Source organism: Acidimicrobiales bacterium, from assembly GCA_016794585.1.
In the GTDB taxonomy this organism is placed as follows: Bacteria; Actinomycetota; Acidimicrobiia; order Acidimicrobiales; family DATDAH01; genus JAEUJM01.
In genome coordinates this window covers 1-55,758 of record JAEUJM010000046.1, presented here as the reverse complement: position 1 = coordinate 55,758, position 55,758 = coordinate 1, and the positions used below count along the sequence as shown (strand labels likewise).

Here is a 55,758-nt window from a genome sequence, read left to right as displayed (position 1 = left end):
GGAAGACGGTGAAGCTGCTCACCGACAGGTTCTGGCGCTGGTAGGCGAGCAGCGAGCCGGCGAGGCCCACGAGGAACGACGACACCGCGAACGCGGCCAGCTTGGCCCGGGCGACGTCGACGCCGGCGGCGGACGCGGCCCGTTCGTTGGCCCGCACGGCCAGCCAGCGCAGGCCGGTGGGGCTGCGGCGCAGCGCGGCCACGAAGATCCCGCAGGCGGCGACCACGGCGAGGCACAGGAGGCCGAAGGCCGGACGGGGATAGGCGTCGCCGCGGGCGGAGATCCCGAGGTCGATGCCGAACAGGGTGGGCTCGGGGACGGTGCTGCCCCCCAGGCCGCCGGTGAACCAGTCCCACTTGAAGATCAGCTCCTCGATGGCGACCGCGGCGGCGAGGGTGACGATGGCCAGGTTGAGGCCGCGCACGCGCACGGCAGGCAGCCCGGCGAGCGCGCCGACCCCGGCGGCGATGAGCGCCCCCAGGAGGGGGGCGATGGGGAACGGCACCCCGAAGTCGTTGGTGAGCTTGACCATGGAGAAGGCGGCCACGCCGGCGAAGGCGAGGGGCGCGAGCGAGATCTGGCCGACGTAGCCCGTGAGCACCACGATCGAGAGGCACACGAGGGTGGCGATGGTGGTGGTGATGATGGCGGCGCGGGCGTCGCTGCCGAGGGTGAGCAGGCCGAGGGCGGTGACGGCCACGAGCACCGCCGCGGTGCGGCCCACGGCGACCGGGCGTGGCGAGCGGGGGAACCGGCCCACCGAGAGGGTGCCGCGCGTGGGCAGGGTCTGGCCCCGCACGGCCATGGTGACGAGGATGACCACCAGCGGCAGGCCCTGCTGGAGGCCCACGTCGGGGAGCCACGTCCAGTCACCCTGGAGCTTGACCAGGCCGGACTGTGCCACCCCGATGGCGACGCCGGCGGCGGCGGTGATGACGAAGGACTCGAACCCGCCGACGAGGGCGGCGGCGAGCGCCGGCACGATGAGGAAGGCGACCTCGGCGGGCGAGAGGCGCACGACGCCGGCCCCCGACACGAGGATCACCGCCCCGCCGGCGAGGGCGCCGGCGATCATCCAGTTGAGGGTGCCGACCCAGTCGGGGGAGACCCCGAGGAGCAGGGCGCCCTTCTCGTTCTCGGCGGCGGCCCGGGTGCTGAGGCCGAAGCGCGTCCAGCGGTACAGGGCCGAGAGGCCCAGCGTGGCGGCGACGGTCAGCCCGAGCAGCCAGAGGCGGTCCTGGGGGATGGTGGTCCCGAGGACCCGGACCACCCGGGCGGGCAGGACGTGCTCGGTGGTCCCGCCCGTGGCCGCGCTCGAGCCGCCGAAGCGGATGCCGGCGAGCGCCAGCAGGTAGAGCAGGAGGCCGAGCGACGCGACCACCCGGGCCAGCGCCGGCGCGTGGCGCAGCGCCCGGAAGATCAGCAGGTAGACGATGAGGCCGGCGCCGGCGCCGAGCACGAGGCAGATGGCGAGCGCCGTCACCTCGGTGGGGACGTTGGTGGTGAGGCCCGTCGCCTCGTCGGTGTGCACCGGGAAGAGGCCGACCCGCTCGGGCAGGCCCAGGATGGGCAGGACGAGGTCGCCGGTGCGCCGCAGCTCGAAGTAGGCGAAGGCCACGTACATGCCGAGGGCGGCGTGGGCGAAGTTGACCACGCCGGAGGCGCGGTAGGCGACCACCAGGCCGAGGGCCAGGCTGGCGATGACCGACCCGGCGCCGAGGCCGAGCAGGAGCTGGTCACCCATCGGCGGCCAGGATCTCGGGCACGGGCACCCAGCCGTCCGACACCTCGTGGAGGGCGCCGTCGCGCTGCTCGACCAGCACCTGCTGGGGTGCGCACAGCGACGGAAGGCCGGGCACCTGGGGGGTGGCGCAGGTGTAGGGGTGGCCGTTGAAGCTCGGGGTGTCGACCGAGGCCCGGAAGTCATCGATGATGGTCGCGGGCGACAGGTCGTCGGCCCCGATCCGGGTCATCACCGCGTAGAGGTTCATGAGGCCCCGGAACGACACGGTGCCCGCACCGGCCGGGGCCAGCCCGTCGGCGTACTTGAGGATGGCCAGGGCGTAGAGGGCGCCGTCGACCGCCGCGGTGCTGTCCTCCTCGGTGTCGATCTGGCCCTCGATGTTGAAGATGCGGCCCTCGGTGGCCTCGCGACCCGCCTCGGCGATGATCGAGGGGGCGGCGCAGGAGCCCACCAGGAACAGGGGGGCCGTGATGCCGAGGTCCCGGGCGCCCTGCATCGCAGGCACGCAGGAGGTGTCGGCGGCGCCGAGGAGGATCGCGTCCGGGTCGCCCTGGTTGGCCTCCTGGAGGACGGGCAGGAAGTCGGTGGTCGACAGCCCGAAGGCCACCTCGCTCACCTCGTCGACGCCGAGGTTCTCGGCGACGGTGACCCCGTAGTCCTGTGCGGCGGTCTGGATGGGCGGGTACTCGGCGTAGACGACGGCGATGTGCTCGGCCTCGAGGACCTCGGCGGCGTACCAGGCGAACGCGGTGAACGCCCCGGGCGTGCCGCCGCTGAACTGGAACGAGATCGGGCTGCGCTCTTCGTCGAGGTTGATGGGGATGCCCCCGACGTAGGGCAGCTCGTTCTGCTCGAGGATGGGGATGGAGCCGTTCGAGGTGATGTCGATGCCGCCGAGCACCGCCACCACCTCGTCTCGCACCATCTGCTGAGCGCACGCCTGCGAGCGCTCGACCGAGAAGTTGGTGATGCAGGGGCGCAGCTCGAGGGGTCGGCCGTCCACGCCGCCGAGCTCGGTGTTGATCCACTCGACGCCGGCCTCGACCGCGAGTCGCAGCTCGGGGAACGAGCCGAGGGGCGTGTCCTCCTGGTTGATCATGCCGATGCGGATCGGGGTGCCCGTGGCCTCGGCGGTCTCGTCGGGCACGGTGCCGAAGCTGGCCTCCCGCCCCCCGTAGCCCTCGATGACGGCCCCGTCGGGGGCGGTGGTGGGGATGGTGTCACCGGTGGCGTTGGATGCCGGCGGGCCGGTGGCCGAGCGCTGCACGGTCTCGGTGCAGGCGGCGGCCGCGGTGGCGGTCAGGGCGACGAGCGCGACGACGACCAGCGCCGCCCGCGTGCGTGCCGCTCGGATCACCCCGGTCCCCCCGATGTGGTTGCTTGGTTAACAGCGTTCAGTACGGGACGTTACCCGGTCCGACGCACCCCCAAGGGTGTCACGCCCTGCGCAAGCTGGCGGACAGGTGGTGCTGGAGCGGTTGGCCCACCGCGGCCATGCGCAGCGTGTATGTCAGATGGTCACCGTCGACCTCGATGGTGCGCTCGACTGCCGTGACCTCCTTGGCCGTGGGCGTCAGCGCCACGACGGTGCTGGCGAGGTCGATGCGCCCGCCGATGACGGTGCCCACCGCGATCTCGGTGACCCCGGTGGGATGGGCGAGGGAGAGCTCGACGCCGTCGGCGCCGAAGGGGCGGAGGTAGCCCATCTCGGCGTGCAGCGGGCGGCCGTCGTCGGCGTGGCGGGTGCGCTGGGTGTAGGCGAGGAAGGGCTTGCCCACTTGCCAGAAGCGCACCTCCTCGTGGTACCCGAACGACTCGATGGTGGGGTACACGCCCTCGCCCTCCCCGACCCAGTCCCCGAGGAGGAAGGCGAGGGTCTCGAGCTCGGCCGGCAGACCGGGGGCGTCCATCGCCGCCACGGTAGTGGCGGCGGCAGGGGAGTGGGTCAGGCCCAGAACCAGTCCTCGAAGTGCTCGACGCCGTCGGGGTGGGCGCGGCTGCGGGAGGTGGCGGGGAACCAGGCGAGCTCGCGGCCGGCGCCGTAGGGGGCACGGGCCGAGCGGCAGTGGACGCCGCGGAGGCCGGCGGCCTTTGCCTGCACGCCGATGGGCTGGCAGCGGTCGTGGCCGACGAGGCGACCGTCGGCGTCGGTCGGGTAACCCCGCGGGAGGCCGACGGCGGCGACGCCGGCGGGGGTGTGGACGTCGGCCACCTGCTGGCGGCGGGGGAGGCGGGCGCCGACGAGCACGGGCGCCGCCTCGGGAAGGAGGTCCTCCGGGCCGTACGGCTTGCCGGCGAGGAACAGCTGGAGGTTGATGCGGGCGGTGACGACGTCCTCATTCAGGTAGAGCGTCGGGTGGCTGCCCAGGGGGTTCCAGCGCCCGCCTGCTTCAGCGGCGTACGACGGGTCGAGCGGGTCGGCCCAGGAGGGATCCGCGAGGCGCAGCCACCGGTGCCCGTCGGCGAGCGGCTCGGTGTGCACCTATACGTGGGCCCGGGAGACGTCGAACATGGCCCGGACGTGGGCCAGGGCGAGGGCGGGGTCGTCGGCCACGAGCTCGAGGAGGGTGCGGCCGCCGGCGTCGTCGAAGGGCCGGCGCACCACCGCGGGGATGCGGTCGGGGCGGAGGAAGCGCAGGAGGAGGTCCGTGGCGGCGGCGAGGTCGCCGACGGCGGTGAGCCGATCCGCGGGGACACCGTCCCGGGTCCACTTGAGGATCGCCTGCCGCGTCACCCCGAAGAGGCGGGCGGCGTCGGCCTTGGAGAGCGACCAGACCGCGAGGACGCGCTGGAGCTCACCGCCCGAGCGCCGGCGCCCGATCGCGGTCTGGAACCGGTCCATCCAGTCGTCGTCGGACGCATGGGCGTCGGTGATCCGGGCCGCGAGGATCTCGGGTTCGAGGTCGAGGCGAGCGGCCGTGCTCATGACCGCAACCTATCGTCAACCGCAACCGTTTGTAAACCGAGTGGATCAGAGCGAGCGGGCGAGGCCGGCGAGGAAGGCGGTGACCCGGGCGGGGTCGGCGAGGAAGGGAGAGTGGTCGGTGTCCCACTCGACGGCGTCGGTGCACCGGTCGGCGAGGATGCGCTGGAGGCCCGGGTGCACGGCGTTGTCCCGGGCGCAGATCACGTAGGTGGACGGGCGCTCCCGCCAGGCCACCCGGGTGGGCGACTGGCCCATGTTGAGCAGCGGCTGCGGCGTGAGTCGGGCGGTGGCCGCCGCCGCGACCTCGGGCGGGCACTCGTTGTAGAACATGGCGGCCGCGCCGTCGTCGCTGATCACGGCCGAGCCGTCGTCGAGCATGGAGAGCACCTCCATGGGCTCGGGGCGCCCGGTGTGGTCGATGTCTGCGGTGCGCGGGTCGTCGAGCGCCGCCTCGAGCATGGTCTCGCCCTCGTCCAGGTTCAGGGCGGCCAGGTAGACGAGGTGGGCGACGCTCGGGTGCACGCCCGCCTCGGTGATGACGGCGCCGCCGTAGGAGTGCCCGACGAGCAGGACGGGGTCGTCCTCCACGGTGGCGAGGGCGTCGAGGGCGGCGGTGACCCGGGCGGCGTCCCCGTACAGGTCGGTGAGAGGCATGGTGTCGTCCCCGTGCCCGGGAAGGTCGACCGCGTCGGCGGTGACCCCCTCGGCTCGCAGGCCCTCGACCACCGCGTCCCAGCACCAGGCGCCGTGCCACGCCCCGTGCACCAGCACCACCCGTGCGCTCATGGCCCGACGGTAGTGCGTGCCCCTGTGGCAGGCTCCCCGACGTGAGGGTGCACCTGGTGGACGGGACCTACGAGCTGTTCCGGTACTTCTACGCCCTGCCGTCGCGGGTCAATGACGACGGCATGGAGGTCGCCGCCGCCCGGGGGGTGGTCGGCTCGATGCTCCAGATGCTCGAAGAGGGCGCCACCCACGTGGCCATCGCCACCGACCACGTCATCGAGTCGTTCCGCAACGACCTCTACGCCGGCTACAAGGACGGCTCGGGCGTCGATCCGGTGCTGTTCGCCCAGTTCCCCCTGCTCGAAGAGGCGCTGGACGCGGCGGGTTTCACGGTGTGGGCCATGGTCGAGTTCGAGGCGGACGACGCTCTCGGCGCCGGGGCCGTGATGGCCGCGGCCGATCCTCGGGTCGAGCAGGTGCTGATCTGCACGCCGGACAAGGACCTCGGCCAGTGCGTCACCGACGACGCCCGCATCGTCCAATACGACCGGCGCAAGCAACTCTTGGTGGACCGCGCCGGCGTCATCGAGAAGTTCGGCGTGCCCCCCGAGTCCATCCCGGACTACCTGGCGCTCGTCGGCGACAGCGCCGACGGCTTCCCAGGCCTCGCCGGGTGGGGGGCGAAGTCCGCGGCGGCGGTGCTGGCCCGGTATGAACACCTCGAGGACATCCCGCCGGCCGCCGGCCAGTGGGACATCACGGTGCGCGGCGGCGCCAAGCTGGCCGCCACCCTCCAGCGTGAGTACGAGGAGGCGCTGCTGTTCCGGCGCATCGCCACCATCGAGACCGACGCGCCGGTCTCGGCCTCGGTCGACGAGCTCGAGTGGATGGGGCCCTCACCGGCCTTCGTCCAGGTCTGCGAGCGTCTCGACGCCCCCAACTTCGTTCGCCGCGCCGAGCGCATTGTCGCTGGACGCACCTGAGGCCGGACCGGCGGCCGAAGGGGCGCCGGCATCGGGCGGGGGCGGGGCGAAGGGTCGCCTCGCCGCGCTGCGCGCCGTCCCGGTCGCCCCGTGGTCGGCGGTCTCGCCCAGGAGCGTGGCCCTTGTCGTGGCGCTGGTCCTGCTGCGCGCCGCCTTCTACGCGCTCCGGGGCGCGGGCTTCTTCCAGGACGACTTCCACTTCGTCTACGACACGCAGGTCCACGGCTGGTTCGGGTCGGTCCAGGGCGCGCACAAGCTGGAGAGCCGCCCCGGTATGTGGCTGCACTTCAACGTGCTCTACGGCCTTGCCGGGGACCACCCGCTGGTGCTGTTCGCCCTCGTCACCTTCCTCAACGTGGTGGCGGCGGTGCTGCTCTACCTGGTGCTCGTGCGCCTCCTGCCCGGGCGCCTGCCGCTCGCCGTCACCGTGGTGTGGGTCGCGGTGGCCAACCACACCTCCCTGACCGTCTGGGGCGCCTCCTCCCAGGCCCTGATGTCGGTGCTGTTGCTCCTGGCGGGCGTGCTGTGCCTGACCGACGGGCGGTGGTTGCCCGCCGCCCTCTGCTTCGCCGCCTCGGTGCTCTGCTACCAGGTGACCATCCCCCTCGCCGTGGTGGCGGCGCTGCTCGTCCCCTCGGCCCGCCCCCTCACCGAGGCGGCCCGTCTTCGGGTGGTCGCCGCCGTGGGCCTGGCCGCCGTGTGGCTCATCACCCACCCGACCTACCCCACCGAGCTGCGCGTCCCCGACGTCGGGCTGCTGTGGTCGGCGCACTTCGGCACCGGTCTGTTCGGGACCGTGGGGCCGCCGACGTGGCTCCGCGACGGCGTGGCCGTCCTCGTGCTCGTGGGCGTGATCCTGTGCGTGGTGGCCTGGCTACGCGGTGCCCGATCGTGGCAGGAGGGGCCCTCCCTCGTCCTGGCGGGGCTGGCGGTCTGGGGCCTTGGGCTCGCGTACCTCGTGTCGACCCCCGACTTCGTCGATGTCGGGGACCACGGTTGGGTCGACCGGCTGTACGCGGCGTCGTCGCTGGGCTCGGCGATGGTGCTGGTCGGCATCGGGGTGTTCGTCTGGCGCCGCCAGCGCATGGTGGCGCTGGTGGGAGCGGGCGCGTTCGCCGCGCTGTGCCTGTATGGGCAGGCCGTCGCGCTCGGATCGTGGAGCGACGCCGGTCAGGACGTGGTGGCGCTGATGGACGAGCTGGGGCGGGCGGTCGAGGATCCCGGCGCCACCTCGTTCGCCGTGGGCCCGTCGCTGCCGCCCCGCAACGGCGTCTACTCCCTCGAGACGGTCTCGGCCACGTACGCGCTCTTTCTCGCCCACGGCGATCGCGGGGGCAGCGTGTTCATCGCCAACCACCCCGACGAGTTCGACTTCCGGGTCCGGGAGGAGGCACGCGTGCCGATCGAGTGGCCGGCCTTCCTCGACGTCCCGGTCGACACGCTGCCGTCGCTCGGGAGCATCGGCCTGGCGGACCAGGGCCCGGGCGGCCTCTACCTCGACGGCTGGGCGGTGCAGCCCGGTGGGCGGGGCCCGGCCGACGTCGACGTGTACGTGGACGGCGGCGACGAGCCCTGGGCGACCATGACCGACGTCGACCTGCCTCGGGAGGATCTCGAACTGGTCCGGGGCTTCGGCGCCGACCACGGGTTCGCCCAGGTCGTCACGGGACCGCCGCTCGCCGAGGGGGAGCGCTCGGTGTGCCTCCGGGTCGCGGGGGTGCCGGGCGACGATGCCGAGATCGGGTGCGCCGCGGTGACCGTCCGCTCGGAGCCCTGGGTCGAGATCGTCTCGGCGGAGCCGGTCGCCGACGGCGTGCAGCTCATCGGCTGGGCCATCGACCCGGACACCGCCGACCCCACCCAGGTGGTGGCCAGCGTCGACGGGGGCCCGGAGGTGGACCTGGGCCTGGTGGCGAACGAGCGCGGCGACGTCAACGGCACCCACCCGGGCTACGGCCCCTTCCACGGGTTCGACCTCATCCTGCCGGCGGGTCCCGGGCCCCACCAGGTCTGCGCGGTGGGCGTGCGCCCCGACGGCTCCCGGGGCCGCGCCACCTGCGTCGACGTCCCGGGCTGACCGCCGGGCACCCGACCGCGACCAGGCGTACGCTCGCACCCATGAGGCGCGGCGTGCGGTGGTTGGTCCTGGGGGTGGCGTTGACGGCACTGGCCTTGGCCGGGGAGGGGGCCCCGTTCGCCGGGGCGGCACCGGCCCAGGCCGGCCCGGAGAGCACGGCCGACTGGGTGCAGGTGAGCAGCGGCTACTACCACTCGTGCGGCGTCCGCGACACCGGTCGCCTCTACTGCTGGGGTGAGGGGAACCGGGGGCAGCTCGGCAACGGCGGGACGAGCCCAGTCGCCGTCCCCACGCAGGTGGCGGGGAACGCCACCGACTGGCGGTCGGTGAGCGCCGGCAGCAAGTGGACGTGCGCCATCAAGACCAACGGCACCCTGTGGTGCTTCGGGCGCGACGACTTCGGCCAGCTCGGCAACGGGCCCGGCGGCGGCGACGTGCTGACGCCGGTTCAGATCGGGTCGGCGACGGACTGGAAGTCGGTCAGCGCCGGCCTGGGCGAGACGACCTGCGGACGGCGGGCCAACAAGCGCATCTACTGCTGGGGCCGGGACAACAACGGCCAGGTCGGCAACGGCCCCGGTGGCTTCGGCAACGTGGAGTCGCCGACGGCCGTGGGCACCAACGCCGACTGGACGATGGTCAGCACCGGTGGGTACCACACCTGCGGGCGGCGCTCGAACGGCCGCCTGTACTGCTGGGGTGACGACCAGGACGGGGCGGTCGGTGACGGCGGGGGCTTGCCGGGGACGGACCGCTCGGTCCCCACGCAGGTCGCAGGCGCCCGCACGGACTGGACGAGCGTGGCCTCGGGGATCACCCACTCGTGCGCCCGGCGATCGTCGGGGCGCCTCTTCTGCTGGGGCAGCGACATCTTCGGGGGCATCGGCAACGGGCCGCCCAACGACAACTCGGCCGTGTCGGCTCCCGTGCAGGTGGCGGGGGGCGCCACGGACTGGAAGGCCGTCTACGCCGGCTCGTACGTCACCTGCGCCACGAAGACCACTGGTCGCCTCTACTGCTGGGGCGATGACGTCGATGGTCAGAACGGCGTCGGGACCCTCGCCGGCGGCGGTCGTCGCTCCTCGCCGGCGCAAGTGGCGGGGGGCGCCACGGACTGGAAGGGCGCCACCATCGGCAACCTGCACGTCTGCGGGCGGCGCGCCACCAACCGCATCTACTGCTGGGGCGACGGCTTCTTCGGCCAGCGCGGCGACGGCCTCTCCGGTCAGCCCGGCAACGCGCCCCAGCCCACCCCGACCGAGGTGTCGTAGCGCCGGCTCACTCGGCGGCCGGGTCCTTCTTGGCGCGGCTGGGCGCCACCCGGGGCGGCTCGTTGGGCATCTTCGGGTAGACGGGCGGCCACGGCGCGTCCATGAGGCCGGCGGCCATGTCCTGCTCGGACATCGCCAGCAGCGCCTCGATCGACTGCGGGGCGCCGTACATCGCCGCCCACGGGTCCCCCTCGGCCTCGACCTTCGGGGGGACGGTGGCCATGGTGAGCTGATCGGGGTCGACGCCGTCGACCTCGTCCCACGTGATGGGCGTGGACACCTGGCCGCCCACCCTCGGCCGCACCGACCAGGCCCCGAACACGGTCTTGTGGGGGGCGTTCTGGTTGAAATCGATGAAGACGCGGGCGCCGCGCTCCTCCTTCCACCACTGGGCGGTGATGCGCTCGGGGTGGCGGCGCTCGAGCTCGCGGGCGAGGGCCACGGCGGCGGCGCGCACCTCGTAGGCCGTCCAACGGGGCTCGAGCAGGGCGTAGAGGTGCAGGCCCCGGTTGCCCGTGGTCTTCACGTGGACGTCGATGCCGAGCTCGTCGAGGAAGGCCTTCACCTGGTGGGCCGTCCAGCAGATGTCGGCGAAGTCGACGCCGGGGGACGGGTCGAGGTCGATGCGGAGCTGGTCGGAGATGTCGACGTCGGTGGCCAGCGCCGGCCAGAGGTGGAGGCCGATGCACCCGAGGTTCACCGCCCACAGCACGTGGGCCAGGTCGGTGAGGACGAGGGCGTCGCTCTCGGTGCCGTTGGGAGTGGAGACCGTGGTGGTGTCGAGCCAGTCGGGGCGCGAGTCGGGCACCCGCTTCTGGAAGAACGACTTGCCCTTCACCCCGTTGGGGAAGCGCTGCATCAGCGCCGGCCGCCCGCCGACCGCCGCCATGAGGGGCCCCTCGATGGCCACGTAGAAGTCGACGAGATCGCCCTTCGTGGCCCCGCTGCCGGGGAAGTACACCTTGTCGCCGTTGGTCACGGTGACCTCGTGGCCGTCCCGTTCGATGGTGCGCGCTCCGGCGTCGGGTGTCCCCACCGAGCCGACGGTAGTCGGGGCCGATTCCTTCAGGACGGCCCTCATCAGTACGATGAGTCCCAACATGACCGCTCCTGTAGACGCGGCAGTCGGACGCGTTGGCAGGATGTGGATCCTCATCCTCTGCGGGTACTCGCTGCTGCGCGCCGTGCTCGCCTGGCCGATCCTCGCCCGCTACGGGATCAACCCGGCCGCCTTCCTCTTCCTCGACGTCGTCACCGCGTACCCCCTGGCCCTCGGCCAGGTGCGCATCGTGGCGGCGTTCCGCGCCCAGGACTTCGCCGCCGCCCAGCGCTGGTGCGGGGTGGCCGGCGCCGCCTTCCTGACGCCCTACGCCTACCTCTTCCTCGCCGGCCACGCGGAGATGCCGGTCTACGCCTCGGTGGCCCTGGGCGCCCTGGTGGCGGTCATGGCCACGGCGTCGATCCTGCGGGTGCGCCAGCAGTGCCTCGGCTGCGACCCCGTGCCGGCGGTCGACCTGGCCTTCGCCGACGACTGAGGCGACTGATCAGCCGCCCAGCACCTCGCCCACCTGGACGGGTGGGGGCAGCTCGAGCTGGTCGAAGGTGCAGCTGGCCGGCTCGCGGTCGGGGCGCCAGCGGAGGAACTGGGTGACGCCGGGGCGGAAGCGGCCGTCGAGCACGCCGCCGTACTTCACCTCGCACACCAGCTCGGCCCGCAGCGGGTGCCAGGAGAGGTCCTTTCCGGCGTTCCAGCGGCTGAGGCCGCCGGCGACCTTGCCGGCCTCGCTGGCGTTGGTCATGTGCTCGACCCACTCCTGCCAGGGGTGGCCGGTGGTGGCGTCGACCTCGTAGGGCGCCAGCTCGTCGGTGAGCTCGACCCGGCGCTTGGCCGTGAAGCTGGCGGCGACGCCGACGTGGCTGAGCTCGGGCGTGCCGTCGTCGCCGTCGACCCAGAGGCCGAGGAGCAGCGAGCCGATGCCGTCGCCGCTCTTGTGGACCCGATAGCCCGCAACCACGCAGTCGGCGGTGCGCTGGTGCTTCACCTTGAACTGCACCCGCTTGTCGCTGACGTACAGGCCGTCGGTGGGCTTGGCCATGACCCCGTCGAGGCCGGCGCCCTCGAAGCGCTGGAACCAGTCCTCGGCCTCGTCGCGCTCGGTCGTGGTGCGGGTGAGGTGGATGGGGGCGGTGGCGTCGGCGAGGGCGTTCTCCAGCTGGGCCCGCCGGCGGAAGAAGGGCTGGCCGGTGAGGTCCTTGTCGCCCAGGGCGAGCAGGTCGAAGGCCACGAAGCTGGCCGGCGTCTCCTCGGCCAGGCGGTTGATGCGGGACTCGGCGGGGTGGATGCGCTGCTGGAGCTGGTCGAACTCGAGGCGCTCGGGGCCGACCAGCACGATCTCGCCGTCGACCACACAGCGGTCGGGCAGCTGGGCCAGCAGCGGCGGTAGCAGCTCGGGGAAGTAGCGGGTCAGCGGGCGCTCGTTACGGCTGCCCAGCTCGATCTGGTCGCCGTCCTTGAACACGATGCAGCGGAAGCCGTCCCACTTGGGCTCGAAGGCGTAGTCCCCCTCGGGGAGCTGGTCGATGCCGGCCACCGCCTTGGCGAGCATGGGCTTGACGGGAGGGTTGAGCGGGAGGGCCATCGGGGCCGCAGCGTAGGGAACGGTTGGGGCGGCCGCGGCGAACACCGCTAGCTTTCGCTGCGATGGCCAACACACCCACCGCCGCGTACTCCGTCCGCATCAGGGTCCGTCTCGACAACGTGCCCGGCTCGCTGGGGCGCCTCGCGGTAGCCATCGGCGAGGTCGGCGGGAACATCGCCGGCATCGGGGGGTTCGAGGCCAAGGGCCCGATCCTCGACGAGAACATCAACGTCAACTGCCGCGACGAGGCCCACCAGGAAGAGGTCCGCCGCCACATGGAGGGCCTCGAGGGCGTCGAGGTCATCGAGTTCGTGGACCGCACCTTCGAGCTGCACGAGGGCGGCAAGATCGAGGTGCTGCCCCTGCTGCCCGTGGGCGACAAGGACGACCTGTCCATGGCCTACACGCCGGGCGTGGCCCGGGTGTGCAACGAGATCGCCAAGGACCGCTCGCAGGCCCACCACCTGACCATCAAGAAGAACACCGTGGCCATCGTCACCGACGGCACCGCCGTGCTGGGCCTGGGCGACATCGGCCCGGAGGCGGCGCTCCCGGTGATGGAGGGCAAGGCCCTGCTGTTCAAGGAGTTCGCCGGCGTCGACGCCTTCCCGGTCTGCCTCAAGGTGAGCGGCCCCGACGAGATCGTCGAGACCGTCGAGCGCATCGCCCCCGTCTACGGCGGCATCAACCTCGAGGACATCGCCGCCCCGGCCTGCTTCGAGGTCGAGGAGCGCCTCAAGAAGAGCCTCGACATCCCGGTGTTCCACGACGACCAGCACGGCACCGCCGTGGTCGTGCTCGCCGCCCTCGAGAACGCCCTCAAGCTCACCGGCAAGAAGATGGCCGACCTGTCGGTGGTCATCGCCGGCGTGGGCGCGGCGGGCGTGGCCGTCACCCAGATGCTGATGGAGTCGGGCGTGCAGGACGTCATCGGCGCCGACCGCCAGGGGATCATCTACGCCGGCCGGGACAACTTGAACGTGGCCAAGGAGAAGTTCGCCAAGGTCACGAACCCGGAGAAGCGCCAGGGCTCGATCCGTGACGCCATGGAGGGCGCCGACGTGTTCGTCGGCGTGAGCGGCCCCGGCATCATCGAGCCCGACGACCTGCGCCGCATGGCCGACGGGCCCATCGTGTTCGCCCTGGCCAACCCCGAGCCCGAGATCCGCCCCGAGCAGTGCCAGGGGATCGCCTCGGTCATCGCCACGGGGCGCAGCGACTTCCCGAACCAGATCAACAACGTGCTCGCCTTCCCGGGCATCTTCCGGGGCGCGCTCGACGCCGGCGCCACGACCATCACGGAGAACATGAAGCTGGCCGCCGCCGACGCCATCGCCGCCGGCGTGCCCGCCGACGAGCTCTCGCCCACCAACATCGTGCCGTCGGTGTTCGACAAGCACGTGGTGGAGCTGGTGGCCAAGGCGGTCGCCGAGGCCGCCCGCCGCGACGGCGTCATCCGCAAGTACTGACCGGCGCCCACACGCCGAAGTCGAGGCAAGAGCGCGCGCTCGGCGCGCGCTATTGCCTCGGGAATGACGGGTGCCGGCTGCTAGGGATGACGTGATGCCCGACTCGCAGCGCTTCGACGCGGTCACGTTCGACTACTGGAACACGCTCATGCGCATCCCGCCGGAGGCGCAGTGGGACCGCCGTGTCGACGTCTACACCGACCTGCTCATCGCGGAAGGGCATGACGTCACCCGCGACCGCCTCGAGGCGGCCTTCGACGCCATGCGCGTCCTGCACGAGCAGGCGTGGATCGACAACCGCCAGCACGGCGCCGCCGAGGCGGTCGCGGACGTGCTCGCCGAGCTCGGCGTCACGCCGGCGCCGACCGTGGTGGATCAGCTCGTCGAGCTGACCGTCACCCACGGCCGCAGCGAGGACGTGGTCCCCACCGACGGCATCGGCGAGGCGCTCGCCGCGCTGCATGACGCCGGCCTGCGCATCGGCATCATCTGCGACGTCGGCATCACCGGGTCGCCCCGCCTGCGGGAACACCTCGTGCACTATGGCCTGCTCGGGTACTTCGACCACTGGTCCTTCTCCGACGAGGTGGGCGTCTACAAGCCCCACGGCGCCATCTTCGCCCACGCCCTCGCCGGCGTCGGTGTGGACGACCCGGCCCGGGCAGCCCACGTGGGCGACCTGCGCCGCACCGACGCCGGCGGGGCGAAGGCGGCGGGCATGACCGCCGTCCGCTACCAGGGCGTGTGGGACGACCCCGACCACGCGTCGCCCGACGCCGACCACGTCATCGACCACCACGCCGAGCTGGCGGCGCTGCTGCTCGATTGACCGCGAGAGGTGGAGGCGAGAGCGGTCGGATTCCGGACGCTGTCGCCTCCACCTCGGTTCGGGGCGGCGGTGCGCTCAGTCGAACGTGAGCAGGCTGTCGCGCTGGAGGAAGATCCCGTTCCAGAGGCGGGCGTCCTCGGTGGGGAACGTGGCGGTGACGAGGGTGCCGTCGACCTCGATCTCGCCGGCGCCCAGGGCGTCGGACCACGGTCGGCCGTTGGCGCTCGACTCGCCGTCGGCCACGAGGGCGGCGAGCGCGTCGGCGTTGGCCTGCGCGGTGGCCTCGTCGGGGTTGGCGTAGACGAGCAGCAGCCGGGGCCCGCCGTCGACCACGGCGGCGCCGCTCGCCACCGCGTCGTAGGGCTCGAGCTCTCCGCCGCCGGCGAACAGCTCTGCGTCCGCGGTGAGCACCGCGCTGTACGCGCCCAGGTCGTCGAGGGCCGCCGCCATCGGGCCGAGCTCGGGGTCGTCAGCCAGCGAGGGGGCGTCGCCCGCGAAGGTGGCCAGCGCCTGCTCCATGCCCTCGGTGGTGCGGGTCCAGTAGGCGAGCCCGGCCTCCTCGTCCACGAACAGGCGGGCCGACTCGCCGAGGCGGCGGACGGTGGACAGGCCCTCGGGGTCGATGGACCCGTCCTCGCCCCACGAGTAGTAGGTGAGTCCGTCGTACTCCACCTCCACGAGCTGGTCGCTCCAGGTGGGGTCGCTGTGCACGGCCTCGTCGATCTCAGCGGCGTCGAAGTCGGCGAAGAAGGCCTGGAGGTGGTTCGGGGGCTGGCCGGCGCTGACGTCGCCCGTCAGGTCGACCGGCGCCCAGCCCAGCTCGGTGCGCCAGGCGTCGTCCTCGATGGCCGTCTGCTGCACGAGCTCGGCGGGGGCGACCGCCACGGGCGAGTCCTCGAGGCCGGAGATGGTGCTGAAGTAGTCGCCCAGGGCGAGGTCGTCGGCGTCGGCCCCTGGCGCGGTCACGCCGGCAGCGTCCGCGGCGGCGGCGATGTCGTTGACCACGACGAAGTCGGTGGCGCCGTCGGTGAGGGGCACGACCGAGAGCGCTCCCTCGATGCCGGAGGTGCCGTCGGACCCACCGGCGCCGCCGCCGGGATCATCCCCGCCGTCGACTCCGGAGCCGCAGGCGGCGGCCAGCAGGAGTGCGCCGCAGAGCAGGACCCCGCTGGTGGATCGTCGCATCCCGCGCAGCCTACGAGGGCCGCAGCAGGGGAGGGACGAAGTGGTGGTCGGGACCGGCGTCGATCCGGTGACCTCGCGCTTTTCAGGCGCGCGCTCTGCCAACTGAGCTACCCGACCGTGAACTTGGGTGTTGCTGGCGGTCCCGACGGGATTTGAACCCGCGACCTCCGCCTTGACAGGGCGGCGTGCACTCCAAACTGCACCACGGGACCGTGAAGCACCCGACTCCCGAGGTCACCCCCGTCGGCCGGACGGTAGAGCGTACCCGCGCGGGGCCCCGCTCCGGAAAATTGATGGGTCCGGCGGGTGGGTCACCCCTCGACGAAGGCCAGCATCGGCTCGTCGAGGGACAGGGCGTTGCGGTCGAGGTAGACGAACAGGGTGGCGTCGGTGGTCGGGTCGTGCAGGACCCGGGTGGACGAGCCGGGGATGTCGCCGTTGAGCCCCCAACGCGTGAAGTCCTGGTCGGGCGGGCAGCCCTCGAAGATGCAGGCGCCGTCGGCGGTCACGCCGGCCACGCCCAGGCCGTAGCCGCCCGGCCCGATCTCGGTCATGGCCGAGACGTCGACCCCACCGATCCGCTGCTCGCGGAGGACGGCGTGGCGCCAGGTGAGGAGGTCGTCGAGGGTGGAGACGGCACCGGCGGCCGGCGCCGCCACCGTGCGCCACGGCTCCATGTCGAACGCCGTGGTCGGCAACGGGTCGAGCTCGGGCTCGAGCTCGTAGAGGCCCGGGAGGGGCTCGGCGTCACCGGGAGCCCGCGGCGGGTACCAGGTGTGGTCCATGCCCAGTGGCTCGAACAGGCGCTCCTGGAGGACGGCACCCACGTCCTCGTCCGTCGCGGCCTTGACGACGGCGCCGGCGACGACGTAGTTGAGGTTGCTGTAGGTGGCGGAGGCCCCGGGCTCGTCCACGGGAGCGATGTCGCGGGTGGCGGCGAGCACCTCGTCGAGGGAGAGGGCGCCGCCCCGCTGGACCAGCTCGAGGTAGTGGGAGCCGGTGCCGTCCTCCTCGCCGTCGCCGGGGTTGCCGAAGGGCCCGAGCCCGCTGGTGTGGTCGAGGAGCTGGCTGACCGTGATGTCCTCGCCGCCGGGCCAGTCGACGTAGGTGGCGACGGGGGCGTCGAGTTCGACCGTGCCGTCGGCGTCGAGCAGGACGAGGGCGGCGGCGACGAAGGACTTGGTGATGGAGGCCACGTGGAAGGCATCGTCGGCCTGCACGTCCTCGCCGACGGTCACGACCACCGGGTCCTCGTCGCCGTCGGCCCACGCGACGATCGCCCGTTGGGAGCGGGTGTCGGTCACCAGCTCGTCGGCGAAGGCCTGGAGCTCGGCCTCGGTCACCGACCTCGACGCGACGATGGGCGCGGTCGTCGTGGCGGTGGCGGACCCCTCGGAGTCGTCGGCCGTCTCGCTGCCGCCCCCGCAGCCGCCCGCGACGAGCGCGAGCACGAGGCCGACGACGAGGACGGGGACCCAGGGTCGGTGCACGCGGGACATTCGTGCGGCTGTGGGTCGCGGATCACCCGAGGAAAGCGACACAGTGTCGATAACATGACGACATGTTGTCGACATCTCTGGAGCGCACCAGTGTTCTTCGCCTGGCGTGACCTCCTCCGCTCGTGGCGCCGCTTCGTCCTCGTGGGCGTGGTGGTGGCGCTGGTGGCCATCCTCTCCACCGTCCTCGCCGGCCTCGCCGACGGGCTCGTCCGTGACGGGACGTCGGGCCTGCGGGCCCTACCCCTCGACCACCTGGCCTTCGCCCCCGGCTCCCAGTCGGTGTTCAGCCGCTCGACCCTCGACGGCGACGCCCTCGCCGCCTGGGAGGACGTGCCCGGGGCCGAGGTCTCGCCGGTCGGCGTGTCCTTCGTGAACGCCGCGCCGGTCGATGAGGGCCCGAGCCTCGACCTGGCCCTGTTCGGGGTCCCGGCCGACAGCTTCCTCGTCGAGCGAGCCGAGGCCCAGGAGGCACTGGCCGGCGAGCCCGGCCTGGTGCTCGCCTCCGAGCTCCAGGAGGACGGCGTCGAGGTGGGCGACGAGTACCGCCTCGCCGGCACCGACGAGACCCTCCCGGTCCTCGGCTTCACCTTCGCCGGCTCGTACGGGCACGTCCCCCTCGCCTACACGTCGCTCGACACATGGCAGGCGGTCACCTTCGGCAACGACCCCCGTGGGCGCTTCTCGGCCCTCGGCCTCGACCTCTCCGACGTCCCGCCCGGCACCGATCTCACCGCGGTGGACGCCGCCGCCGGCACCGAGACGGTGACCAAGGCCGAGGCCTACAACGGCTCGCCGGGGTTCACCGCCGAGACCGCCACCATGTCGCTCATCCGGGGCTTCCTCGTCGTCATCTCGGCGCTGGTCGTCGGCGCCTTCTTCACGGTCCTGGCCGTGCAGCGCACCCGCCAGATCGGCCTGCTGAAGGCCATGGGCGCGTCCAGCCGCTACGTGCTGGTCGACGCCGTGGGCCAGATGCTCGTGGTCGTGGCGCTCGCCACCGCCGCGGGGACGGCACTCGGCGCGGCCGTCACCGCCCTTCTGGCGGGCGGCGCCGCCCCCATCGACCTCACCCTGTCCGGGACGCTGTCGACGGCGCTGGTGCTGGTGGTGGCCGGGCTCATCGGGTCGGTCATCCCCTTCCGACGCATCACCAAGGTCGAGCCCGCCATCGCGCTGGGGGTGGAGCCATGAGTATGCGCCCCGGCCTCGTCCTCGACCGCGTGACCTACGCCGTGCCCGACGGCGACGGCACCCGCGTGCTGCTCGACGCCGTCGATCTCACCGTCGCCCCCGGCGAGGTCGTGGTGGTCACCGGACCGTCGGGCTCGGGGAAGTCCACGCTGCTGGCCATCGCCGGCCTCCTGCGCCGACCTCAGGCGGGCGAGGTCCACGTCGGTGGTGAAGCCACCGCCGCGCTCAGCGAGCGCCGGCGCACCCGGGTCCGGGGCGACCACGTCGGCGTCGTCTACCAGTCGGCCAACCTGCTGGCGGCACTCACCGCTCGTGAGCAGCTCGAGCTGGTCGGCCACGTCAACGGCGTCGGGCGCGCTGACCGACGCCGGGGGGCCGATGCCCTGCTCGACGACGTGGGCCTCGCCGGCGCCGCCGGTCGGGTGCCCGCCCACCTCTCCGGTGGCGAGCGCCAGCGCATCGGCATCGCCCGTGCGCTTATGGCCGAGCCGTCGGTCCTGCTGGCCGACGAGCCCACGGCGTCGCTCGACCCCGCCCTCGGTGTCGAGGTCGTGCGCCTGCTGGCCGATGAGGCGCACCGGCGGGGGGTCGCCACCCTCATCGTCACCCACGACCGGGACCTGCTCGGCGCCGCCGACCGCCACCTCCACCTCGATCGGGGCGTGCTGATCGAACAGCCGCCAGACTGAGGCCGTGCCCCGCATCCAGGCCGACAGCGTCGCCGAGCACGTCGCCCGCCAGGAGGCGGCCGTGTTCGATGCCGCGCTGCGCCTGTTCGTCGAGCGGGGCTACGCCGCCGTCAGCCTGGGGGACATCGCCACCGAGGTCGGCCTGGCCCGCAACTCGCTCTACCGGTACTTCCCCGACAAGGCCCACATCCTGCTGCGGTGGTTCCGGGCCGAGCTGCCGGCGCAGGTCGAGCGGGCCGCCGAGGTGCTCGGCGGCGAGGGCCCGCCCCGAACCCGCATCGAGGCCTGGGTGGAGGACCAGCTCGACTACGCCCGCCAGCCCGAGCACGACCTGATCGTGGCGCTGGCCGAGGCGGCCGGCGACCTCGAGCCCGACGAGCTGGCCGAGCTGGCCGACAGCCACCGCCAGGTGCTGGCCCCCCTCGACGCGGCGTTGGTCGAAGCGGGCGTCACCGACGCCGACGAGCGGGGTGCGGTGGCCGACCTCATCGGCGGCCTGGTGATCGCTGCCGGCCAGCGAGAGGCGCGCCTGGGCGCGGCCGACCCCGAGGTGCGCGCCCAGATCGGCAGAGCCCTCGACGGCCTGCTCGGCGGCGGCGGTCCTGGCGGCGCTGGGTAGCGTTCGGCCATGGCGTTCAAGGGCTGGCCGGCGGAGGCGCTCGACTTCTACGAGGGCCTCGAGGCGGACAACACCAAGACCTACTGGAACGAGCACAAGGCCTTCTACGACGAGCAGGTGAAGGGCCCGATGGTCGCCCTGCTCGACGAGCTGGCCCCCGAGTTCGGCGAGGGCAAGGTGTTCCGGCCGTACCGAGACGTGCGCTTCAGCGCCGACAAGACGCCGTACAAGACCAACATCGGCGCCATGGTCGGCACCTACGGCTACGCCCACCTGGGCGCCGACGGCCTCGCCGCCGGCCGGGGCTACTACGTGATGGCCAAGGACCAGCTCGACCGCTACCGCCGCTCGGTGGCGGCCGACGCCACCGGCAGCGCCCTCGAGGACGTGATCTCGACGCTGGCGAAGAACGGCTACGAGGTCACCGCCCACGACACCCTCAAGACCGCGCCCCGGGGCTACCCCAAGGACCACCCCCGCATCGAGCTGCTCCGGTACAAGGGCCTGGCGGCGTGGAAGCAGTGGGAGCCGGCGGCGTGGCTCGGCACCGCCAAGGCCAAGGACCGACTCCTCGCCTTCTACCGTGCCGCCCAACCCCTCCAGGACTGGCTCGACACCCACGTCGGCCCCACCGAGCTCGAGGACCCCCGCCGGCGCTGATCGAAGCCAGTCAGACCTCGATCGGTGCGAGGTCGAGCTCTCGGTCGGCCGCACGGATGGTCACGTCGAACCATCGGAAGAACCCTTCCTGGCCGAGCAGGTGGTAGGGCCAGGGCCACGGCTCGCAGAAGCTGATCGGGGCTTCCCAGGCGATCGGCCCGATCTCCAGCCGGAGGGTGGCGGTCCGGGCCAGGAGGTGCTGGCCGCCGACGGCGATCGCTTCGGGCCGCAGATCCTCGAGGTCGAGTCCGGCTTCGTCGGCGACCCATCGGCCGAACCGGTTGTGCAGCGCCCCTGTGTCACACAGGGCGACGACGTCCACGACGTCCTCGTGCTCGACCGCGACGTCGAGCACCGGCCGGGGCACGAACCCGGTGCTGCCCGGTAGGCCCCGGAACGGGTAGGTCACCAACCGAACGCACCGATGTCGTTGCCCGGATCCTCGGGCACGCGGAAGATGGTGCCACGGAGCCCCATGGCCTTGAGCGCCCGGCGCACGGCATGAGGATCGGGTCCGGACGCCAGGACCTCGGTCCAATCCCGATCGACGGCCACGTGCTCCCCGCGATACGGCCGCAGAAGGTCCGCCTCAGCGGCCAAGCGCTCATCCGCAGCCGCCGTCGGTGCCGGGGACGCCGACACCGTCGGTGGGGAGCCGACCCGCCCGACGGTGAAGTGCAGTCGTTCGAGGACGCTCCGGGCCTGCGTGGTGATGAACGCCGAGCGGTCGAGGCCGGTGACCACGGCGATGACCTGCTTCGGTGGGTAGCGCCGCCCGTTGACGATGGCGTAGTGGTCCCGGAGCGGCTCAGGGGCGACGCCTTCCAGTGCACGTTCGACCTGGGACGTGGTCAGGTCGAACGGGTGGCGGGCGATCGTGGCGTGCACCGCGGGCATGTTCTTACTGTGTTCCTATCGCGCCGCCCGGTCAAGGACGTACGGGGTGCGTGTGCTCAGAAGCGCCAGCGGGTGGCGCCGCCGGGCTCGGTGGTGCGCAGGGCCATGGCCGACGTGGGCCTCACCCGGTAGAGGGCCCAGGGTGGTGATCCGGCGGACGGGGCGCTGAAGTCGGCGGTGAGGCGGGTGCCCGACTCGTCGACCCGGCAGGGCCAGCCGTCGGCGGCGTAGCGGGCGGCGAGGTCGGCGACGAGGTCCGGGTCCTCGACGAGCTCGGCCGTCCCCTCGGCCACGAGATCGAACGCCTCGGCGGCGACGCTCAGGGTGCAGCGGGGGTCGCGGGCGAGGTTGCGGCCCTTGCGGGTGGTCTCCCCGGTCTCGAACCAGAAGGCGCCGTGCACCCAGAGCGCTCCGATACCGGTCACGTGCGGCTTGCCGTCGGCGTCGATGGTGGCCAGCCAGCAGGTGTGGCGGTCCGGGCCGCCGGAGCCGGGCGCCTGCGGGAGACCCTGCTCGAGGGCATCGGTGACGAAGCCCCAGTCCACGAGGGGCAGGTCGTAGAGGTCGGCGAGGTTGGTGGCGTCCATGCTGGTCGGACCGCCGCCGAGGCCCGAACTCATCGCGGGACCCCCGTGGAGGCGAGCGCCGCCGTGACCAGTGTGGCGACCTGGCGGCCGACGGTCGTCAGCAGGTCGGCGTCGCGGCGGGCCCTCGCCAGGATGAAGCCGCCCTGGAGCGCGGCAATTGCGGTCGTGGCGAGTTCCTCGGCGCGGTCAGCGGGGAGGCCGGCGTCCCCGAGGCGCCGGGCGGCGGCGGCGGTCCAAGCCCGGAACACGTCGTCGGTGGCGGCCCGCAGGTCGTCGTCGCTGCTGGCCACCTCGCCGGCGATGGTGCCGATGGGGCACACGTCGAGGTAGTCGCCGGCGGCGAGCACGTCGGCGGCGCCGGCGAAGAAGTCGACGAACCCTTGGGCCACGTCGGGGGCGGCGTCGGCGATGGCCTCGTACAGCTCGCCGTAGACGGCGCCCGACTCCCGGACCGCGGCGGCGGCCAGCTCGGGCTTGCCGCCGGGGAAGTGGTGGTAGAGCGAGCCCGCCGGGGCGCCGGCGGCGGCCAGCACGTCCTTCACCGAGGTGCCCCGGTAGCCCCGAGCGCGCATGGCCTCGTTGGCGGCGGTGACGAGGCGGTCGCGGGTCGTCGACGGCACGCCTTGCATCCTAGAACGGTCGTTCTATTAGAATGATCGTTCTAGGAGGTGGTCGCCGTGTACAAGGCCGCAGTGAGGGCGATGGTCCGCCGGGGGATCCGGGAGCTCAACGGGGGCGACCCCACGTTCCTCCTGAAGCTGGCGTCCCCCGACGCCGAGCTGTGCTTCCCCGGCGACAACTCCTGGGCGTCCATGTTCCGCCCGGTGGTGAAAGGTGCCGAGCCCCATGTCACCCACCAGGGACTCGACGAGTGCCGGGCCTTCGCCGACCGCTTCGCCGCCGAGGGGCTGTGCCTCGAGGTCGAGGACATCCTCGTCAACGGCCCCCCGTGGCGCACCCGGGTGGCGGTTCGGGCGTGGGACCACAGCCCCGACGGCACCTACACCAATCGGGCGGTGGCGTGGCTCGAGCTCCGCTGGGGCCGCCTCCAGCGCTGGGAGGACTACGAGGACACCGAGCGCGTGGCGGCGTGGGACCGTGCCCGGGAGGCGGCGCCGGCTTGACCGCGCTCGTTCTTTGGACCGTTGACCGCGCCAGGCGCGGTGAACGGTCCAAAGAATCGCGGCGTGTCGCCGTCAGCGGTCGGAGAGCGTCTCTTCCATGTCGCCGGTGGCGGGGACGCCGTCGGCGAGCGCGTAGCGGAGGCAGACGACCCCGTTGGGGCTGGCCTGGGGTGGTGTGACGAGGGTGAGGTTCGAGGGGACGGCGCCGCCGGCGAAGACCTGCTTGCCCTGGCCCAGCACGATGGGGTGGATCCAGAGGTCCAGGCGGTCGAACAGCTTCTCGCGCAGCAGGGTCTGCACGAGATCCATGCTCCCCACGACGGAGACGTGCTCGTGGCGGTCGCGCAGCGCCCGCACGTCACCCGGCAGGTCGGAAGCCCCGACCTGGTGGGAGTCGTCCCACGCCAGGTCGGGCGTTCCGCGGGACGCGACGTACTTCGGGATGCGGTTGAAGAGCGCGGCGAAGGGGTTGGCGTCGGGATCCTGGCGGGGCCAGTAGTCGGCGAACACGTCGAAGGTGCGCCGGCCGAGCAGCAGGGCGTCGGTGTGCTCGTAGGCGGCGCCGATCTGCTCGCCGCTGACGTCGTCGATCAACGGCGCCTGCCACCCTCCGAAGGCGAACTCGTCGTCGGTGTCTTCGTCGGGCCCGCCGGGCGCCTGCCCGACGAGGTCGAGGGTGGCGAACAGCTCGATCTGGATGATGCCCATGGCGGCGCTCCCGTGCGTCGGAGATCTCGGTCGCACGGAGGACGGCGGCCCGCCCCCGGACTCATCGGTGGAGCACCCCCAACGGGATTCGAACCCGTGTTACCGGCGTGAAAGGCCGGCGTCCTAGGCCGCTGGACGATGGGGGCGGGACCTGAGCGATTGCATGTGCGAGACCTCCGACGACGAAGGAACCGCACGCGATGCCTGAGCAGGCGCTCACGACGACGGTCATCGTAGGGGACGATCCGCGCTGCGGGTCACCGCCGTCGGGTCTCGCCGAGATCGTCGTCGACCCGGAGACCGCACTGGGTGTGGGTCACGCCGCCCGCGCGTTGCCGTCAGCCGGCGCGGTCGAGGACGCGGGCAACCTCGGCGTCGAGCTTGGGCCGGTTGACGGCGAAGCGCTCTTCGCGGGTCGTGTCGCTCTCGAACTTGCGCGCCACGGCGGCGACGTGCTGGCGCTCGTCGGCCAGGGCGTCGAGCGACGACCCGGCCGCCCGGAGGCGGACCATCCGGTCGAGCACCGGGACCCCCGGCGTCCGGTAGGCGATGTCCTCGACGAGGCCGAGGGCCCGCTCGGGGTCCTCGGCGGATGCGTGGTACGCCAGGACGGCCAGGTAGGCGCTCTCCTCGTCCGGGTAGCGACCGTGGCAGTGCTCCCGTGCCGCTCGGGCGACGGCGGTCGGTCGGTCGCCGGGGGCACAGAGGAGCACCGCCCGGGTCAGGGCGTCGAGCGACCACGTCGTGCGTGCCGTCGGGTCGCCCGCCGGCGTCATCGTGGCGGCCACGGTGGGCGAGGAACGAAGGTCGGTGTCCGCCAGGACCGCCGCGGTGGCCACGGCCATGAGCACCGTGCCCAACGATGCTCGACCCACGCCGTACGCCTGCCAGAGCCGGCCGGCTTCCTCGTAGGCCGCGATGGCCTCGTCGGCGTGACCGAGGTGGGTGTAGGCGTGCACGGCGACCGTCGTGGCGAAGGCCCGGAGGGCGAGAGCCTCGGCGTCGTCGGCGACGGGTGACAGCGCCTCGAAGTCGTCGATCACGCCGCGGGGCTCGGCCCAGGACCGGAGCCAGCCGAGGTTGCCGGCGTTCTCGTGGCCGGGCCCGCCGACCAGCAGCCGCCACTCCCACGACCCGTCGTCGGGCGGCGGCGGATCGTCGATGTCGATCCCCTCCATGAGCGACAGGGCCAGCGCCTGCTCTCCCCACCACAACCGGGCGGATGTCCGCCCTCGGCCGGTGTCCCGGGCCGCCCGCTGGATCTCGCGGGCCGGGGGTCCGAGCCCCGCGACGGTGATGGTCTGGTGGTAGCTGGCCACGATCGTCGCGGCCCCCGCAGGGTCGGTCTGGGCGAGGTGGGCGGCGGCCGCGAAGGGGTCGACCGGAGACCGCAGCGGCCCCAGGTCGGCAGCGCTGAACAGCCAGGTGACCGGGTCGAGGGCCTCGACCTGGCTCAGGTACCACTGGGCGTGCACGTTGCGCGCGGTGCCGAGCTCACCGCGATGGCTCAGGTGCTCGAGGCCCCACTCCCGGACGGTCTCCAGGACCACGAACCGGGCCTCGCCACCCACGTCGTCGGCCCGCGAGAGCAGCGACTTGGCCACCAGTGAGGACACGCCGTCGGCGGCCGCAGCCGAGGAGAGCTCGCCCACGGCGGCGGCGATCTCGAGGGCGAAGGGTCCCGAGATCACGGCCAGGCGGGCGAGCAGGCCGCGCTCGTCGTCCGCCAGGAGGTCGATCGACCAGTCGATCGCCGCCCGCAGTGACTGCTGGCGGCGCAACTTGCCTCGGCGGCTACCCGCCAGGAGCGCGAAGCGGTCACCGAGGCCCTGCTCGATGTCGGCCAGGCCCATCGTCAGCGCCCGCCCGGCCGCCAGCTCGATGGCCAGGGGCAGGCCGTCGAGACGGGTGCAGATGGCGGCGATCGTGGCCAGGTCGTCCTCGGTCGGGGCGAACCCGGGGGCCAGGGCCACGACGCGCTCGACGAACAGCCGCACCGCCGGCGCGTCGGCCGTGGTGGCCAGGGGGCCGACCGGTACCAGGTGCTCTCCGTCGATATCCAGGTGTTCCCGCGACGTGGCGAGCAGGTGGAGCGTCGGCACATCGTCCACCAGCCGGTCGACGAGCTCGGCCACGTCGTCGATCAGGTGCTCGCAGTTGTCGACCACGACCAGGGTGGGCTGGGCGGCCAGGTGGCTGCACAGCTGGTCGTAAGGCGACGAGGTGACGACGAGTTGGACCGCCCGGCAGAAGGCGGGGAGGATCCCGTCGGGGTCGCCCACCGCGGCCAGGTCGGCGAAGTGCACACCGCCCTCGAAGTGCGCCCCGAGCTGCCCGGCGACCTCCACGGCGAGGCTCGTCTTGCCGATGCCGCCGGGGCCGACCAGCGTCACCAGCCGGTGCTCGACCACCTGGACGCGGACGTCGGCGACCTCCCGGTCGCGTCCCAGCAGTCGGGTCCGGCGCACCGGCAGGGTGTCCCGGTCCCGAACCACACCCCGGAGCGGGGGGAACTCCGTCGCCCCGACCTGCCAGAGCCGCAACGGCGCCGGCAGGTCGCGGAGCTGGTGCTCCCCCAGGTCGACGAGACGGTCGTCGTCGACCACGGCCGCCACCGCGTCGGTGCACAGGATCTGACCGCCGTGGCCCGCCGCCTCGACCCGGGCCGCGGCGTTCACCACGGGGCCGAAGTAGTCGCCGCCGCGTTCCTCGGCCTCGCCGAGGTGCAGGCCCATGCGGACCCGTAGTTCGGGACCGGGCCACCTCGCGGTCGCCAGGGCCTCCTGGGCGGCGCGGGCGGCGTCGTAGGCATCGGAGGCGCGGGAGAACGCCACGGCGAACGAGTCGCCGGCGGTGGCGAACACGTAGCCGCCCCCGGCCCCCACGGCCTCGCGCAGGATGCCGTCGTGGACCCGCAGGCTCGCCGACATGGCCTCGGGATCGGCCGCCCACCACCTCGTCGACCCCTCGACGTCGGTGAAGAGCAGCGTCACCACCCCCGAAGGAGGCCCACCCCCGGAACCCGCCACCGACCGAGTCTGACACGCCCGCCGCTCGCTCCGCCCGCCTGACTTCAGCGGACGACGGGGCGTTCCAGCGGCGGCAGGTCGGTGGTGCTCGTGTGGCGGCCGTCCTCACTCCACTCGGTGGCCCCGTGGCGGGCCAGCACGACGCTCGCCGGACTGCCCCTACCAGTCGGCCAGCGCCGCCACGATGTTCTCGAGGAGCCAGCCGAGGTAGCTGTACGCCGCGAACAGCGAGGCGTCGGGGTCGTCGGGGTCGATCTCGTCCATCTCCTCGGAGACGTCGAGGCGGGTGCCGAGGACGAGGCGGAGGTCGTTGACCGCGCCCATCCACGCGAGGAGCTGCTCCTCGGTGATGACGTCGGCGTCGAGGGTCTCCTCCACCTTGTCGAGGGCGGCCAGGCGGCCCTCGAGCAGGTCGTCGCGGACGAGCGACTGGTACTCGGCGTCGAGCTCGGCGTCGTCGGCGTAGGCCGTGGGGAAGAGGCGCTTGAGCGACGGGTCGACCGCCGCCCCTTCGGCGCCGCCGCCCGAGCCGGCCGTGAGCAGCTCGCGCAGCTGAGGGACGAGGGACGACAGGAGGTCGCGCTCCCAGCCGCGGAGACGCACGTCGTAGGCGCCGTCGCGCCGGCGGCGCACCAGAGCGCCGCGCTTGCCCAGCGCCACGGCCCCTACTCGTCTTTCTGCATGGTGGCCCAGAGGCCCTTCTCGTGCAGGCGGAACACGTCGAGCTCGGCCTTCTCCCGGGTGCCGCTCGACACCACCGCCTTGCCCTTGTGGTGCACGTCGAGCATCAGCTCGGTGGCCTTCTCGAGGCTGTAGCCGAACAGCTGCTGGAACACGAGGGTGACGTACGACATCAAGTTGATGGGGTCGTTCCAGACCAGCACGATCCACGGCAGGTCGGGCTCGGCGGTCTCGTCGAGGCCCGGCTCGTCGACCTGGATCGGAGCGGGAGCCACGGGGGTGGCGGGCACCGAGCGCTCCTACCCCCGCGCCGCGGCGGCCGGCTCGGGGGTCGCCGGCGTCGGGGCGTCGTCGTCACCCGCCTCGGCCGGGTGGGTGTGCAGGCCCAGCTCGAAGGTGAGCACGGCGATCCACACGCACACCGAGCCGAGCAGGTGGATGGCCACCAGCCCGACGGGCACGCCCATGAAGTACTGCGCGTAGCCGACCGCGGCCTGGGCCACGAGCACGACGAGGAGGATCTCGCCCCGTTTCAGGATGTCGGCGGAGAGCTCGCCTCGCCGCTTGAGCATCCAGAGCGTGGCCAGCGTGATGAGGCCGAAGAGGATGACCGAGCCGCCGTGCAGGCGGACGACCTCGCCCACGACGAGGTCGAGGCGCTCGACCTCGGCGTCACCGCCGTGCGGGCCGGCGCCGGTGACCACGGTGCCGAGCATGATGGCCAGCGCCGCCGACGCGACCATGATCCGGCCCATCCAGCGCGCCTCCGGCGAGACCGACGAGCGCGCCGGCGTCGGCGGCTGGCCGGCCAGGTGGTGCAACACGACGGCGTTCCAGATGATGACGATGGACAGCAGGAAGTGCGCCATCACGAACGGCGGGGAGAGCTCGACCAGGACGGTGATGCCGCCGAGGACGATCTGGCCGATCATGCCGGCCACGAGGCCCAGCGACCACCAGGTGAGGTCGCGCCGGCGCGGGGTGCGCACCAGCGAGCCGAGCACCGCGAGCATCACGGCGACCGAGAGGAGGCCCGTGAAGGTGCGGTTCACGAACTCGACCATGGCGTGGTACTCGAGGGGCGCCACGAGCTGGTCGTTCTCGCAGGTCGGCCAGTCGGTGCACCCGAGGCCGGAGCCGGTGAGGCGCACGGCGCCACCGGTGACCACGATCACCGAGAGCAGGACGAGGGCGAGCAGGGTGATCCGCTGGTAGGTGCGCGGGGAGCACCGGGGGAGCTGCATCGCCCCCGATCCTAGGGAGCGGGCCACTTGGGTCCGAATCGGCCGGAGGTCCTACCCTGGGGGCGTCATGCACCTCATCGCCCGGCGCTCGCTCGTGCACCAGGTCGGCGCCTACGTGGCGCTGACCAAGCCGCGCATCATCGAGCTGCTGCTGGTCACCACCCTGCCCACGATGGTGGTGGCCGAGCAGGGCATGCCGTCGGTGGGACTGATGGCGGCCACCCTCGTGGGCGGCACCCTCGCCGCCGGCGGGGCCAACGCCATCAACATGTACGTCGACCGCGACATCGACGCGGTCATGGAGCGCACCAAGGGCCGTCCGCTGGTCACCGGCGAGATGTCGCCGCGTGCCGCCCTCACCTTCGCCGTCGGCCTCGAGGTCGTGGCCTTCGTCGAGCTCTGGGTCCTGGTCAACCTGCTCAGCGCGGTGCTGGCCGTGTCGGCCTGCCTCTTCTACGTCTTCATCTACACGCTCTGGCTGAAGCGCACCTCGAAGCAGAACATCGTCATCGGCGGCGCCGCCGGCGCGGTGCCCGTCCTCGTCGGCTGGGCCGCGGTCACCGACAGCCTCGCCCTGGCCCCCTGGCTGATGTTCGCCATCATCTTCATCTGGACGCCGCCCCACTTCTGGGCGCTCGCCATCCGCTACCGCGAGGACTACGCCGCGGCCGACGTACCGATGCTCCCGGCGGTCGAGACGCTGCGCAACACGGCCGTCCAGATCCTCGTCTACACCGTCGTCCTCTGGGCCACGACGCTGCTCCTCGCCCCGGTCGCCGACCTCGGCTGGATCTACCTCGGCAGCGCCGTCGTGCTCGGCGGGATCTTCACCTGGATGTCCGTGCGCCTCCTGCGCAACCCCACGCCGGCGCTGGCCATGCGCCTGTTCACCTACTCGATCACGTACCTCACGTTGCTGTGGGCGGCCATGGCCGTCGACGTCCTCGTCGAGCACGGTCTGTGAGCGTCGGGGCGGCCATCCCGGCCGTTTTTCTGGCGCTCGGGCCGCGTGACTAGAGTTCGCCACCGAGCCGAGCCATGACTGTCACCGAGACCCGACCCGACACCGCGGCCGCACCTGAGGCCGAGGCACCCCCCGAACACGCGCCCACCTCGCGCGGCCTGCCTGCCGTCCTCGGCAGCGGCGACCACAAGGTCGTCGGCCGCCTCTGGATCGCGTTCTCCCTCCTCTACCTCTTCGTGGGCCTGGGCATCGCGGTGCTCCTCGGCCTCGAGGACGCAGATCTGGGGTCCTACGAGGTGCTGGGGTCCGACACGTACCTCCAGATGTTCAGCCTCTACCGGGTCACCGCGGTCTTCCTCGTGGTCATCCCGCTGTTCCTCGGCCTCGCCACCTACGTCGTGCCGCTCCAGGTCGGCGCCCGGTCGCTCGCCCTTCCCCGGGCCGCGGCGGCCGCCTTCTGGACGTGGGCCGTCGCCGGCGGCGTCCTGATCGCCTCCTACGCCATCGACGGCGGCCCCGGCGGCACCGACGCCGAGGGCACCGACCTCTGGATCGTGGCCTTCGGCCTGCTGGTGGTGGCGCTCGTCGCCGCCGCCGTCTGCGTCGCCACCACGGTCCTCGTCGACCGTGCCGAGGGCATGAGCCTCGTGCGCACGCCGCTGTTCTCGTGGTCGATGCTCGTCGCCTGCAGCGTCTGGATCCTCAGCCTCCCCGTCCTGCTCGCCAACCTGCTGGTCATCTACCTCGACCACCGGTACGGCCAGCAGCTCTTCGGCGTGGACGCCGACATCTGGGCGCAGGTCTCGTGGGCGTTCCACCAGCCGCAGATCTACGCCACGGCCATCCCGGTGTTCGGCATCGTCCTCGACGTCACCGCCACCGCCACCGGCGCCCGCCCCAAGTTCCGACAGGCCGCCATGGTCGCCACCGGCCTCTTCGGCGCTCTCGCCTTCGGCGCCTGGATGCAGCCCTACTTCAACGCCGAGGCCCTCGACGACCCTTGGTTCATCGGCGTGGCGTGGGTGAGCCTCCTCACGGTGCTCGTCCTTCTGCTGCTCGTGGGCGAGACGATGGGCCGCAACCGTCCCAAGTTCACCGCCCCCCTGGCCCTCTCGGTCGTCGCCTTCCTGCTCCTGCTCGGCGCCACCATCGCCGGCGGCTTCGCCGTGCTGGACGTGCTCGACCTCACCGGCACCACCTTCGCCTCCGGCCAGATGAACCTCACCCTCCTGGCGGCGCTCACCGGCGGGCTCGCCGGCGTCTGGTACTGGCTGCCCAAGATCTCGGGCCGCAAGGCGTCCGACGGCGCCGGGTCCCTGGTCGCCCTCCTGCTCCTGGCCGGTGCGACGCTCGTCGGCCTCGGCTCGCTGTGGAGCGGCGCCCTCGACCAGCCGCTCGCCCTCACCGCCGAGTACGTCGCCCGCGACGGCGTCGAGGCCCTCAACCTCGTCACCACCGCAGGCTTCGCGCTCCTGCTGCTCGCCGGCCTGGTCGCCGCGCTCGCCCTGGTGGTCGCCATCCGCAAGGGCACCACCTCCGACGCCGAGCACCGGCCCGACGACCCCTGGGGTGGCCAGACGCTCGAGTGGTCCACCACCTCGCCGCCGCCGTGGAACAACTTCGCCGAGGCCCCCGCCCTCGTGCTCACGGCCTCGCCCCTGCTCGACTCCGCTGAGGAAGGTGCCTGATGGCCACCGCCACCTCCACCCGCCCGGTGCCCGCCCTCGCACCCCCGCCGCAGCCCCGTCGGCCCCGTGCCCTGTTCGTGGGCACGGCCTTCGCCGCCGCCGCCGTGGGCATGGCCTTCCTGGGTCTGATCGGCATCTACATCGCGGTGCGCGCCGAGGCCATCGCCGGCGGCGGCACCTGGCTGCCCGAGGGCGTCGTCATCCCCCTCACGCCGCCCAACGTGGCCATGGCCACCCTGTTGATGTCCGTGGTCACCATGCAGTGGGCCATCTACGCCATCGGCAACCGGGACCGAAACAACGCCTACCTGGCGCTCGGCCTGACCATCCTGCTGGGCGCGGCCTTCGCCAACTCCACCGCCTACCTCTACAGCCAGATGGGCCTGGTCATCGCCGACAGCACCGTCGGCGTCCTCGTCTACGCCATCTCGGGCGCCCACCTCGTGCTCACCATCGCCGCCCTCCTCTACATCGGCGTGGTGTCCCTGCGGGCCCTCGGCGGGGAGTACACGCCGCGTGACCGTGAAGGCCTGAGCTCGGCCGCCCTGTTCTGGTACGCCACCGTCGCCGTGTACGCGCTCATCTGGTACACGATCTTCATCACCAAGTAGGAGAGTCCGGCGAATGATCACCAAGGGATCGCGGTTCTTCTTCGGATTCGCCGCCCTCGCGTACGTGGGCGCCATCGTCTACGGCCTCAGCACGGGGGGCCACGTCTTCGGCGTGTTCTCCCTGGGCTACAAGGAGGGCGTCGGCGAGCACCTGGGCTACACCGTGCTGCTCGGCAGCGCCGTCGTGTCGGCGTTCCTCGGCTTCGTCTGCATCGCCCTGCGTGACGCCGACCCCGAGGCCGAGGCCCAGCTCGTCCACCTCGATCACGCCCCGCCGGCGGAGGCCATCAACCGCACGAACTTCTGGCCCATCGTGGCCGCCTTCTCCGTGGGCGCCATGGCCATCGGCCTGGTGGTGGGCTCGCAGCTCTTCGTGGCCGGTTGCGTCGGCCTCGGCATCGTCATCGTCGAGTGGGGCATCCGCAACTGGGCCGACCGTCGCACCGGCGACCCCGAGGTCAACCGCGAGATCCGCAACCGCATCATGTTGCCCATCGAGGTCCCCGTCGGCGCCCTGCTGTGCATCGGCTTGCTCGTGGCGCTCATCTCCCGGGTGTTCCTGGCCACCTCGAAGGAGGGCTCCACGGGGGTGGCCATCGTGGTCGCCGTCCTCGTGCTGGGCGTGGCCACCCTCATCGCCACCAAGCCCCGCCTCAGCGCCAACCTGATCAGTGGCCTGCTCCTGCTCGGCGGCATCGCCGTGCTGGCCGGTGGCATCACCGCCGCCTCCGTCGGCACCCGCGACTTCGAAGAGCACCACGACGACACCGAGTTCCAGCAGCCCCCGGTGGGCGGCGAGCTCCCGCCCGAGCGCCCGGACACCACCACCACCGTGGCCGGCGCACCCGTCGAGACGACGCTTCCGCCGGAAGAGCCCGGCTCGCCCGACGCCGACACCACCAGCACCACCGCCGTGGACGAGCTCTCGCCCACCACGGTGGCCCCTGACGCCGCAGACTCGACCACGACCACCGAGGCCTCGAATTGAGCCGCAACCGATCCGACGTTGGTTTGGCAGGTGACCCGCAGGTCGGCCAAGCTCCGAACGTGTCCGCTGCCCGACGCCGCTTCTCCCGCCTCGTGAAGGGAGTGCTCGGCCTCGGCGCCGTGTCGCTCCTGGCCGGGTGCGCCTCGGACAACCCCCTCGACATCTTCCAGGGCGACGGCACCGAGTCGCAGACCATCAACGACCTCCAGATCCCGGTCTTCATGATCGCGATCATCGTCGGGGTGCTGGTCATGGCCGCGGTGCTGTTCATCGTCATCAAGTTCCGGGCCAAGCCCGATGACGACGAGCTCCCCGCCCAGACCCACGGCGCCCTCGGCCTCGAGCTCGGCTGGACGCTGCTCCCGGCCCTGCTCCTCGCCTTCGTGGCGGTGGGCACGGTCGTCACCATCTTCGACCTCGCCGACGCGCCCGAGGACGCCATGGAGATCGACGTCTACGGCCAGCAGTGGTGGTGGGGCTTCGAGTACGACACCGACCAGGACGGCACCGTCGACATCACGACCGCCACCGAGATGGTCATCCCCGCCGGCGAGCCCGTCGTGGTCAACATCAAGTCGCGGGACGTGATCCACAGCTTCTGGATCCCGGCGCTGAACGGCAAGAAGGACGCCGTGCCCGGCCGCACCCACCAGCTCACCATCCAGGCCGACGAGCCCGGTGTCTACCGCGGCCAGTGCACCGAGTACTGCGGCCTCTCCCACAGCCGCATGCAGATGCGGGTCATCGCCCTCGAGCAGGCCGACTACGACGCCTGGGTCGAGAACCAGCTCCAGGACGCCGAGACCCCCCTCGATCCCGAGGCTGCCGCTGGCCTCGAGCTCTTCAAGGGGCAGTGCGTCACCTGCCACCAGATCAACGGCGTGGACGAGGTCGAGTTCGCGGCCCAGGTGTCGGGCGCCGCTCCGAACCTCACCCACCTCATGACCCGCAGCACCTACGCCGGCGGCATCTTCGACCTCTACGAGCAGGCCAACGACGGCGATCCGAACTACGACCTCGGCGGGATCCCGTACAACGACCTCCCCGAGGAAGGCACCTTCGACCGCAACCAGCTCGAGGCGTGGCTCCGCAACCCCCCGGCGGAGAAGCCCATGGCGCCGGACCCGACGCAGTACAGCCAGTACGGCCGGGGCATGCCCAACCTGAACCTGTCCGAGCAGCAGATCGACCAGCTGGTCGCCTACCTCGAGACCCTCAAGTAGGAAGTACATGGCCCTTACCGAGGAACGCCCACTCGCACTGACGACCGGCGACGAGGTCACCACCGACCACGAGCCGCTCGGCGTCTTCCGCCGACCCACCGCCACCGAAGGCTGGCGCAGCTGGGTCACCACCGTCGATCACAAGAAGATCGGCATCATGTACGGCTACACCGCCTTCTTCTTCTTCCTGGTGGGTGGCATCGAGGCCCTGCTGCTGCGCACGCAGCTGGCGGTGCCCAACAACAACGTGCTCAGCGCGGACACCTACAACCAGGTGTTCACCATGCACGGCATCACCATGGTCTTCCTGGTGATCATGCCGATGGCGGCCGCCTTCGCGAACTACCTCCTGCCGCTGCAGATCGGTGCCCGCGACGTCGCGTTCCCCCGCATGAACGCGTTCAGCTACTGGTGCTTCCTCTTCGGTGGCATCTTCCTCAACACCAGCTGGGTGCTGGGCGGCGCGGCCGACGGCGGCTGGTTCGCCTACGCCCCCAACACCGGCGTCGTCTTCTCGCCGTCGCACGGCCTCGACTTCTTCACCCTGGGCCTGCTCATCACCGGTATCGCCTCGCTGGTCAGCTCGGTGAACCTCACCGTCACCGTGCTCAACATGCGGGCACCGGGCATGACCCTCATGCGCATGCCGGTGTTCACCTGGATGGTGCTGGTGGTGCAGGTGCTCCTGGTGTTCGCCCTCCCGGTGATCACCCTGGCCCTGCTGCTGCTCACCTTCGAGCGCCTCTTCGACGCCCAGTTCTTCAACCCGGCGGCCGGCGCCGACCCGCTGCTGTGGGAGAACCTCTTCTGGATCTTCGGCCACCCCGAGGTCTACATCCTCATCCTGCCGTCGTTCGGCATCGTGTCCGAGGTCATCCCGGTCTTCTCCCGCAAGCCCATCTTCGGCTACCCGTTCATGGTCTTCTCGGGCATCGCCATCGGCTTCATGGGCTGGGGCGTGTGGGCCCACCACATGTTCGCCTCGGGCATCGGCCCCATCTCGGTCGCTGCGTTCTCGCTGTCGACCATGTTCATCGCCGTGCCCACCGGCGTGAAGATCCTCAACTGGCTCGCCACCATGTGGGGCGGCAAATTGACCTTCACCACCCCGATGCTGTTCGCCATCGGCCTGGTGGCGATGTTCACCATCGGTGGCCTGTCGGGCGTCACCCACTCGGTGGCGCCGTCCGACACCCAGCAGACCGACACCTACTACATCGTCGCCCACTTCCACTACGTGCTCTTCGGCGGCGCCCTCATGGGCCTCTTCGCCGGCTTCTACTTCTGGTGGCCCAAGGTCTACGGGCACTTCCTCGGCGAGCGCATGGGCAAGGTGCACTTCTGGCTGATGCTGCTCGGCTTCAACCTCACCTTCGGGCCCATGCACATCCTGGGCCTCCAGGGCATGTCGCGACGCATCTGGACCTACGACGACGGCCTCGGCTTCAACTTCTGGAACCTGGTCTCCACCATCGGTGCCTTCATGATCGCCGTGTCCATCCTCGTGTTCATGGCCAACGTGTGGCGCAGCCGGGTGAAGGCCAAGGGCCAGCCGCCCGTCGGGCCCGACCCGTGGGACTCCCGCAGCCTCGAGTGGATCACCCCGTCGCCGGTGCCCGAGTACAACTTCTCGGAGATCCCGGTGGTGACGGGTCGCGACGAGTTCTGGAACCGCAAGTACGGCGAGGACGAGTCCGGCCGCCTGGTGCGTCTGCACTCCGACGAAGAGGTCTGCCAGGCCCCGGGGGCCACCGGCATCCACCTGCCCTCACCGTCCTACTGGCCCATCGTGTTGTCCTTCGGCCTGCCCTTCGTCGGCTACGGCCTGATCTACAGCCTCTGGTGGGCGGCCTTCGGTGCCATCTTCGTCATCGCCGGGATCTACGGCTGGGCCCTCGAGCCCGCCGATGACGACGAGGACCCCCACGGCCACGACGACCACGACGACCACGGCCCGAGTGGCGACGACGCCGCCGAGGCGCCGACCGCCGTCACCGAGGAGGCCCCCGTTGGCTGACACCGCCACCCACGACATCACCCTCTCGGAGGCCTTCGCCGCCGAGGTGGGCTCGGGGGAGCACGCCACCAACACCGGCTACTCCAACGAGAAGCTGGGCATGTGGGTCTTCCTCGGCTCCGAGTGCCTGCTCTTCGGCGGACTCATCAGCACGTACCTGCTCTACCAGGACCGTGCCATCGAGGGCCCGCTGCCCAAGGACCTCTACGACATCCCCTTCACCTCGGTGAGCTCGTTCGTGCTGCTCATGAGCTCGCTCACCATGGTGCTGGCGGTGGGCTCGTGGATGCGGGGGGACCTGCGCCGCGGCCGCACCTGGCTACTCACCACCGCCCTCCTCGGCGGCATCTTCATCGCCGGCCAGGTGTACGAGTTCACGTCCTTCGTCAAGGAGGGCATGGGCTACACCACCAACCTCGCCGCCTCGTCGTTCTACACGCTGACCGGCTTCCACGGCGTCCACGTCACCGTCGGCATCATCATGTTGGTGTCGCTGGCCGCCCTGTCGTTCACCGGGCGCCTCGGCGCCGACCGGGCCGAGACGGTCGAGATCGTCGGCCTGTACTGGCACTTCGTCGACGTCGTGTGGATCCTCATCTTCACGATCGTCTACCTGATCACCTAGGAGCCCCATGAGCACCACCGAGACGGCGGCTCCCGCCGAGCAGGACGCGGACGCCGGCCACGCCGAGCACGACGAGCACATGCACCCGAGCGACTGGAAGTACGTCCAGATCGCCATCATCCTCGCGGTGCTCACCGCCGCCGAGGTGGCCACCTACTACATCGACACCGGCCCGCTCGAGATCCCGATCCTGATCACCATCATGGTCATCAAGTTCGTGCTCGTGCTCATGTGGTTCATGCACCTGAAGTTCGACAGCCCGCTGTTCACCAAGACGTTCGTGGCCGGGTTGGCCATGGCGGTGGTGGTCTACGTCGCGGTTTTGTCGATGTTCGAGTTCTGGAGCTGACGGAGCCCTCGCCATGACCGTCGTCGCCGCCCTGCAGCCCTGGCGGTGGCAGCCGCATCCCGAGGTCTGGTTCGTCCTCATCAGCCTGGTGGCCCTGGGCTGGTACGCCGCCAAGGTCATCGGCCCCAAGGTCGTCCCCGAGGGCGAGCCCATCATCACCCGACGCCAGCGGGGCTTCTTCATCGCCGGCATGGTCATGTTGTGGCTGGCCGCCGACTGGCCGCTGCACGACATCGCCGAGCAGTACCTGTACGCACTGCACATGATCCAGCACTTCGTGCTGGCGTACATCGTGCCGCCGCTGTTCCTGCTGGCCACCCCCACCTGGCTCGCTCGCCTCATCATCGGCGAGGGGCGGCTGTGGCGCTGGCTGAAGGTCCTGGCCTTCCCGGTGGTGGCCGCGGTCATCTTCAACGGGGTGGTCATCTTCACCCACTGGCCCACCGTGGTGAACTTCTCGGTCGAGAACGGCATCGTCCACTACAGCGTCCACGTGCTGGTGGTCTTCAGCGCACTGCTCATGTGGATGCCGGTGTGCGGCCCCTTCCCCGAGCTGCGCATGTCGCTGCCGGGCCAGATGATCTACCTGTTCCTGATGTCGATCGTGCCCACGGTGCCGGCGGCGTGGCTCACGCTCGGCGGCACGGTGATCTACGAGACCTACGACGACCCCCAGCGCCTGTGGGGGATCAGCGCCCTCGCCGACCAGCAGATGGCCGGTCTCATCATGAAGCTGGGCGGCAGCGCCTACCTGTGGGGCGTGATCAGCGTGATGTTCTTCCAGTGGGCGGCCCGCCACGAGCGCGCCGAGCGCACCGGTGAGGTGCTCAGCGAGCGCGACGTGTTGACGTGGCAGCACGTCGAGGCGCAGTTCGACGAGCACCCGGCCCCCACCGAGCCCCCCGCTACTCCCAGCGGAACGTGAGGGCCGCCGCCACCGGTGTGGCGATGGCCCAGAGGACGAGCGTGGCCCACGCCCATCCCGGCACCGACGCGCCGGCGGTGAGGGTGCCATCGACGCCGGCGGCGAGGGCGGCCGCGGGCAGCAGCTCCGCGAACGCCTCGAGGGGGCCAGGCAGCTCCGACAGCGGGATGATCATGCCGCCGAGGAGCAGCAGCACCAGGTAGAGCCCATTGGCCAGGGCCAGCGTGAGCTCGGCCCGCAGGGTGCCCGCCATGAGCAGGCCGAGGCCGGCGAAGGCCACGGTCCCCAACGCGGCGACGACGAGGAACGGCAGCCACGTGGCCTCCGGCTCCCATCCCAGCAGGAGGGAGAGGGGGACCAGGACGAGGAGCTGCACCACCTCGACCGCGAGCACCGCGGTGGTCTTTGCCATGAGGAGCCGGGGACGCCCGAGGGGAGTGGCGCCGAGCCGCTTGAGCACCCCGTACTGGCGCTCGAAGCCGGTGGCGATGGCCACGTTGACCATGGCCGTGGACATCAGGGCGAGGGCGATGACCCCGGGGGCGAGGAAGTCGATGGGCTCGTCGACGCCGGCGGGCTTCGGCAGCACGTCCACCTGCGAGAAGAACACGAGCAGCAGCACGGGGATGCCGAGGGTGAGCAGGATCGACTCGCCCCGGCGCAGGGTGAGGACCAGCTCCGTGCGGGCCTGGGCCAGGTAGGCCGTCATCGGGGGCCCTCCCCCCGACGGCGTCGCCTCCGCCGGGCGAGGCCGCCGCGTGCCGCCTCCGGGCGGGCGCTGTCCGCGACCTCGGGACCGCTCTGGGCGCCCTCCGCGCTGGCCGTGAGGCGCAGGAAGACGTCCTCGAGGCGCTGGCGACCGGCGCGCAGATCGGCGAGGGGCAGGTCGTGGTCGGCCAGCCAGGCGGTGAGGGCGGCCACGGCGGCGGGGGTGGCGGCGGTGTCGACCCGGTACTCCCCGGGAGACTCCTCGTCCACGGAGGCCCCGAGGCGGGCACCCAGGTCGGCGACGTCGAGGCCGGGTGGGGCCCCGAAGCGGATCTCCTCGCCCGCGCCTGCGGTCATCAGCTCGGCGGGGGTCCCCACCCCGACCACCTGGCCGTGGTCGATGATGACCACCCGGTCGGCGAGCTTCTCGGCCTCGTCGAGGTCGTGGGTGGTGACCAGCACGCAGACGCCGTCGTCACGCAGTTCACGGATCACCTCGCGGATGAGCTGGCGCCCGCTGATGTCGATGCCCGAGGTGGGCTCGTCGAGGAAGGCCACCTCGGGCCGGCCGACCAGGGCGAGGGCCAGCGAGAGGCGCTGTGCTTCCCCGCCCGACAGCCGGCGCACCGGGGTGGCCGCCTTGTCGGCCAGGCCCACCCTCTCGAGCAGTCGGTCGGGTGCGTGTGCCCCCGGGTAGTAGGCGGCGAAGAGCCGAACCGCCTCTCGAGGGGTGATGCCGGGGTAGACGCCGCCCTGCTGGAGCATCACGCCGATGCGGGGGACGAGGGCACTGTGGTCGCGACCCGGGTCGAGGCCGAGCACCCGCACCGTGCCCGAGGTGGCGGCCCGGTACCCCTCGAGGGTCTCGACGGTGCTGGTCTTGCCGGCGCCGTTGGGCCCGAGGAGCCCGACCACCTCGCCGGCGTCGGCGTGCATCGAGAGCCCGTCGACCGCGGTGAGCGGGCCGTAGCGGATGGTGAGGTCTTCGACCTCGATTGTCGGCACGGCGCCAAGCTACGCGCCGAATACGCTCGCCCCATGATCGACATCCACCGGCTCCGGGCCGACCCCGAGGCGGTGACCGCCGCCATCGCCCGCCGTGGCGACGGCGTCGAGGGGGTCGAGCGGGTGCTCGCCCTCGATGCCGAGCAGCGGGCACTGACCACCGAGCGCGACGACCTGCGGGCCCGCATCAACGCCCTGTCGAAGCAGGTGGGCACCCTTCGGCGGGAAGGCAACGTGGCCGAGGCCGAGGCCGTGCAGGAGGACAGCCGGGCCCTCGGGGCCACCGAGAAGGAGGTGGCCGAGCGAGCCGACGCGGTGGCCGCCGAGGTCACCGAGCTGCTGCTCTACCTCCCCAACCTCCCCGCCGAGGACTGCCCCGACGGCGCCGGCGAGGACGACAACGTCGTGCTGCGGGTCGAGGCCTTCGACGCCGAGGCCTACGGCGAGCACCAACGGGTCCCGCACTGGGAGGTCGGCGAGGCGCTCGGACTGCTCGACATGGAGCGCGGCGCCAAGCTCTCGGGCTCGATGTTTCCCATGTACCGCGGCGGGGGCGCCACCCTGGCGCGGGCGCTGTGTCAGGCCGCCCTCGACCGCAACGCCGACGCCTTCGAGGAGATCCGCCCGCCCACCCTCGTGCGCACCGACACCATGGTGTCCACGGGCCACCTGCCCAAGTTCATCGACGACGCCTACCACCTCGAGCGCGACGACCTCTGGGCCATCCCCACGGCCGAGGTGCCCCTCACGTCCCTGGGTCGGGACGAGATCCTCGACGAGGCCGACCTCCCCATGCGCCTCATGGCCCACACGTCCTGTTTCCGTCGCGAGGCGGGTTCGGCTGGGCGCGACACCCGGGGCCTCCTTCGGGTGCACGAGTTCGACAAGGTCGAGATCCTGGCGTACACCACGCCCGACCAGGCCAGAGCGATGCACGAGGAGATCCTGGCCCGGGCCGAGGGGCTCATCGCCGACCTCGGGCTGGCCTACCGAATCCTCGATCTGTGCGCCGGCGACATCGGCAATTCAGCCGCCCGCACCTGGGACATCGAGGTCTACTCGCCCGGGGTCGACCAATGGCTCGAGGTGTCGTCGGTGTCTTGGTTCACCGACTACCAGGCCCGGCGGGCCAACATCCGCTACCGGCCGGCGCCGGCCGAGGGCGAGACCAAGCCCGGGCGCCCGCAGGTGGTCCACACCCTCAACGGTTCCGCGCTGGCGGTCCCCCGCGTCTGGGCCGCCGTGGTGGAGACCCATCGCCAGCCCGACGGCACCGTCGCACTCCCCGAGGTGCTGCACCCCTACCTGCGGGGTCGGCCGGTGCTCGGCGCGTAAGCCCCGCCTGCGGTTGGGAGTGCCTGCGGACCGTCCGGTAACGTCCGTCCCGTGGAGACCCCGTTCTTCGACACCACTGTCCTCGCCCTCGAGCGGGCCCAGATCTTCTTCAGCGTGGCCCTCGGCCTCGTGGCCCTGCTCATCACCTTCTTCGCCGTCTACGTCGCTTGGACCACCATGTGGGGCAACCGCTGGTACCCCAAGGCACCGAGCGCCGGCGACGTGAGCAACCCGGAGTGAGCACGCCGACATGAGCCCTGCCAGCACCGTCTACAAGGGGAAGTCCGGCCAGTGGGCCTTCGTGAGCCACCGGGTCACGGGCTTCCTCGTCTTCATGTTCCTGCTGCTCCACATCGTCGACGTCTCGCTCGTCAACATCGACCCTGAGCTCTACGACACCGTCCACGCCCTCTACGGCAACGTGTTGCTGCGCCTGTTCGAGTGCGGCCTGCTCTTCGCCCTGCTCTACCACTCGATGAACGGCCTACGTATCGTGCTGGTCGACTTCTTCCCCGGCGTCATCCGCAAGGAGAAGATGCTCACCGGCCTCGTCGTGTTCATCACCCTGGCCGCCGGCATCCCCGGTTCGATCGTGATCCTCTGGCCCTTCATCGACGGGAGGATCCTCTGATGGCCGCTCCCACGAAGCCCTCGCCGGGCAAGCGCGCCCCCGTCGTCGACCGCAAGCCGAAGGCCAACTTCGAGACGTGGTCGTGGTACTTCATGCGCATCTCGGGCCTGGTGCTGATCTTCCTGAGCCTGCTGCACTTCTCGATCACCCACATCATCAACGACGTGGTCGAGACCGACGCCGAGTTCGTGGCCAACCGCTGGGACAACCCCCTGTGGCGCCTCTTCGACTGGACCCTGCTCACCTTGGCGCTGTTCCACGGCCTCAACGGCGTGCGCTGGATCATCGACGACTACGTGCGCTCGCCCGGCAAGCGGGCCGCCACCAAGGCCGTGACCTACGGCGTGAGCGGCATCCTCTTCGCCTACGGCACCCTCGTCATCGTCACCTACGGCGGCTGACGGGGCGGCGGGTCAGTACCCGCCCTCGCCCATGCGGCGGATCGCGGTGCTCTCCTGACGGGCGGTCTCCCGTCCCACCGCACGGGTCGCGCCGGCGTCATCGCGGAGCGAGCCCTCGGCCCCGAGGGCGGTCGCCCCGGTGATCTGCCGTCGGGTGCGCCACTGCAGGAGCGCGGTGGCCCCGAGCAGGAGGAGGGCCACGAGCAACAGCGCACCGAGGAACATGGGGAGGACGCTACGCCTCCGGGTCGCCCCTGTCACCAGGTAGTTCATCCGATGACGAGCCGGGTGGCGCCGGCCAGCGGCTGGGGTCGGCGAGGTCACGCAGGTCCCGGTCGTCGGGCGTCGCCGCAGCCTCCTTGGCCCGGCGCTGTCCCCACTGGTGCAGCAGCAGGCCGCCGATGAGGAGAAGACCGAAGACGATGGCCACCGCTGCCATGGGTCAGCTCCCGGCGCGTCCGGCGATCAAAGGGAGATCGAGGTAGGTCTTGATGCCGGGCTCGGCGGCGCAGACGTAGGGGACGGCGTTCACGCAGTGCATGGCGGTCGCCACGATGCCGGCGTTGCGCTCGATGCCCTCGTCGAGGGTGGCGGGGTGAATGCCGTGGAACGTGACCGACAGCGGCGGGTCGGCGTCGAAGGCGATCTCGAAGCGCTGGCCCTCGGGGCCGAAGTCCCACGGCGGGTCGAGGTGCTCCTCACCCATCAGCCAGTTGACTGCGGCCGTGATCACGGGTTGGCCGTCGACCGTGCCCTGCCAGCGGAAGCGCTGCGCCGCCACCGTGCCGGTCTCGAGCACGCCGACCGGGGTGTCGATGGGCGCCGTGGCCACCGCGGTTTCGTGCACCACGCGCTTCTCGTCGTCGAGCTCCCAGCCCATGGCGTCGGCGATCATGTCGATGGACTGGCAGAACCCGTGGCCGAGGAGGTCGGCCATCCCCGAGGCGGCCGCCTGCTCGGCGGTCTTGCCGAACATCATGATCTCGCGCACCACGAACTCGGTGGCGTAGCTGCGGATGTCGGAGAACTCCTCGGCTCGCACGTGGCGGATGCCCGTGCACAGCGACGAGAGCATGAGCGGGAAGCGTTCGGTGATGCCGCCGGGATGGATACCCGTCCCGTGCAGGGTGACCTCGGCCTGGCGGCAGACCCCCTCGAGCGCAGCGAGGTCGGTGCTCTTGAAGGGGTACACCCAGCCGACGGGGGTCACGAGGTTCTTGCCCGAGGCGAGGATGGCATGCACGTCGGCCTCGTCGGCCAGCATCGGGCTGTAAACCACGCAGTCGGCGTCGAGGTCGTAGATGGCCTGCTTGTCCGTGGTGGCGGTGACCCCGAGCGCGTCGATCCCGGCGATCTCGCCGGCGTCACGGCCCGCCTTCGCACCGCTCGACACCCAACAGCCGACCAGTTCGAGCTCGGGGTGAGCGGCGATGCCCTCGATGGCCGCCCGCCCGACGTTGCCCGTGGCCCACTGGATCACCCGATAGCTCATGGCGTTGTTCTACTCCTGGTGACGACCGGGCGCGGGACGGGGTAGGGACCGACCATGACCTCCACCGACTCCCCCTCGACCGCCGACGGCACCGTGCTCGACGGCGGCGACTCGAGCGCCGGCCCGCAGCGGGTGCCCCTGAACGTCTACGAGACCACCGAGGCCGTGGTCATCGTCGCCCCGATGCCGGGCGTCCAGGCCGACGATGTCGGCGTGGCCGTCGAGTCCGGCACCCTCCGGCTGGCCGCCCGCCTGCGCACCGCCGCCCCCAAGGACTACCTGCTGCACGAATGGGACTACGGCGCCTACGAGCGCGAGTTCGACCTTCCCGCCGGCTTCGACGGCCCCGTGAGCGCGTCACTCGGCAACGGCCAGCTGGCCGTGCGCGTCGAGCGGGCCGGTGACCGCGGCGACGCCGCGGTCACCGTGCAGCCGGCCACGGCCGGCGCCGACGACTGACCATCCGTCCGTCTGGTTCTGAGCGCTACGCCGCCGCGCTTCCCTGGTCGGCCGGTTCCCGATCGGCTTGTTCTCGGTCGGCACCGGGATCGGGGTCGCGGCGGTTGTCGAGGTGTTCGCGTCGCCATCGTTGGCGGCGGCGGATCTCGGCGTCGAGGCGTTCCTTCCACCGGTTGTGGGGGCCGCACTTGGGGTCGCCGTTCTCGGCGGCGGTGGGGCCGCCGTCGGTGAACGGGACCAGGTGGTCGATCTGGCAGCGCCACGAGGGGACGTCGCACCCGGCGCCGTGCCCGCAGTAGGGGTGGGTGAGTTGCACCGCGGTGCGCAGGTCGCCGGTGAAGCCCCGGTGGGTCTGGCCGAAGTGCAGGGGGACCCCGTCGGGGTCGAGGATCAACCCGCGGAGGTGTCCGGCGAGCCCGAGCGAGAGGGCTTGGGAGGGGGCGATGATGGTGCCGTCGTCGAGGCGGCAGGTGCGCTCGTCGGGGAACCGGAGATCGGTGCGGCCCTCGAGGCGGGCGAGCTCGGCGCAGAACGTGGCCCAGTCCATGACCACGTTGAGGACCGTCTTGGTGGCGGTGCCGGCCGCGCCGAGCGACATGGCGCCTGAGCGCTCGGCCATCAAGATCAGCGCAGCCGCCCGCCGTTCCGCCGGGTTGCGATGGAGGTCTGCGGCAGTGACGTTGCCTTCGCCGAGGCGGGCGGTCGCTTCGGCCCAGTCCTGGGCGAACAACCAGTCGCACAACCGGTCGAGCTCGCGAGTCACCAGCGACCCGCCCACCCGGCCCAGCCACCCGTCCAGGCGGACCTGGCCCTGGAAGCTCTCGGAGGCGTGGAGGTGCTCGTCGGCCAGTTCGGCTTCGGCGTCGTCGTCGGCGCCTTGGGGGTCGACGATGGCGGTCCAGTACTCGAGCTCGTCGAGGAACAACCGGAACCGCTTGTCGATGGCGTGACCGACCAGGCGCCGCTCGGAGTCGGTGAACACCTGCTCGCGCCCGGTTCGCACCGAGATCAGCTCGTCGACGTGATCGACGTTGATCTCCCCGCGGGCGAACGCCGCCCACGTCACGGGCATGCCCCGCAGGGCCTTGCCTTGGCGCACCCGCCGGTCGGCCACGCACTTGCGTTCGCGGCCGACGGTGACCATCCACGCCGCCGCGGACCGGGACCCGTTCGCCGCCCACTCCTTCGACGCGTCGAACGCCCCCGCCAACCGGGCGTCGAGCGCAGCGCACTTGTTGCGGATCCGGACCTGGCGCTCGAGTGCCTCGGCCAGCACCGACCCCGGCAACCCCGCCGGGTCGTGGGCCATCGCCTCGTCCAGTTGGGTCTCGAGGTCTTCGAGTGCGGTGAGGATCGACGACACAGGGCGGCTCCCAGGAACAACGACTCGGGTGCACTGGCTACCGGCAGACGCCTCGCGGCGGCCGGGCGTCGGGAGCGGCGAACGCACTGCCCGTGGGACCTCACGACGAACATCGTCGTCGTGGCCCTGGCTCACACATGCGTCGCAGGCCCTGCATTCCGACTACCGGACACCGTAGCTGAACGAACACACGTTCGCAAGTGCTGAAACCCAGAATCTGGCCCTTTCGGTCGGGTGGAGGCATCGCTACCGTGCGGCCATGGCCATGGCCGCACCCCCGCGCCTCAGCGCAGATGAGTTCGTCGCCCTCCCTGGCGTCCTGAAGAACACGCAGCTCATCGACGGGGAGATCGTCGTGGACACGCCCAACACCCGCCACCAGCGGCTCTCCGACTGGATCCTGCACAAGCTGATGTCCTTCGCCGAGGAGCATCCGGAGGCGGGCGAGGCGGGCTCGGGCCTCCAGGCGCGGATGGACGACCACAACGTGTTCGTGCCCGACGTCTGGTGGCGCACGGACGAGCACCGCCTGCCGCGAGAAGGTCGTGGCCATGAGGGCCCGCTCGACCTCGTGGTGGAGGTCCGGTCGCCGACGACGTGGCGCTACGACGTGCACGTCAAGAAGTCGCGCTACGAGGCCGGCGGCGTCCCCGAGCTCTGGCTGGTCGACACCGTGGCCGATTCGGTCCTGGTGTTCCGTCGGTCGAAGCCGGCCGAGCCGCTCTTCGACCTCGCCCTCGAGGTCACCGCTCCCGAGCACCTCACCACCCCGGTGATCCCCGGCTTCGCCCTGGATCTCGACGTCCTCTTCGACCGCTGAAGGCGGATCCGGGGGATCAGCCGGTGAAGGCGGGCGTCGCGGCGATGGGTGTGGCGGGCGAGGTCGGGCCGTCGGCGAACGACAGCGCCAATGTCGCGTCCGGCCCGTCATCGTCGTCGTATTGCCAGAGCCAGAGCTCGCACGGCGTGGCGAAGCAGTCGACCGGCGGGTCGTCGAACACACCGTGGGTGTACGTGGTGTGGACGGTCAGTCGGCCGTGGCCCGTCCCGTCGGCGTCGGCCCGCAGGTCCTGCTCGTCGCCACAGATCTCCCGGACGAGGGCGTCGGGAGCACACTGGCCGATCACGAAGCGCTCGCCGGCGAACAGGCCGGACACCGCGAACGAGACCGTCTGGCCGTCCCGCAGGCCGGTCGTCGGCGTGGCGGTGAGCCGGGCCTCGGGCGCGACGGGCGCGTCCGGGTCGTAGCCGAGTGCGGCGGCGCCGTCGCTGTTGCCCGGCACCTCCTCGGTGACCACGAGGAAGCACGCGACCTGCCGGCAGTCGAAGGGTGGGGCCGCCTCCGGTGTCGACGACTCGTAGCGGACCCCCGGGTGCACGATCGTCCGGAGCCGCACATCGGTCTCGACGTGCCCCGTCGAGTCGCTGCCGACGTCGGCGGCGAGCGCAGAGCCCTCGAAGCAGCGGTCGAACGGTGATGGCCCGTCGCAGAGCTTCACGCGCACCCACTCACTCGGCGTGAACCCGTCCACTTCGACGCGCACCACCTGTCCGTCCACGAGGTCGGTGTCCGGCGTGACCGTCACCGTCGGCGGCGGTTCGAGGGCCGCCCCCGGGTCGAAGGTCAGCGGCGCGTCGACCGCGTCGGTGCCGGCCTCCGTGACGGCGCGCACGACGCACATGCCCGGTGCCACCCGGCAGTCCACCTCGACCCCGTCCTCGCCTCGGAACACCGCCTGGACGCGTAGGTCCTGGTCGACGGTGCCGCCCGGTCCCTGCACCGGGTCGGCGGCGACGTCGCTGATGTGGCAGCCACGCCGGGTCGCGCCGGCGGCGCACTGCTGGAACAGCACGTAGCCGAAGCGCAACTCGTCGAAGCCGTCGCCGTGCGCTGCGATGACCTGCCCGTCGACCAGCCCCGTGCTCGGCGTCGCCGTCACGGTCGGCGTCGGCGGCGGGGCGGCCAACGCTGGTGTCGGGGCGTAGGCGACCACGGCGAGCAACCCGAGGAGGAGGGTGCGGGCGGGGCGGATCATCCGGTGAACCTGGGCGAGGCGGCGGCGGGCTCGGGGACCAGCGCGCCGTTGGCCGATGCGAAGGAGAGGGCGACCCTCGGCACGAGGACGGCGTCCATGTCGATCATCCGGGCCAACCCGATGGCGCAGGGCATGACCCGACAATCGATCTCCTCGTCGCGGATCTCGTCGGGGAAGTGGTCGCGCACCGTCATGCGGGTCGCGTAGCTACCGCCATCGCCCGCGACGACGTCGGTCCAACCGTGCGGATCGCACGTGTAGTAGAGGTGGGCCCGGGTCGGCACCAGGCACTCCACGACGGAGAAGTGCTCGCCCGGGATGAGCCCCTCGACGGCGACGTCGACGGCTTGACCGTCGACCAGCCCGGTCGATGGCGTCACCGTGATGGAGGGCTCCGGGGCGAGGGGAGCATCCGGGTCGAAGGCGACCCGGGCGGCGACGTTGTTGTTGAGGCTCTGGCCCTCGGTGGCCACCAGGTGGCAATCCACCTCCCGGCAGTCGAAGCGTGCGCCAGACTGGGCGTCGTTGACCGCTCGCAGGATGACCTCGGTCTCGACGTGGCCGGCGTCATCAGCGACGATCGGCTCGAGGAGCTCGTCGCCGAACGCGCAGTCCGCCGATCGGGAGGTGCCCGGACACAGGTACAGGTACAGGTACCCGCCCGGTCGGAAGCCGGTGAGCTCGAGTTGGACCCGGGTCCCGTCGGTGAGATCCGTGTCCGGCGTCGCGGTCAGCACCGGTGGCGGCGCGAGGGGTGCGGACGGATCGAAGGTCAGGGGCAGGTCGACCGGCCCGAAGGCCGAGTCCATGCGGAGCACGCAGCCTGGCGCCAGGCGGCAGTCGATCAGGTCGCCGTCGTCCGTGTAGAACTGCGCGTCGACGCGGTACGTGCCGTCGAAGCTGCCATCGAGGTGCACATCACTTGGGACCTCGGCGCCCGTCTCGGCACCGCGGCACTTGTCGCTGAACAGGTCGCCGTCGGCGGCGCACTGGACGTAGGTCAGGTAGCCGCGGCTGTCGGCGAAGCCCTCGCCGTGGACGGCCACGACCTGCTCGTCCACCAGATCGGTGTCCGGGGTGACGGTCACCGTGGGGGCGGCTTCCGGGAGCGGACCGGCCTGGGCGGCGACCGTCGGTGCGATCCCCACGACGAGGGCGGCGGCGGCCACCAGGGCGAGCAGGGGCCGGACCGGGGCGAGCGTTCCACCGTGAGCCATCGTCGGTCCCCTCCCCATTTCCCGCGCGGGGCACCCTCCCACGCCGAACATTGCCGGTCAACCGACCAGACAGCCCTGTACATATTTCCCGTGAACGAGGTGCACTACGGTGGCACCGCGCCCGGGAGAGGGCCGGCGGGGAGAGTTCCGTGGAGGCAGGTTCGCAGCGGGCGAGGGTCATCCGGGTGGTGGTCGCCGCCCTGGTGATCGCCGCCGCCTTCGCGCCCGCTGGCGTGCAGGCCCAGGAGTCGGCGCCGGCCGAGGCCCGCTCGATCACGGTCACGCCGAGCTCCGACCTCGACGACGGGCAGACGGTCACGGTCGACGGCACCGGGTGGCGGCCGGGCGCAGGTGTCGTCGCCTTTCAGTGCGTTACCGGCACCCAGCAATGCGGGGGCTCATTCGGACGGAGAGAGGTGAACGGCGCCGGTACCTTCACCCTGCCGCTCGCCGTGCGTGCGGTGTTCACCGCCTTCGACGGCACCCCGGTCGACTGCCGGGTCGAGGCCTGCGAGGTGCTCGCGGGCAACGAGGAGAACGAGGACCACACCGCCTCGGTCCCCATCGCCTTCGACCCGTCGACGGTGCTGCTCCCGCCGCCGGCGATGACGGCCACGCCCGACTCCGGCCTCGTGGACGGGCAGACCGTGTCCGTCGCCGGAGCCGGCTTCCTGCCTGGCACGTTCATGCTGTTCGCCCAGTGTCGTCCCGGTCAGATCACCTTCGACGGGTGCGTCGTGTTCCCGACCTTCGCCGAGACCGAGGGGGACGGCACCCTCTCGGCCGAGGTCCAGGTCGAGGCGATCTTCTTCGATCGAGACGGCTCCGTCGACTGCCGCATCGAGTCCTGTGAGCTGGTGATCGCGTCGATCGCCGGCGGGGTCCAGGCGCGTGCGGCGATCGCCTTCGATCCGGACGGGCCTCTGCGCCCGGCGCCGACCCTCGTGGTGACCCCAGACGACGGGCTCGCAGACGGCCAGAGCGTCCAGGTCACCGGCGCCGGCTTCGCCCGCGACACCACGGTGGTGCTGCTGGAGTGCGGGGATCTCGGTGAGGTCCTCGACGACTGTGCGGTGTTCGCCGGAGAGCCTCCGTTCGTCACGCCCGTCGACGGCGCCTTCGAGGCGACGGTGACGGTCCACCGCCGCTTCGAGCGGTTCTCCGCCGGCGCCCACGACTGCGATCTCGACCCGTGTGTGATCCGGGCCTTCTCCCTGGACGACGGGCGCGAGGTGGACGCCACCATCTCCTTCGCCCCCGAGGCCACCGACGGCCCGCCGCCGGCGTCCCCCGTCGCCGCCTCCCCGAGGTTCACGGGGTGAGAGCGCACCGCCACGGGGTGCTCGGCGTCGTGCTCGGGCTGCTGATCTTCGGGGCCGTCGCCGCGCCGGCCGCCGCGGCGGCCCCCGACGCGCGCTCGATCACCGTGTCGCCGAGCACGGATCTGGTCGACGGTCAAGAGGTCGAGGTCGCCGGCACCGGTTGGCCCGCCGGTGCCGAGCTGTGGGTCACGGTCTGCGCCGCCGGGACTGGCCACTGCGGGGGGACGAGCATCGACGTCGTGGCCGCGCCGGACGGTTCGTTCGCCACCACGCTGCGGCCGCGGGTGCAGTTCACCGGGCCCGACCTCCACCCGGTCGACTGCCTCCTCACCCCGTGTGAGGTCCGCGCCTGGCCCGACACGCTCAACCAGTCCGCTGCCGAGGCCATCGCCTTCGACCCGAACGCCCCGTTGCTGCCGCCCCCGACGATCGCGGTCGACCCGGCCACCGACCTCGTCGATGGCCAGACCGTCACGGTCACCGGTGACGGTTACGCCCCTGACCAGCGTTACTGGGTGGCGCAGTGCCCGGCGTCCGCCGTGACCCTGGACGAGGGGTGCGTCGTCTACGGCGACGCCACCTGGGCATCGGACGGGTTCGGTCACGTCGTGGCCGAACCGGCGCTCCTCGCCCGGCTCCTCGCCATCCCACGGCCCACCGACTGCCGGGTCGACGCCTGCACCGTCTCGCTCGTCGACCTGGCCGCGAACCTGTCCATCGAGCCGCGGGCCACCATCGGCTTCGATCCGGATTCGCCTCTGCTGCCACGGCCGGAGATCGAGGCACGGCCGTCGACCGGTCTGCGCGACGGCCAGACCGTCCGAGTCGTCGGCTCCGCCTTCGACCCAGGCGAGCAGCTGCTTCTGAGCGAGTGCATCGCCATCGACGCCACGCCCGAGGTCTGCGACCTGGACGGCGGTCGGCTCGTCACCGTCGACGCCGACGGCACCGTCGACGCCGAGCTCGCGGTGCACGCCACTTTCACCCAGGCGACCGGCGACACCGCCGACTGCGAGCGCTGGGGGTGTGTCGTCCGTGCCTACCGCCACGCCAACACCGATGACGACTTCGTCGATGCGGCGATCGACTTCGCACCGGCGCCATCGCCGGCCGCCCCCGTCGCCGTGACCCCGAGGTTCACGGGATGACCCGTGCGCGCCGTCTCGTCGGCGTACTCGTCGCGCTCGTGCTCGCGGGTGCGCGTTGACATGCGGCGGATACTCCTCGTCGCAGCGGCGGTGGTCGCCCTCGTCGCCGGGATCATGGCGCCGGCGTCGGCACAGGAGGCCGATCGAAGCCCGACGCTGACCGTCACCCCGTCGACCGGCCTCGTCGACGGGCAGACCGTCACCGTCGAGGGACACGACTGGTGGCCCGACTCCAGTCCGTTGCTCGAGTTTTGTGAAGTGGGCACCAGCCGCTGTGCGACGCAGTGGGTCCGGGTCGACGCGGACGACGTGGGTCACTTCGCCGTCGAGCGGGTCGCCCGCGCCTACTTCCCGACCGAGGAGGGCGAGGTCGACTGCCTGGTGAGCGCATGCGAGTTTCGTGTCGACTTCATCGCCCTGGTCGGTGCGCCGATCGCGTTCGACCCGGTAGCGCCGCTCCTGCCTCGCCCGTCGCTCACGGTGACCCCTGGCGGGGGCCTGGCCGATGGCGACCAGATCGTGGTCGAGGGAGCCCACTTCACGCCGGGTGACTGGGTCTTCTACTCCGAGTGCGCGGTGGCGACCACGGAGTTCCGTGACGACGACTGTCACGGCCTGGGCAACGGCTCCGACGTGAACCAGGCGTGGAACGCCAGTCCCGGTGCCGGGCCGCCGGAGTGGTGGTACGCCATGCGCCAGGTCGGCCCGGACGGGGCGTTCCGCGACCGTCTGTGGGCCTATGCGAACGCCTACACCTACCCGCGTCGGACGGACTGCCGGGTGGTTGCCTGCGAACTGGTCGCCTCCGTGCGCAACGCGATCGTTGCCCGCGTGCCGCTCTCCTTCGACTCGGCGGCGCCGCTGCGAGGCCCGCCCACCATCGAGGTCCGGGCGGGGACCGGACTCGTCCACCACCAGTGGGTGACGGTGCGGGGCGAGGGGTTCTACGGGCGCGAGCCGATGTCCCTGCAACAGTGCGTCGTCGCCGTGTCGTCCTGCTTCATGTGGAACTTCGAGCATCCCGAGGTCGACGCCACCGGAGCGTTCGTCGCCCGCATCCGGGTCAACCGCACCGTGCGCCTCAGCTCGGGCCGACGGGCCGACTGCCGGGTCGCGCACTGCACGGTCCGGATCAGCCGCTTCCGGTTCGCCGGCCGCCCGCAACAGATCGAGGCGCCCATCCGCTTCACGTCCTGAGGTGGCGCCGGCCACTATCGCGGCGAGGCGAAGTGCCGACGCGTGGGGGGTGTCCGACGCGCCACCTCACCGTGGCCGTCCGGGCGGGGTCGGCGTCGCCGGCGCGCTGGTCGTCGTCGCCTTGGTCCTGGCGCTGAGCGTGCTCCTGTCGTCCTGCGTGTTCGACTCGGACCCGCCCCCGCCCACCCTCTCGGTCTGGCCCGACAACGGACTGGTCGACGACGCCCGGGTGGACGTCCGGGCCGAGCACCTCCAACCGGACACGCAGGTCTCGTTCGCCCTCTGCGAGGAGGGTGCGCAGTCCGTGTTCGACGACCGCTGCTTCCCGTACGACGCCGCGCCCGCGGGTGAGGCGGTCGAGGTCGGGTCGGGCGAGGGGTGGCCGGTCGGTGACGACGGGACCGCCGAGACCCAGCTCCGGGTCTACGCCGACGCCTACGCGTACGACCGACGCGTCGACTGCCGGGTCGAGCCCTGCGAGCTCGTCGTGGCCTCGGACGGCGTCGTGCTCGCCCGGGCCGCCCTCTCCTTCGATCGCGGAGCGGCGCTCGTGGGCCCCGCCCGGCTGTCGGTGACCCCGGCCACCGGGCTGGCGGCAGGCGAGCAGGTCGAGGTCCGGGGGAGGGGCTTCTACGCCGGCGAGCCCGTCCTGATCGAGCAGTGCGCGGCGGACAGCACCCCGGAGTCCTGCGTCGGTGGGCCGACCGAGCGGTGGGTGGCCGACGGGACCGGCGGGTTCGTGGGCACGTTCACCGTGCAGCGCGAAGCGGCCACGGACCACCAGGCGGTGGACTGCCGCTCGGTGGACTGCGTCCTCCGGGCCGACCGGTACGCCTTCGTGCCGGTCGCCTCCCGGGACGTCGAGGTGGCGATCTCGCTCGAGCGGTGACGGGGGGCGGCTTCGCCGCAGAGCCGGCGACTCAATAGCGTGGGGCGGACCGCCGACCGACCTCAGGACACCCGATGACCGCGAAGATCACCTACACCCACACCGACGAGGCGCCTGCGCTCGCCACCCGATCGCTGCTGCCCATCATCGAGACCTTCGCCAAGGCCTGCGGGGTCGAGGTGGAGACCCGCGACATCTCCCTCGCCGGGCGCATCCTGGCCAAGTTCCCCGAGGTCCTCACCGACGAGCAGCGGGTCGATGACGAGCTGGCCTACCTCGGTGAGCTGGCGGTCCGCCCCGAGGCCAACATCATCAAACTCCCGAACGTGTCGGCTTCGGTGCCCCAGCTGAAGGCCGCCATCGAGGAGCTCCAGGGCAAGGGCTACGCCCTGCCGGACTACCCCGACGACCCGTCCACCGACGCCGAGAAGGACGTGCGGGCCCGCTACGACAAGGTCAAGGGCTCGGCAGTGAACCCGGTGCTGCGCGAGGGCAACTCCGACCGGCGGGCGCCGGCGTCGGTGAAGGCCTACGCCCGCAGCCACCCGCACTCGATGGGGGCCTGGTCGTCGGACTCCAAGACCCACGTCGCCCACATGACCGCCGGCGACTTCCGCTCGAACGAGCAGTCGGTGACGATGGCCGCGGCCGACACCCTGCGCATCGAGCTGCGCCGCGCCGACGGCGGCGTCGACGTGTTGAAGCCCGAGCTGCCCGTGCTCGAGGGCGAGGTCGTGGACGGCACCTTCCTGTCCGTCAAGGCGCTGCGGGCCTTCCTGGCCGAGCAGATCGCCGACGCCAAGGCCAAGGGCGTGCTCTTCTCGGTGCACCTCAAGGCCACGATGATGAAGGTCTCCGACCCGATCATCTTCGGCCACGTCGTGACCGTGTTCTTCGCCGACGTGTTCGACAAGCACGCCGCCACCTTCGAGCGCATCGGGGTGAACGCCAACGACGGCCTCGCTGCCGTGCTCGAGTCCCTCGAGGATCTGCCGGCGGACGAGCGGGCCGCCGTCGAAGCCGACATCGCCGCCGCCATCGCCGCCGGCCCGAGCCTGGCCATGGTCGACTCCGACCGCGGCATCACCAACCTCCACGTGCCGAGCGACGTCATCGTCGACGCCTCCATGCCCGCCATGATCCGCACCTCGGGCCACATGTGGAACGCGGCTGGCGAGGAGCAGGACACCAAGGCGGTCATTCCCGACTCCAGCTACGCCGGCCTCTACGACGAGACCATCAAGTTCCACATCGCCAACGGCGCGTTCGACCCGACCACCATGGGCTCGGTGCCCAACGTCGGCCTGATGGCCCAGGCCGCCGAGGAGTACGGCTCGCACGACAAGACCTTCGAGATCGCCGCCGACGGTGTCGTGGCGGTCGTGAACTCTGCGGGCGAGACGATCATGAGCCACGAGGTCGAGGCCGGCGACATCTGGCGCATGTGCCAGGCCAAGGACGCCCCCATCCGCGACTGGGTCAAGCTGGCCGTCACCCGCGCTCGGGCCACCGGCGCGCCGGCCATCTTCTGGCTCGACGAGACCCGCCCCCACGACGCCCAACTCATCGCCAAGGTGCGCCCCGCGTTGGAAGAGCACGACACCGAGGGCCTCGACCTCTCCATCCTGAGCCCCGTCGAGGCCACCAAGGTCACCCTCCAGCGGGCCAAGGACGGCCAGGACACCATCTCGGTCACCGGCAACGTGCTGCGCGACTACCTCACCGACCTGTTCCCCATCCTCGAGCTGGGCACCAGCGCCAAGATGCTGTCGATCGTCCCGCTCATGAACGGCGGCGGCCTGTTCGAGACCGGCGCCGGCGGCTCGGCCCCCAAGCACGTGCAGCAGTTCGTCAAGGAGGACTACCTGCGGTGGGACTCGCTGGGTGAGGTCCTCGCCCTGGCGGCGTCGCTCGAGCACCTGTCGGACACCTTCGGCAACCCCGGCGCCAAGGTGCTGGCGGCGACGCTCGACGAGGCCACCGGCAAGATCCTGGAGAACGGCAAGTCCCCGGCGCGCAAGGTCGGCCAGATCGACAACCGGGGCAGCCACGCCGCGCTCGCCGTCTACTGGGCCGAGGCGCTGGCCGCCCAGACCGACGACCCCGAGCTGGCGGCGCACTTCGCCCCCCTGGCGGCGGAGCTGGCCGCCAACGACGAGGCCATCCAGGCCGAGCTCATCGCGGTGCAGGGCAACCCGGTGGACCTCGGCGGCTACTACGCCCCCGACGAGGCCAAGGCCGTCCCCGCCATGCGTCCCAGCGCCACCCTGAACCGCATCCTCGCCGCCTTCTGACGGTCGGCGCCGCCGACGCCCAGGGCTCCTAGCGGAGCGAACACACGTTCGATAGCATGCGGCCATGGCTGGTCAACTGCGTTGGGAGCTCGAC

General features: G+C 71.7%; 58 protein-coding genes and 3 tRNA genes (1 of these 61 only partly in view). 31 read left to right on the top strand and 30 right to left on the bottom strand.

Translation table 11 applies throughout. The annotated features are described in order from the left end of the window. From JNK12_23585 to JNK12_23560, 6 genes are all read right to left on the bottom strand, one after another. Window positions 1-1,744 carry the 5' portion of an ABC transporter permease gene (locus tag JNK12_23585; GenBank protein ID MBL8778931.1) on the bottom strand. It extends 293 nt beyond the left edge of the window, so only the first 1,744 of its 2,037 coding nucleotides appear in the window; it begins with the start codon at window positions 1,742-1,744; its stop codon lies beyond the left edge, outside the window. Then, entirely contained in the window at window positions 1,737-3,101 is a 1,365-nt protein-coding gene (locus JNK12_23580; GenBank protein MBL8778930.1) for an ABC transporter substrate-binding protein, read from the bottom strand. The genes JNK12_23585 and JNK12_23580 overlap by 8 nt, the downstream gene beginning before the upstream one ends. Window positions 3,102-3,180: 79 nt before the next feature. Continuing rightward, complete coding sequence (locus JNK12_23575; GenBank protein MBL8778929.1) at window positions 3,181-3,654, bottom strand: FABP family protein; 474 nt, start codon at window positions 3,652-3,654, stop codon at window positions 3,181-3,183. 35 nt (window positions 3,655-3,689) lie between these two features. After that, window positions 3,690-4,226: a hypothetical protein gene (locus JNK12_23570; protein ID MBL8778928.1), complete on the bottom strand. Its 537-nt coding sequence runs from the start codon at window positions 4,224-4,226 to the stop codon at window positions 3,690-3,692. Further along, window positions 4,227-4,670 (bottom strand): hypothetical protein, encoded by a 444-nt coding sequence (locus JNK12_23565; protein ID MBL8778927.1) that lies wholly within the window; start codon window positions 4,668-4,670, stop codon window positions 4,227-4,229. Window positions 4,671-4,715: 45 nt separating this feature from the next. Next, window positions 4,716-5,456 carry an alpha/beta hydrolase gene (locus JNK12_23560; protein MBL8778926.1) on the bottom strand — a complete coding sequence of 247 codons (741 nt, stop codon included), beginning with the start codon at window positions 5,454-5,456 and terminating at the stop codon, window positions 4,716-4,718. Between the two features lie 41 nt (window positions 5,457-5,497). Here JNK12_23560 and JNK12_23555 point away from each other — a divergent pair, with 41 nt between their 5' ends. The 3 genes from JNK12_23555 to JNK12_23545 all read left to right on the top strand — a co-directional run bounded on the left by JNK12_23555 (window position 5,498) and on the right by JNK12_23545 (window position 9,727). Beyond that, the gene (locus JNK12_23555; GenBank protein MBL8778925.1) at window positions 5,498-6,379 is read left to right on the top strand and encodes a 5'-3' exonuclease; all 882 of its coding nucleotides are present in this window, start codon (window positions 5,498-5,500) and stop codon (window positions 6,377-6,379) included. A gap of 115 nt (window positions 6,380-6,494) precedes the next feature. Beyond that, the gene (locus tag JNK12_23550) at window positions 6,495-8,456 is read left to right on the top strand and encodes a hypothetical protein (protein ID MBL8778924.1); all 1,962 of its coding nucleotides are present in this window, start codon (window positions 6,495-6,497) and stop codon (window positions 8,454-8,456) included. Window positions 8,457-8,497: 41 nt separating this feature from the next. Beyond that, on the top strand, window positions 8,498-9,727 hold the full coding sequence (locus JNK12_23545; GenBank protein MBL8778923.1) for a hypothetical protein: 1,230 nt from the start codon (window positions 8,498-8,500) through the stop codon (window positions 9,725-9,727). A 7-nt stretch (window positions 9,728-9,734) separates the two neighbouring features. Here JNK12_23545 and ligD read toward each other — a convergent pair whose 3' ends face one another. Then, the gene (ligD, locus tag JNK12_23540) at window positions 9,735-10,763 is read right to left on the bottom strand and encodes a non-homologous end-joining DNA ligase (protein ID MBL8778922.1); all 1,029 of its coding nucleotides are present in this window, start codon (window positions 10,761-10,763) and stop codon (window positions 9,735-9,737) included. Between the two features lie 106 nt (window positions 10,764-10,869). On the opposite strand from ligD, the gene JNK12_23535 reads away from it, so the two are divergent. Then, window positions 10,870-11,262, top strand: coding sequence for a hypothetical protein (locus JNK12_23535; GenBank protein ID MBL8778921.1), 393 nt, complete (start codon window positions 10,870-10,872; stop codon window positions 11,260-11,262). Between the two features lie 9 nt (window positions 11,263-11,271). Here JNK12_23535 and JNK12_23530 read toward each other — a convergent pair whose 3' ends face one another. Continuing rightward, window positions 11,272-12,366: an ATP-dependent DNA ligase gene (locus JNK12_23530; GenBank protein MBL8778920.1), complete on the bottom strand. Its 1,095-nt coding sequence runs from the start codon at window positions 12,364-12,366 to the stop codon at window positions 11,272-11,274. Between the two features lie 62 nt (window positions 12,367-12,428). Between JNK12_23530 and JNK12_23525 the strand changes: the two genes are divergently transcribed. Both JNK12_23525 and JNK12_23520 read left to right on the top strand, forming a co-directional pair. Further along, window positions 12,429-13,835 carry an NAD-dependent malic enzyme gene (locus JNK12_23525; GenBank protein ID MBL8778919.1) on the top strand — a complete coding sequence of 469 codons (1,407 nt, stop codon included), beginning with the start codon at window positions 12,429-12,431 and terminating at the stop codon, window positions 13,833-13,835. A 94-nt stretch (window positions 13,836-13,929) separates the two neighbouring features. Continuing rightward, window positions 13,930-14,664, top strand: coding sequence for an HAD-IA family hydrolase (locus JNK12_23520; GenBank protein MBL8778918.1), 735 nt, complete (start codon window positions 13,930-13,932; stop codon window positions 14,662-14,664). Between the two features lie 75 nt (window positions 14,665-14,739). Here the strand turns inward: JNK12_23520 and JNK12_23515 are convergent, their stop codons facing one another. The 4 genes from JNK12_23515 to JNK12_23500 form a co-directional block, all read right to left on the bottom strand. Next, entirely contained in the window at window positions 14,740-15,849 is a 1,110-nt protein-coding gene (locus tag JNK12_23515; GenBank protein MBL8778917.1) for a hypothetical protein, read from the bottom strand. 41 nt (window positions 15,850-15,890) lie between these two features. After that, window positions 15,891-15,966 (bottom strand) — tRNA-Phe (locus JNK12_23510). A gap of 17 nt (window positions 15,967-15,983) precedes the next feature. Then, window positions 15,984-16,061, bottom strand: a tRNA-Asp gene (locus tag JNK12_23505). A gap of 99 nt (window positions 16,062-16,160) precedes the next feature. Then, entirely contained in the window at window positions 16,161-17,339 is a 1,179-nt protein-coding gene (locus tag JNK12_23500; protein MBL8778916.1) for a beta-lactamase family protein, read from the bottom strand. 99 nt (window positions 17,340-17,438) lie between these two features. On the opposite strand from JNK12_23500, the gene JNK12_23495 reads away from it, so the two are divergent. Genes JNK12_23495 through JNK12_23480 form a run of 4 tightly spaced genes read left to right on the top strand, consistent with a single transcriptional unit; the run spans window position 17,439 to window position 20,507 of the window. Then, a complete protein-coding gene (locus JNK12_23495; protein ID MBL8778915.1) occupies window positions 17,439-18,539 on the top strand; it encodes an ABC transporter permease in 1,101 nt (366 codons plus the stop codon). After that, entirely contained in the window at window positions 18,536-19,228 is a 693-nt protein-coding gene (locus JNK12_23490) for an ABC transporter ATP-binding protein (protein MBL8778914.1), read from the top strand. Before JNK12_23495 ends, JNK12_23490 begins: the two co-directional genes overlap by 4 nt. Window positions 19,229-19,232: 4 nt before the next feature. Then, a complete protein-coding gene (locus JNK12_23485; GenBank protein ID MBL8778913.1) occupies window positions 19,233-19,847 on the top strand; it encodes a helix-turn-helix transcriptional regulator in 615 nt (204 codons plus the stop codon). A gap of 9 nt (window positions 19,848-19,856) precedes the next feature. Further along, window positions 19,857-20,507, top strand: coding sequence for a DUF2461 domain-containing protein (locus JNK12_23480; protein MBL8778912.1), 651 nt, complete (start codon window positions 19,857-19,859; stop codon window positions 20,505-20,507). Window positions 20,508-20,517: 10 nt separating this feature from the next. On the opposite strand, the gene JNK12_23475 is transcribed toward JNK12_23480, so the two are convergent. From JNK12_23475 to JNK12_23460, 4 genes are read right to left on the bottom strand one after another with little or no spacing between them, the layout of a single operon-like run. After that, window positions 20,518-20,916, bottom strand: coding sequence for a hypothetical protein (locus JNK12_23475; GenBank protein ID MBL8778911.1), 399 nt, complete (start codon window positions 20,914-20,916; stop codon window positions 20,518-20,520). Further along, window positions 20,913-21,404 carry a hypothetical protein gene (locus tag JNK12_23470; GenBank protein ID MBL8778910.1) on the bottom strand — a complete coding sequence of 164 codons (492 nt, stop codon included), beginning with the start codon at window positions 21,402-21,404 and terminating at the stop codon, window positions 20,913-20,915. The genes JNK12_23475 and JNK12_23470 overlap by 4 nt, the downstream gene beginning before the upstream one ends. Before the next feature lie 56 nt (window positions 21,405-21,460). Further along, the gene (locus JNK12_23465; protein MBL8778909.1) at window positions 21,461-22,024 is read right to left on the bottom strand and encodes a pyridoxamine 5'-phosphate oxidase family protein; all 564 of its coding nucleotides are present in this window, start codon (window positions 22,022-22,024) and stop codon (window positions 21,461-21,463) included. Further along, window positions 22,021-22,611, bottom strand: a complete 591-nt coding sequence (locus JNK12_23460) for a TetR/AcrR family transcriptional regulator (GenBank protein ID MBL8778908.1) — start codon at window positions 22,609-22,611, stop codon at window positions 22,021-22,023. Before JNK12_23460 ends, JNK12_23465 begins: the two co-directional genes overlap by 4 nt. Before the next feature lie 57 nt (window positions 22,612-22,668). On the opposite strand from JNK12_23460, the gene JNK12_23455 reads away from it, so the two are divergent. Further along, the gene (locus JNK12_23455) at window positions 22,669-23,115 is read left to right on the top strand and encodes a nuclear transport factor 2 family protein (GenBank protein ID MBL8778907.1); all 447 of its coding nucleotides are present in this window, start codon (window positions 22,669-22,671) and stop codon (window positions 23,113-23,115) included. A 72-nt stretch (window positions 23,116-23,187) separates the two neighbouring features. Here the strand turns inward: JNK12_23455 and JNK12_23450 are convergent, their stop codons facing one another. From JNK12_23450 to JNK12_23425, 6 genes are all read right to left on the bottom strand, one after another. Beyond that, a complete protein-coding gene (locus tag JNK12_23450; GenBank protein MBL8778906.1) occupies window positions 23,188-23,823 on the bottom strand; it encodes a dihydrofolate reductase family protein in 636 nt (211 codons plus the stop codon). Between the two features lie 73 nt (window positions 23,824-23,896). After that, a tRNA-Glu gene (locus JNK12_23445) sits at window positions 23,897-23,969 on the bottom strand. Window positions 23,970-24,161: 192 nt separating this feature from the next. After that, on the bottom strand, window positions 24,162-26,852 hold the full coding sequence (locus JNK12_23440; protein ID MBL8778905.1) for an adenylate/guanylate cyclase domain-containing protein: 2,691 nt from the start codon (window positions 26,850-26,852) through the stop codon (window positions 24,162-24,164). A gap of 159 nt (window positions 26,853-27,011) precedes the next feature. Continuing rightward, entirely contained in the window at window positions 27,012-27,512 is a 501-nt protein-coding gene (locus tag JNK12_23435) for a DUF2017 family protein (GenBank protein MBL8778904.1), read from the bottom strand. 5 nt (window positions 27,513-27,517) lie between these two features. Continuing rightward, window positions 27,518-27,823: an ATP-dependent Clp protease adapter ClpS gene (gene clpS / locus JNK12_23430; GenBank protein ID MBL8778903.1), complete on the bottom strand. Its 306-nt coding sequence runs from the start codon at window positions 27,821-27,823 to the stop codon at window positions 27,518-27,520. Between the two features lie 9 nt (window positions 27,824-27,832). Then, entirely contained in the window at window positions 27,833-28,777 is a 945-nt protein-coding gene (locus JNK12_23425; protein ID MBL8778902.1) for a heme A synthase, read from the bottom strand. 67 nt (window positions 28,778-28,844) lie between these two features. Here JNK12_23425 and JNK12_23420 point away from each other — a divergent pair, with 67 nt between their 5' ends. The 9 genes from JNK12_23420 (at window position 28,845) to JNK12_23380 (ending at window position 38,167) form a co-directional block, all read left to right on the top strand. Next, complete coding sequence (locus JNK12_23420; GenBank protein MBL8778901.1) at window positions 28,845-29,741, top strand: protoheme IX farnesyltransferase; 897 nt, start codon at window positions 28,845-28,847, stop codon at window positions 29,739-29,741. 74 nt (window positions 29,742-29,815) lie between these two features. Continuing rightward, window positions 29,816-31,429: a cbb3-type cytochrome c oxidase subunit I gene (locus tag JNK12_23415; GenBank protein ID MBL8778900.1), complete on the top strand. Its 1,614-nt coding sequence runs from the start codon at window positions 29,816-29,818 to the stop codon at window positions 31,427-31,429. Then, window positions 31,429-32,040 (top strand): cytochrome c oxidase subunit 3, encoded by a 612-nt coding sequence (locus JNK12_23410; protein ID MBL8778899.1) that lies wholly within the window; start codon window positions 31,429-31,431, stop codon window positions 32,038-32,040. Before JNK12_23415 ends, JNK12_23410 begins: the two co-directional genes overlap by 1 nt. 13 nt (window positions 32,041-32,053) lie before the next feature. Then, window positions 32,054-33,028, top strand: coding sequence for a hypothetical protein (locus tag JNK12_23405; protein MBL8778898.1), 975 nt, complete (start codon window positions 32,054-32,056; stop codon window positions 33,026-33,028). Window positions 33,029-33,087: 59 nt separating this feature from the next. Then, complete coding sequence (coxB, locus tag JNK12_23400; GenBank protein MBL8778897.1) at window positions 33,088-34,251, top strand: cytochrome c oxidase subunit II; 1,164 nt, start codon at window positions 33,088-33,090, stop codon at window positions 34,249-34,251. A 7-nt stretch (window positions 34,252-34,258) separates the two neighbouring features. Continuing rightward, entirely contained in the window at window positions 34,259-36,268 is a 2,010-nt protein-coding gene (gene ctaD / locus JNK12_23395; GenBank protein MBL8778896.1) for a cytochrome c oxidase subunit I, read from the top strand. Beyond that, the gene (locus JNK12_23390; protein ID MBL8778895.1) at window positions 36,261-36,893 is read left to right on the top strand and encodes a heme-copper oxidase subunit III; all 633 of its coding nucleotides are present in this window, start codon (window positions 36,261-36,263) and stop codon (window positions 36,891-36,893) included. Before ctaD ends, JNK12_23390 begins: the two co-directional genes overlap by 8 nt. A 7-nt stretch (window positions 36,894-36,900) precedes the next feature. Then, a complete protein-coding gene (locus tag JNK12_23385) occupies window positions 36,901-37,242 on the top strand; it encodes a cytochrome C oxidase subunit IV family protein (protein ID MBL8778894.1) in 342 nt (113 codons plus the stop codon). Between the two features lie 13 nt (window positions 37,243-37,255). Continuing rightward, complete coding sequence (locus tag JNK12_23380; GenBank protein MBL8778893.1) at window positions 37,256-38,167, top strand: cytochrome c oxidase assembly protein; 912 nt, start codon at window positions 37,256-37,258, stop codon at window positions 38,165-38,167. Here the strand turns inward: JNK12_23380 and JNK12_23375 are convergent. Together JNK12_23375 and JNK12_23370 are read right to left on the bottom strand one after the other, a co-directional pair. Beyond that, on the bottom strand, window positions 38,148-38,876 hold the full coding sequence (locus tag JNK12_23375) for an ABC transporter permease (protein ID MBL8778892.1): 729 nt from the start codon (window positions 38,874-38,876) through the stop codon (window positions 38,148-38,150). The genes JNK12_23380 and JNK12_23375 overlap by 20 nt on opposite strands. Then, the gene (locus tag JNK12_23370) at window positions 38,873-39,880 is read right to left on the bottom strand and encodes an ABC transporter ATP-binding protein (GenBank protein ID MBL8778891.1); all 1,008 of its coding nucleotides are present in this window, start codon (window positions 39,878-39,880) and stop codon (window positions 38,873-38,875) included. Before JNK12_23370 ends, JNK12_23375 begins: the two co-directional genes overlap by 4 nt. Before the next feature lie 33 nt (window positions 39,881-39,913). On the opposite strand from JNK12_23370, the gene serS reads away from it, so the two are divergent. From serS to JNK12_23350, 4 genes are read left to right on the top strand one after another with little or no spacing between them, the layout of a single operon-like run. Further along, complete coding sequence (gene serS / locus JNK12_23365; GenBank protein ID MBL8778890.1) at window positions 39,914-41,215, top strand: serine--tRNA ligase; 1,302 nt, start codon at window positions 39,914-39,916, stop codon at window positions 41,213-41,215. 51 nt (window positions 41,216-41,266) lie between these two features. Continuing rightward, the gene (locus tag JNK12_23360) at window positions 41,267-41,455 is read left to right on the top strand and encodes a hypothetical protein (protein MBL8778889.1); all 189 of its coding nucleotides are present in this window, start codon (window positions 41,267-41,269) and stop codon (window positions 41,453-41,455) included. A gap of 10 nt (window positions 41,456-41,465) precedes the next feature. Then, entirely contained in the window at window positions 41,466-41,846 is a 381-nt protein-coding gene (sdhC, locus tag JNK12_23355) for a succinate dehydrogenase, cytochrome b556 subunit (protein MBL8778888.1), read from the top strand. Beyond that, the gene (locus JNK12_23350) at window positions 41,846-42,247 is read left to right on the top strand and encodes a succinate dehydrogenase hydrophobic membrane anchor subunit (GenBank protein MBL8778887.1); all 402 of its coding nucleotides are present in this window, start codon (window positions 41,846-41,848) and stop codon (window positions 42,245-42,247) included. Before sdhC ends, JNK12_23350 begins: the two co-directional genes overlap by 1 nt. A gap of 12 nt (window positions 42,248-42,259) precedes the next feature. On the opposite strand, the gene JNK12_23345 is transcribed toward JNK12_23350, so the two are convergent. The 3 genes from JNK12_23345 to JNK12_23335 are packed head-to-tail and all read right to left on the bottom strand — an operon-like array spanning window position 42,260 to window position 43,739. After that, window positions 42,260-42,472, bottom strand: a complete 213-nt coding sequence (locus JNK12_23345; protein MBL8778886.1) for a hypothetical protein — start codon at window positions 42,470-42,472, stop codon at window positions 42,260-42,262. Window positions 42,473-42,482: 10 nt separating this feature from the next. Continuing rightward, the gene (locus tag JNK12_23340) at window positions 42,483-42,686 is read right to left on the bottom strand and encodes a hypothetical protein (protein ID MBL8778885.1); all 204 of its coding nucleotides are present in this window, start codon (window positions 42,684-42,686) and stop codon (window positions 42,483-42,485) included. A gap of 3 nt (window positions 42,687-42,689) precedes the next feature. Beyond that, window positions 42,690-43,739, bottom strand: coding sequence for a hypothetical protein (locus JNK12_23335; protein MBL8778884.1), 1,050 nt, complete (start codon window positions 43,737-43,739; stop codon window positions 42,690-42,692). Between the two features lie 54 nt (window positions 43,740-43,793). On the opposite strand from JNK12_23335, the gene JNK12_23330 reads away from it, so the two are divergent. Further along, a complete protein-coding gene (locus JNK12_23330; protein ID MBL8778883.1) occupies window positions 43,794-44,198 on the top strand; it encodes an Hsp20/alpha crystallin family protein in 405 nt (134 codons plus the stop codon). 25 nt (window positions 44,199-44,223) lie between these two features. Here JNK12_23330 and JNK12_23325 read toward each other — a convergent pair whose 3' ends face one another. Then, window positions 44,224-45,561, bottom strand: coding sequence for a DUF222 domain-containing protein (locus JNK12_23325; protein MBL8778882.1), 1,338 nt, complete (start codon window positions 45,559-45,561; stop codon window positions 44,224-44,226). Window positions 45,562-45,820: 259 nt separating this feature from the next. On the opposite strand from JNK12_23325, the gene JNK12_23320 reads away from it, so the two are divergent. Continuing rightward, window positions 45,821-46,381: a Uma2 family endonuclease gene (locus JNK12_23320; GenBank protein ID MBL8778881.1), complete on the top strand. Its 561-nt coding sequence runs from the start codon at window positions 45,821-45,823 to the stop codon at window positions 46,379-46,381. Window positions 46,382-46,397: 16 nt separating this feature from the next. Here JNK12_23320 and JNK12_23315 read toward each other — a convergent pair whose 3' ends face one another. Together JNK12_23315 and JNK12_23310 are read right to left on the bottom strand one after the other, a co-directional pair. Continuing rightward, on the bottom strand, window positions 46,398-47,597 hold the full coding sequence (locus JNK12_23315; protein MBL8778880.1) for a hypothetical protein: 1,200 nt from the start codon (window positions 47,595-47,597) through the stop codon (window positions 46,398-46,400). After that, on the bottom strand, window positions 47,594-48,814 hold the full coding sequence (locus JNK12_23310) for a hypothetical protein (GenBank protein ID MBL8778879.1): 1,221 nt from the start codon (window positions 48,812-48,814) through the stop codon (window positions 47,594-47,596). The genes JNK12_23315 and JNK12_23310 overlap by 4 nt, the downstream gene beginning before the upstream one ends. Window positions 48,815-48,963: 149 nt before the next feature. Here JNK12_23310 and JNK12_23305 point away from each other — a divergent pair, with 149 nt between their 5' ends. The 5 genes from JNK12_23305 (at window position 48,964) to JNK12_23285 (ending at window position 55,664) form a co-directional block, all read left to right on the top strand. Then, the gene (locus JNK12_23305; protein ID MBL8778878.1) at window positions 48,964-50,136 is read left to right on the top strand and encodes a hypothetical protein; all 1,173 of its coding nucleotides are present in this window, start codon (window positions 48,964-48,966) and stop codon (window positions 50,134-50,136) included. After that, window positions 50,133-51,284: a hypothetical protein gene (locus tag JNK12_23300; protein ID MBL8778877.1), complete on the top strand. Its 1,152-nt coding sequence runs from the start codon at window positions 50,133-50,135 to the stop codon at window positions 51,282-51,284. Before JNK12_23305 ends, JNK12_23300 begins: the two co-directional genes overlap by 4 nt. A 60-nt stretch (window positions 51,285-51,344) precedes the next feature. Next, window positions 51,345-52,481 (top strand): hypothetical protein, encoded by a 1,137-nt coding sequence (locus JNK12_23295; protein MBL8778876.1) that lies wholly within the window; start codon window positions 51,345-51,347, stop codon window positions 52,479-52,481. Window positions 52,482-52,530: 49 nt separating this feature from the next. Then, complete coding sequence (locus tag JNK12_23290; protein MBL8778875.1) at window positions 52,531-53,370, top strand: hypothetical protein; 840 nt, start codon at window positions 52,531-52,533, stop codon at window positions 53,368-53,370. A gap of 74 nt (window positions 53,371-53,444) precedes the next feature. Continuing rightward, a complete protein-coding gene (locus JNK12_23285; protein MBL8778874.1) occupies window positions 53,445-55,664 on the top strand; it encodes an NADP-dependent isocitrate dehydrogenase in 2,220 nt (739 codons plus the stop codon). Window positions 55,665-55,758 lie beyond the last annotated feature (94 nt).

Coding starts and splice junctions, on each gene's coding strand:
- JNK12_23575 (MBL8778929.1), bottom strand. CDS start 3,654: ATGGACGCCCCCGGTCTGCCGGCCGAGCTCGAGACCCTCGCCTTCCTC.
- JNK12_23565 (MBL8778927.1), bottom strand. CDS start 4,670: ATGAGCACGGCCGCTCGCCTCGACCTCGAACCCGAGATCCTCGCGGCC.
- JNK12_23560 (MBL8778926.1), bottom strand. CDS start 5,456: ATGAGCGCACGGGTGGTGCTGGTGCACGGGGCGTGGCACGGCGCCTGG.
- JNK12_23545 (MBL8778923.1), top strand. CDS start 8,498: ATGAGGCGCGGCGTGCGGTGGTTGGTCCTGGGGGTGGCGTTGACGGCA.
- JNK12_23535 (MBL8778921.1), top strand. CDS start 10,870: ATGTGGATCCTCATCCTCTGCGGGTACTCGCTGCTGCGCGCCGTGCTC.
- JNK12_23530 (MBL8778920.1), bottom strand. CDS start 12,366: ATGGCCCTCCCGCTCAACCCTCCCGTCAAGCCCATGCTCGCCAAGGCG.
- JNK12_23525 (MBL8778919.1), top strand. CDS start 12,429: ATGGCCAACACACCCACCGCCGCGTACTCCGTCCGCATCAGGGTCCGT.
- JNK12_23520 (MBL8778918.1), top strand. CDS start 13,930: ATGCCCGACTCGCAGCGCTTCGACGCGGTCACGTTCGACTACTGGAAC.
- JNK12_23515 (MBL8778917.1), bottom strand. CDS start 15,849: ATGCGACGATCCACCAGCGGGGTCCTGCTCTGCGGCGCACTCCTGCTG.
- JNK12_23490 (MBL8778914.1), top strand. CDS start 18,536: ATGAGTATGCGCCCCGGCCTCGTCCTCGACCGCGTGACCTACGCCGTG.
- JNK12_23480 (MBL8778912.1), top strand. CDS start 19,857: ATGGCGTTCAAGGGCTGGCCGGCGGAGGCGCTCGACTTCTACGAGGGC.
- JNK12_23470 (MBL8778910.1), bottom strand. CDS start 21,404: ATGCCCGCGGTGCACGCCACGATCGCCCGCCACCCGTTCGACCTGACC.
- JNK12_23465 (MBL8778909.1), bottom strand. CDS start 22,024: ATGAGTTCGGGCCTCGGCGGCGGTCCGACCAGCATGGACGCCACCAAC.
- JNK12_23450 (MBL8778906.1), bottom strand. CDS start 23,823: ATGGGCATCATCCAGATCGAGCTGTTCGCCACCCTCGACCTCGTCGGG.
- JNK12_23425 (MBL8778902.1), bottom strand. CDS start 28,777: ATGCAGCTCCCCCGGTGCTCCCCGCGCACCTACCAGCGGATCACCCTG.
- JNK12_23420 (MBL8778901.1), top strand. CDS start 28,845: ATGCACCTCATCGCCCGGCGCTCGCTCGTGCACCAGGTCGGCGCCTAC.
- JNK12_23415 (MBL8778900.1), top strand. CDS start 29,816: ATGACTGTCACCGAGACCCGACCCGACACCGCGGCCGCACCTGAGGCC.
- JNK12_23410 (MBL8778899.1), top strand. CDS start 31,429: ATGGCCACCGCCACCTCCACCCGCCCGGTGCCCGCCCTCGCACCCCCG.
- JNK12_23405 (MBL8778898.1), top strand. CDS start 32,054: ATGATCACCAAGGGATCGCGGTTCTTCTTCGGATTCGCCGCCCTCGCG.
- ctaD (MBL8778896.1), top strand. CDS start 34,259: ATGGCCCTTACCGAGGAACGCCCACTCGCACTGACGACCGGCGACGAG.
- JNK12_23385 (MBL8778894.1), top strand. CDS start 36,901: ATGAGCACCACCGAGACGGCGGCTCCCGCCGAGCAGGACGCGGACGCC.
- JNK12_23380 (MBL8778893.1), top strand. CDS start 37,256: ATGACCGTCGTCGCCGCCCTGCAGCCCTGGCGGTGGCAGCCGCATCCC.
- JNK12_23375 (MBL8778892.1), bottom strand. CDS start 38,876: ATGACGGCCTACCTGGCCCAGGCCCGCACGGAGCTGGTCCTCACCCTG.
- serS (MBL8778890.1), top strand. CDS start 39,914: ATGATCGACATCCACCGGCTCCGGGCCGACCCCGAGGCGGTGACCGCC.
- sdhC (MBL8778888.1), top strand. CDS start 41,466: ATGAGCCCTGCCAGCACCGTCTACAAGGGGAAGTCCGGCCAGTGGGCC.
- JNK12_23350 (MBL8778887.1), top strand. CDS start 41,846: ATGGCCGCTCCCACGAAGCCCTCGCCGGGCAAGCGCGCCCCCGTCGTC.
- JNK12_23345 (MBL8778886.1), bottom strand. CDS start 42,472: ATGTTCCTCGGTGCGCTGTTGCTCGTGGCCCTCCTCCTGCTCGGGGCC.
- JNK12_23340 (MBL8778885.1), bottom strand. CDS start 42,686: ATGGCAGCGGTGGCCATCGTCTTCGGTCTTCTCCTCATCGGCGGCCTG.
- JNK12_23335 (MBL8778884.1), bottom strand. CDS start 43,739: ATGAGCTATCGGGTGATCCAGTGGGCCACGGGCAACGTCGGGCGGGCG.
- JNK12_23330 (MBL8778883.1), top strand. CDS start 43,794: ATGACCTCCACCGACTCCCCCTCGACCGCCGACGGCACCGTGCTCGAC.
- JNK12_23320 (MBL8778881.1), top strand. CDS start 45,821: ATGGCCATGGCCGCACCCCCGCGCCTCAGCGCAGATGAGTTCGTCGCC.
- JNK12_23315 (MBL8778880.1), bottom strand. CDS start 47,597: ATGATCCGCCCCGCCCGCACCCTCCTCCTCGGGTTGCTCGCCGTGGTC.
- JNK12_23310 (MBL8778879.1), bottom strand. CDS start 48,814: ATGGCTCACGGTGGAACGCTCGCCCCGGTCCGGCCCCTGCTCGCCCTG.
- JNK12_23295 (MBL8778876.1), top strand. CDS start 51,345: ATGCGGCGGATACTCCTCGTCGCAGCGGCGGTGGTCGCCCTCGTCGCC.
- JNK12_23285 (MBL8778874.1), top strand. CDS start 53,445: ATGACCGCGAAGATCACCTACACCCACACCGACGAGGCGCCTGCGCTC.